Below are 55,568 nucleotides of genomic sequence, written 5' to 3'. Positions count from 1 at the left end.
GCGATTGACGCCACCGATCGTCCGCGCCCCGATGGCAAGTCGCTCGAGGACACTTTTCGTCCGCTGCACGAGGAGGGCGTGCTTCTGATGGCGGACTGCGCCACGATCGAGGATATCCGCCGCGCGGTCGACATGGGCTTCGATTTGGTTTCCACTACGCTTTCGCATGGCGTCGCCGCCATCGATTGCACCATGGCAGACGGCCCCGACCTGCCGCTTTTGCGCCAGGCAACCGAGGAGTTCCCCGGTCTTCCCATTATTTGCGAGGGTCGTGTGCATACGCCCGAGGAGGCTCGCGCCGCGATTGACGCCGGCGCCTGGGCCGTTGTCGTTGGCACTGCCATTACGCACCCCACAAGTATTACGAGTTGGTTCAAGGCTGCGCTTGAGGCGTAAGACGGGCCTCGTATCCGCTTGGGGCGGTATACTCAACTAAGGCAATTGATCGCGCAGGATCCGCTGGCCGGGTCCTGCGCTTATTTTAGGAGGCAGCACATGCAAAAGGGAGATGCCATGGATGCGGCGGAGCGCACGGAGCGCATTCCCGATATCGTCATCATCACCGGAATGTCCGGATCGGGCCGAACGCAAGCCATGCATGTGTTTGAGGACATGGGCTATTTTTGTATCGACAACCTGCCTCCGCGCCTGATTGCGCAGCTCGCAGAGCTTGTTGGCATCAATACGGGTGTGGGTAGACATCTTGCTGTTACCTGTGACCTTCGCAGCCAAGGCCTGTTTGATGAGCTGCTTGACGCCGTTGCCGCCTTGGAAGAGCGCGAGATGAGCTGTGACATTGTGTTTCTCGATGCATCTGATGAGGTGCTGATTCGCCGCTACAGCGAAAACCGCCGCCGCCATCCCATTGCGAAGCCGGGGGAGACCACGGCCGACGCCATCCAGCGCGAGCGTTTACAACTCCAGGGCGTGCGCGACCGAGCCGATATGATCATCGATACGAGCCGCCTTCGTACCTCTGCTTTACGCAATAAGCTGCGTGCGGCTTTTTCAGAGCTGTCCGACCAGCAGCTCATGGACGTCCACGTCTTCTCATTTGGCTTTAAGCATGGTATGCCCGTCGAGGCAGACATCATGATCGATGTTCGCTTCCTGCCTAATCCATTCTACGACCCCGAGATGCGCACGTTGACCGGCCTCGATAAGAAGGTCTCCGACTTTGTCCTGGACCATCCCAAGACGCAGGAGTTCTGGAAGGTTTGGACGCAGTTGCTCGATACGGTCATGCCGGGTTATATCGCGGAGGGCAAGCCGCAGCTTTCCATTGCCATCGGCTGTACGGGCGGCCAGCACCGCAGCGTTGCCATTGCAGAGGCTACGGCCCGATACCTGGAAGGTGCTCAGTATCACGTGAGCATTTCTCACCGCGACTTGTCGCGTGCCAATACGAAAGCATAGGTTTGAATGTCGTTTACCGCCGAGGTGCGTGACGAGCTTGCGCGCTGCGAACCCGAATGTGAATATTGCGATCTGTCGACACTTGCCGCTCTTACACGTGTGAGTGGCACGCTTTCGCTGGCGGGCTCTGGTCGGTACCGTTTGACGGTTGCGACCGAGACGGGTGCCGTTGCACGCACGATGATTACGCTGACGCACCGCATCCTCAAGCTCAAAACGGAGTTTACCGTTCGCAAGTCGGTCTTGCATAAGGTGCGAAACTATCTCATCACCTTGCCCGACCAGCCCGACCTCGATAAGGCTTTGGTTCTGCTGGGCATTCTCGACCGCAGGGGAGGGCTCGTCGCCGGTGTGCCGCGCCATATCGTCGCCCGGCCCTGCTGCAGGCTCGCCTACATTCGCGGCGCTTTGATTGCCGGCGGCTTTGTGGCAGACCCGCGTGGCGATTTTCACCTGGAGATTGCGGTGCAGGGCGAACAATACGCCAAGGGGCTTTGCGATCTGTTGGAGCAGGTCGGGGTTCATGCACGCGTCAACGCCCGGCGAGGATCATATGCCGTGTACATCAAGAGCGCCGAGGAGATTGAGCATTTGCTCAAATTGATTGGTGCCAAGCGCAGCGTTGCCGAAATCGAGGAAGCCCGTGCGGTCAAGTTGGTGAAAAACGACGTAAATCGTCGCGTGAATGCTGAACTGGCCAACCAGACGAGAAGCGCCGGCGCTGCCCAACATCAGCTCGCGCTTATCGAGGAGCTTGAGCGACGCGGCATGCGCGATGTGCTCCCGGATGCCTTGGCGGCCTTTTGTGACTTACGTGAGCGCTATCCCGATCTCTCACTGCGAGATTTGGGGGAGATGGCCGACCCTCCTTTGTCAAAGTCGGCCCTATATCACCGTGTTTTGCGTCTTGAAAAGCTCATTGAAGCGAACGGGTAGTTTAACGCGGCAGTTTATATAGTACTTGAACTGCTGTTTTATGCTTTAAAACGTTTTAACGTAAATTTGATTTTCAATTTCGAGCATTCTCGTGAAATTCAAGTCAAAAAAAAGGTATATTAGGCGAGTGGTTAGTTTGTGGGCCTCAACGGCGGGCGCTGTAGCTTGCGGGGGCCTTACGAAAGGAGACACAATGGCAGTAAAGGTTGCTATTAACGGCTTCGGTCGCATCGGTCGTCTGGCCTTCCGTCAGATGTTCGGTCATGAGGGCTCCGAGATCGTCGCTATCAACGACCTCACCTCTCCCGATATGCTCGCTTACCTGCTGAAGTACGACTCCACGCAGGGCAACTATGCTCGCGATCACGAGGTCGTCGCTGGCGAGGATTCCATCACCGTTGACGGCAAGGAGATCAAGATCTACAAGGAGGCCGACGCCAACAACCTGCCTTGGGGCGACCTCGACGTCGACGTCGTTCTCGAGTGCACTGGCTTCTACACCAGCAAGGCTAAGGCTCAGGCCCACATCAACGCTGGTGCCAAGAAGGTCGTCATCTCCGCTCCGGCCGGCAGCGATCTGCCCACCATCGTGTACAACGTCAACCATGAGACGCTGACCGCTGAGGACAACATCATCTCCGCTGCTTCCTGCACCACCAACTGCCTCGCCCCGATGGCCAAGGGTCTGAACGACTTCGCTCCCATCGTGTCCGGCATCATGACCACCATTCACGCCTGGACTGGCGACCAGATGCCGCTCGACGGCCCGCAGCGCAAGGGCAACAAGCGTCGTAGCCGCGCCTGCGCCGTCAACATCGTCCCCAACACCACCGGTGCTGCCAAGGCTATCGGCCTGGTTCTCCCCGAGCTCAACGGTAAGCTCATCGGTGCCGCCCAGCGCGTCCCGACGCCGACCGGCTCCCTCACCAACCTCTACGCTGTCGTTGACAAGAAGGTTACCGCCGACGAGGTCAACGCCGCTATGAAGGCCTACGCTGCCACCATCTCCGAGACCTTCGCTTACAACGAGGACGACATCGTCTCCACCGATATCATCGGCGAGACCCATGGCTCCATCTTCGACGCCACTCAGACCATGTGCTCTGACCTCGGCAACGGCCAGACCCTCGTTCAGGTTACCTCTTGGTACGACAACGAGAACTCCTACACCTCTCAGATGGTCCGCACCATCAAGTACTTCGAGAAGTTCGTTGCTTAATTTGGCTTTTAGCGAATAGCTCGTTGAGCGTCTAAAAAAGGGCGCGGCCTTATAGGGCTTACACCCTAAGGTCGCGCCTTTTTTATAAGAAATCGTCTGCCGTAATGGGAGGCAGACACGTACGAAAGGTAGAAGCAAACATGGCCTTTACCAAGAAGACCGTCCGCGACATCGATGTCGACGGCAAGCGCGTTCTCGTCCGCGTTGACTTCAACGTGCCTATCAAGGATGGCGTCGTTGGCGACACCACCCGTATCAAGGCTGCCCTGCCCACCATCAACTATCTCGTTGAGCACAATGCTCGCGTTATCCTCATGAGCCACCTTGGCCGTCCCGAGGGCACCGGCTTCCAGCCCGAGCTTTCCCTCGAGCCCGTCGCCAAGAAGCTCGCCGAGCTCTCTGGTCTCGATGTTGCTTTTGTCGCCGACACTTATGGCGAGAAGGCCGCCGAGGCCGTCGCCGCCGTCGAGCCGGGCAAGGTCCTCGTTCTCGAGAACGTCCGTTTTGACAAGCGTGAGAAGAAGAACGATCCCGAGATCGCCAAGACCCTCGCTTCCTATGGCGACGTCTTCGTTCTCGACGCCTTCGGTACCGCTCACCGCGCCCAGGGTTCCGTCGTGGGTCCCGCCGCTTACCTGCCCGCAGTCGCTGGCTTCCTTCTGGAGAAGGAGGTCGACACGCTGACCGGTATCTTCGCCGAGCCCGAGCGTCCCTTCGTCGCCATCGTCGGCGGTTCCAAGGTTTCCTCCAAGATCGGCGTTCTCGATCACCTTATCGACTCCGCCGACACCCTGATTATCGGTGGCGGCATGGCCTATACCTTCTTCCTGGCTCAGGGCATGACCGTCGGTCAGTCCCTCAAGGAAGAGGACTGGGTCGAGCGCGCTGGCGAGATGCTCAAGAAGGCCGAGGAGAAGGGCGTAAAGATCCTGCTCCCCATCGACAACCGTGTTGCCGACCACTTTGGCGAGGACGCTGTCCCCGAGGTTGTCGCTTCCGACGCTATCCCCGACGACCGTGAGGGCATGGACATCGGCCCCAAGACCGAGGAGCTCTACGCCGAGGCCGTCAAGGGCGCCAAGACCGTATTCTGGAATGGCCCCATGGGCGTCTTTGAGTTCGACAACTTCGCTCACGGCACCCAGGCTATCGCCGAGGCCGTCGCCGAGGCTGATTGCACCTCGATCATCGGTGGTGGCGATTCCGTCGCAGCCGTCAACAAGTTTAACCTGGCCGACAAGATGAGCTGGATCTCCACCGGCGGTGGCGCTTCCATGGAGCTCGTCGAGGGTAAGGCCCTGCCCGGAGTGGAGGCGCTTCTCGATGCCTAATCGCACCCTTCTTATCGCTGGTAACTGGAAGATGAACAACGACGTCGCCGAGGCTGCCAAGCTCGCCGACGAGCTGGCCCAGGCTCTGCCCGAGGTTCCGGCTGGCGTCGAGGTGCTCGTCTGCCCTCCGACCATCGACATTACTACGGTTCATGACCGCATTCAGGCTGCCCCCATCGCCCTCGGTGCACAGAACGTGTACTGGGAGGCCAAGGGTGCCTTCACCGGTGAGTCCTCTTGCGACATGCTCAAGTCTGCTGGCTGCACCTACTGCATCATCGGCCACTCCGAGCGTCGTGACTACTTCCACGAGACCGATGAGGACCAGAACAAGAAGGCTAAGGCTCTCGTTGCCGCCGGTCTTGTTCCCGTCTTCTGCTGCGGTGAGTCCCTTGAGGTTCGCGAGGCCGGCACCTATGTCGAGCATGTCGTGAACCAGGTCAAGGCTGGTCTCGAGGGTCTTGAGATCACCTGCCCCAAGCAGGTCGTCGTCGCCTACGAGCCCATCTGGGCCATCGGCACCGGCAAGACCGCTACCGCCGAGGACGCTCAGGAGGTCTGCGGCGCTATCCGTGAGACCCTCAAGGAGATGTTCGGCGAGGAGCTCGCCAACGGCATCCGCGTTCTTTATGGTGGCTCCGCCAAGCCCGCCAACATCGCCGAGCTTGTTGCCAAGCCCGACGTTGACGGCGCCCTCGTGGGCGGCGCTTCGCTCAAGGCTGCCGACTTCGCCTCTATGGTCGTCAAGGCAGGCGAGTAGGGCATATGGCACAGCGTCATCTTCCTGCACTCCTAATCATCATGGATGGCTGCGGCTTGGCTCCGGCCGACGGCGAGAACGCCGTCGCTGCCGCCAAGACGCCCTTCCTCGATAGCCTGTACGAGAAGTATCCTCACACCACGCTCGGTGCTTCGGGCGAGGACGTGGGCCTTCCCGACGGCCAGATGGGCAACTCCGAGGTGGGTCACCTCAACATCGGTGCCGGCCGCATCGTGTTTCAGGAGCTTTCGCGCATCAACAACGCCATCAAGGACGGCTCCATCGCCAAGAACGAGGTTTTCGTCAAGGCTATGGATGACGTCAAGGCCGAGGGCAAGACCCTGCACCTCATGGGCCTCATGAGCCCCGGCGGTGTTCATTCTCACATGAACCATGTCGAGGCCCTGGTCAAGATGGCTGCCCAGTATGGCATTAAGACCGTTCGCGTTCACGCCTTTATGGATGGCCGCGACGTCGATCCGCAGTCCGGTGCCGGCTACATGAGCGAGTTCTGCGCCTTCCTGGCCAAGATCTCCGAGGAGACTGGTTGCGACGCTCGCGTTGCTACCGTCTCGGGCCGTTATTGGGCCATGGACCGCGACAACCGTTGGGAGCGCATCGAGCGCGCCTACGACGTCATGGTCAATGCGTCCGATGCCGATACCGACCCCGTTGCCGGTATCAAGGCCTACTACGAGAAGGATCCGCGCGGCGATGAGTTCGTTGAGCCGTTCGCTGCCCACAACGAGGGCATCCACGAGGGCGACGCGGCCATCTTCTTCAACTTCCGTCCCGACCGCGCTCGTCAGATGACCCGCGTGTTCACGGACAAGGAGTTCGACGGCTTTGAGCGCGAGCAGATCAAGCTCTCGCACTTTGTGACGATGACCGAATACGATCCGACGTTTGACGTCGAGGTCGCCTTCCCCAAGACGTTCCCCGAGAACGTTCTGGCCGACGTTATCGCAGCCAATGGCCTGAAGCAGCTGCACACCGCCGAGACCGAGAAGTACGCCCACGTGACGTTCTTCCTTAACGGCGGCATCGAGGAGCCCAAGGAGGGCGAGGAGCGCGTGCTCGTCGCTTCCCCCAAGGTTGCTACCTACGATTTGCAGCCCGAGATGAGCGCTCCCGAGGTTACCGAGAAGCTCGTCGCTGCCATCAACGAGGACCGCGCTGATTTCTACATCGTGAACTTCGCGAACTGCGACATGGTTGGTCACACCGGTGTCTTCGACGCGGCCGTTAAGGCCGTCGAGGCTGTTGACGATGCCCTGTCCAAGGTTGTCCCGGCGATTCTCGCTAAGGGCGGCTTTGCGCTGATTACCGCCGACCACGGCAACGCCGATCACATGTTTGACGTTGCTTCCGACGGTTCCAAGCATCCGTTTACGGCTCACACCACCAACCGCGTGCCGTTCATCATCGTTGATGAGAAGGCGCAGCTCGCCGGTATCGAGGACGGTCGACTTTCCGATATCGCCCCGACTATGCTCACCATGGCTGGTCTGGAGCCTTCCGCCGAGATGACGGGCCGCGTGCTCGCGACCGAGGCCTAAGAGAAAACGCCAAGCGTTTCTTTGCAAGGGGGTTGCCCGAATATGGTCAACCCCCTTTTTTGGTATTTTTGCCATTTCTACCTCGTCCCCAAATGGCAGGTGGGGAGTGTTGGGGGTTGTGGTACAGTACTGGAGTTTGAATTGTTCTATTAAGGAGCTTCTCTATGGGTCCGTTTCAGATTCTGCTGTTTGTAGTTTGGGCTGTCTCTGCCGTGGCGCTGACGATTCTTGTCCTGATGCATTCCGGTAAGGGCACCGGCGTTTCGGATATGATTGCCAGCTCGCTGTATAACTCCAGCTCTGCCACGGGCGTTATGGAGCAGAACCTTGACCGCCTGACCGTCATCATGGCTGTCGTGTTTGCCGTGTGCGTCGTGCTCTGCATGTTTTTCTTCCCGCAGGGCATCGTGGGCTACTAAGCACGAGTCGCATAAAATAATTGAAAAGGGTTCCGCAAGTGCGGGACCCTTTTTGTTTACATATTTGTAACAGAGTCAGAATATCACCACATACTGCGCCCAACTAAAGAAATTCTCGACCGTTAACCGGAATTAGCCCCAAACCGTGCATAAAATGCGCTACTGTATTGAAAACGTTGGCCTGTTGTGCATAACCAGCCATAGCAACGGGCGGCGTTTCGATAGTTCGGATCGGATTGTCTCGACATATGTCCGACTGAACATTTCTTTGTCCTATCTCATAAGGAGGATGGCATGGCTGATTCTATGTTCCACCAGCCCGTTATGGGTCGTCGCGCCTTTGTCGGCGGTACCCTTGCTGCGAGCTCCATGGCTTTTCTTGCCGCATGCGGCAAGAAGGGCGGCGACGCTTCCGGTTCTGAGTCCGGTTCGACGCTGAACTTCTACATCAATAACCCGGTCTGCATCGACCCCTACAATGTCCAGGAGGACCAGGGCACTCAGGTCGAGTACCAGCTCTTTGACGCTCTGACCTCTTATGACGCCGAGAAGGGCGAGATCGTTCCGCTGGCTTGCGAGTCCTTCGAGGCCAACGACGACGCCACCGAGTTTACCTTCAAGATCAAGAAGGCCAAGTTCCACAACGGTGATGACGTTACCTCCAAGTCCTTCAAGCTCGGTTGGGAGCGTCTGGTCAGCACCAAGTCCGCTGTCGCTAAAGAGTATGGTCCTTCCGAGGTCTCCTATCACCTTTCCATGGTCGAGGGCTATGACGATCTGCTTGCCGGTAACACTACTGAGCTCAGCGGTGTTACCTGCCCTGACGATGAGACCCTCGTCGTCAAGCTGACTTCCGCTTACGCCGACTTCCCCTTCGTCGCCTCTCATCCGGCTCTGTCCCCGGTTCCCGAGTGCGCCGAGTCCGATGTCAAGAGCTTCTACCTTGCCCCGATCGGTAACGGCCCGTTCATGATGGACGGCAAGTGGGAGGATGGTCAGGAGATCAACCTCAAGAAGTTCGACGATTACTATGGCGACAAGGCCAAAATCGATGGCATCCACTTCCAGGTCATCAAGGACGTGGAGACCGCTTACAAGGAGTTCCAGGCCGGTAACCTTGACATCTGCGACGTTCCCGTTGCCCAGATCGACGCCGCCAAGAAGGATCGCGGCGAGTCCAAGGACGGCTACACCATGGGCGACGGCGAGCGCATGCTGCTCGGTGCCGAGCCTTCCACCTACTACCTGACCTGCAACACCACGGCCGAGCCGTTCAACAACGCCGATCTGCGTAAGGGTATCTCCCTGGCCATCAACCGTGAGGCCATCTGCAAGACCATCTTCAAGGGTACCCGCACCCCCGCTGACGGCATTGTTCCTCCGGGCATCGATGGCTACAAGGAGGGCGCATGGGAGTTCTGCGCCTACGACGTCGACAAGGCTAACGAGTACCTCGACAAGGTTGCTCCCGCTGACGCCAACGGCGATCGTGGCATTAACGTGACTCTGTCCTACAACCAGGACGGTGGCCACAAGGAGATCATGGAGTCCATCATCGGTGACCTTGCCAAGGTTGGCATTACCGCCGTCTCCGATACCCCCGAGTGGTCTGCCCTGCTCGAGCAGTACCAGAACCTCAACTATCAGTTCGGTCGTCTGGGCTGGATTGCCGACTACCCGATCATGGACAACTTCCTGTATCCGCTGTTCCACTCCGACTCCATCGGTGGCGACAACCGTTCTGGTTACAACAACCCCGAGTTCGACGCCAAGGTCGACGAGGCCCGTACCACGATTGACGACGAAGAGCGCGTCGCTAAGATGCAGGAGGCCGACGCAATGGTCGCTGCTGACTGCCCGGTCATCCCGCTGATGTTCTACACGCACACCATCGCCGGCTCCGATCGCATCAAGTACCTCTATGTCGATCCGCAGAAGCACGCCGATCTGGGTACCGCTGAGCTCGCCTAAGAGTTTTGCAACTTCCGTGAGGGTCAAGTATTTACGTAGACCTCATGGGAAACATACAGTTCTCCCTAACCTGGGGTAAACTGGCTGCTGGTAATTTTGGGATGCCGGTCTGGCGATCGGCATCCCATTTAAGTTAATCCCTAGATAGGGGAGTGGTATGGGTAAGTACATCGTTAAACGTGTGCTTCAGTTCATCCCGGTATTTTTGGGCGTTACGCTGATTCTGTTCGCCCTCCAGAATATCGTGCCGGGAGATCCGATCAAGCTGATCGGTGGAGACAAGGCTCTGTCCCCCGAGGTGGAGCTTCAGCTTCGCGTCCGCTATCACCTGGTCCAATCGGACGAGGACGGCAACGCGATCCTTGACGAGAACGGCGACCCCGTTCAAACGTCGCTCGTGGACCGTTACTTGTATTATATGAACGGCCTGCTTCATGGCGATCTGGGTAATTCCTATCAGCGCAAGCTGCCGGTTACGGAAATCTTTGCCCAGAAGTATCCGTATACGGTCAAACTTGCCGCGTGCGCCATCGTACTCGAGGCAATCATGGGTATCGGTGCGGGTATCATTTCGGCGGTAAAGCGTTATTCCTTCTGGGATATTTTGGTAACGCTCACCACGTCGATCCTCGTTGCCGTCCCGGCCTTCTGGCTCGGTATGTTGCTGCAGCTGTTCTTTGGCGTCATTCTCAAGGACGCCACGGGCGGTGCATTCTCCATGCCGATCTCGGGTGCCGGTGGTTCCAGTTCTCAGTATCAGGATTGGATGCACTATGTGCTTCCGACCATTACGCTGGCTTCGGTTTCGACCGCTTATTCCGCCCGCATTATGCGCTCGCAGCTGCTTGACGTCATGAGCCAGGATTACATCCGTACGGCAAAGGCCAAGGGTCTCTCCAATCGCGCGATCATCATCAAGCATGCGCTTAAGAATGCGCTCATCCCCGTCGTTACCTATATTGGTGTCGACTTCGGTGCCATGCTTTCGGGCGCCATCCTGACCGAGACGGTTTTTAACTGGCCCGGTATCGGCTATGAGGTCTATCGCGCCATTAGCATGCGTGACTGGCCCATCGTTATGGGCGGCGTTACGCTCATCGTCGTCGTCGTCATGGTGATCAACCTGCTCGTCGACATTAGCTATGCATTCCTCGACCCGCGCATCCGCCTTGGCGGTCCGTCGGATAAGGCCTAAGGGAGGTACGTCTCATGCAGGAAACTGATTCTCAGTCTCAGGAGCAGGCTACCGCCACCATGGCCGCATCTGCTCCCGCCAAGTCTCGCACGCTGTGGGGCGACGCTTTTAAGCGTCTTCGTAAGAACAAGCTCGCCGTTATCGGTGTCTGCTGGATCATTATCGTCGTTGTGGTTGCCTTGACCGCAGATCTGTGGGCTCAGCCCTGGCTCGGTTCGCCGACGGCTTCCGATTCGACCACCATGGCCGAAACGTCGCTGCTGGCTCCGTGTGCAGAGCACCCGTTTGGCACCGACTCCCTTGGCCGTGACATTCTCGTCCGCGTTATCTACGGTGCACGCGTTTCGCTGTCCGTCGGCATTATGGCCACTGCGATCTCCACGGTGATTGGTCTGGTCATGGGCGCTCTGGCCGGTTTCTACGGCGGCATCTGGGATACGATCATCATGCGCTGTGCGGACATCTTCCTTGCGTTCCCGTACGTGCTGTTCGTTGTCGCCATGATCGCCGTTATCGGCCGTGGTCTTCAGAACGTCTTTATCGCCATCGGTATTCTTGGTTGGCCTTCGATTGCGCGCGTCTTCCGATCCGCGATCTTAACGGTCAAGGAAAACGACTATGTTGACGCTGCGCGCGCGATGGGTGCATCTGATGCTCGTATCGTCGTGCGTCACATCTTCCCGAACTCCGTTGCCTCCATCGTGGTCTACGCGACCATGAACATTGGTGGCGCCATTCTGACCGAGTCCGCTCTGTCCTTCCTCGGCATGGGCGTTATTCCGCCTACGCCTTCGTGGGGCTCCATGATTCAGGACGGCCAGCAGTATCTTCTGACTGCTCCCTGGATGATGATCATGCCCGGTCTGGCAATTCTCTCGACGGTGCTCGCCTTCACCCTGCTGGGTGACGGTCTGCGCGACGCCCTCGACGTCAAGATGAAGGACGCATAAGGATGAAGAAGAACAAGAACTATGTGGACCTGAAGGACCAGCCGGTTCCCGAGGGCCAGCATCTGCTCGAGGTTGATGACCTTAAGATGTATTTCCACACCGAGGATGGCGTCGTTCGCGCTGTCGATGGTGTGTCCTACACGCTCGATCGTGGCGAGACCCTGGGTGTCGTCGGTGAGTCCGGCTCCGGTAAGTCCGTGACCGCCATGACCATCATGGGTCTTATCTCGATGCCTCCGGGAAAGATTGAGGGCGGTGACGTTCGCTATCGCGGACGTTCTATCCTCGAGATGACCGAGGAAGAGATGCAGCACATTCGTGGCAACGATATTGCGATGATCTTCCAGGATCCTATGACCTCCTTGAACCCGGTCTATAAGATCGGCAAGCAGGTGGGTGAGGGCCTTCGCCTGCACCGTGGCTACTCCAAGCAGGAGGCGCTCAAGCGCGCCACCGAGCTTTTGGACCTCGTTGGCATTCCCGAGCCCGAGAAACGCGTCAATGAGTATCCGCACCAGTTTTCTGGTGGTATGCGTCAGCGCGTCATGATTGCCATGGCCCTTGCCTGCGATCCCGATATTCTGATTGCCGACGAGCCCACGACTGCCCTGGACGTTACCATCCAGGCTCAGATTATTGAGCTTATGCAGGAAATGCAGGAGAAGAACGGCAACGCCATCATCATGATTACCCATGACCTGGGTGTTGTCGCCGATATGGCCGACAAGATCATGGTTATGTACGCCGGCCGTCCCGTCGAGTTCGGTACTGCTGAGGAAATCTTCTACGAGAGCCGTCACCCCTATACCTGGGGCCTGATTCGCTCCATCCCGGAGCAGGCCATCGATGAGAAGAAGCCGCTTACGCCGATTCACGGCAACCCGCCTTCGCTCATGAACCTGCCCGAGGGTTGCGTGTTCTCGCCTCGTTGCCCCTATGCGACCGATAAGTGCCGCAAGCAGCGCCCCGAGCGTTTTGTCACCGAGTCCGGCCACTATTCTGCGTGTCATTATTCCGGTGACCCCGAGTTCCTCAAGAACGCCCCTGAGACGTCCCGCACGCGTAAGGATTCCAAGAAGGGAGGCGAGGCGTAAATGGCAGACAATAACGAGCGCACTCCGCTACTGAAGGTCGAGCACCTCTCTAAGGAGTTCTCCGCAGAGTCCGGCATGTTCGCCAAGCGTTTTTCCAAGCGCGTCGTCTCTGCTGTAAACGACATCTCTTTTGAGATTTATCCTGGTGAGACCTTTGGTCTGGTTGGTGAGTCTGGTTGCGGTAAGTCCACTACGGGTCGCACCATCATGCGCCTGACCAAGCCGACCGCCGGTAAGGTGTTCTTCCAGGGTAAAGATGTTGCCGAAATGAGCAAGCATGAGATCAAGGATATGCGTCGCGAGATGCAGTTTATCTTCCAGGATCCTTATGCCTCGCTGAATCCTCGCATGACCATCGGCGAGATCGTCTCCGAACCCATGACCATTCACGGCGTGGGAACCAAGGAGGAGCGCATTGAGCGCGTCCGCGAGCTTCTCGACGTTGTCGGACTGAACCCCGAGCACATCAACCGCTATCCTCATGAGTTCTCGGGTGGCCAGCGTCAGCGTGTCGGCATTGCCCGCGCTTTTGCGCTGAAGCCCAAGCTGATTATCTGTGACGAGCCGGTATCCGCTCTGGATGTGTCCATTCAGGCCCAGGTTCTGAACCTGCTTAAGGAACTGCAGGACAAGTTTGGTACGGCGTATCTGTTTATCGCCCACGACCTGTCCGTCGTTCAGCACATCTCCGATCGCGTTGCCGTTATGTATCTGGGTAAGGTGGTCGAGGTTTCTGACTGGAAGACGCTCTATAGCGAGCCTCACCACCCGTATACGCAGTCGCTGCTGTCTGCCGTGCCGGTTCCCGATCCGGATATCCAAAAGTCCCGTAAGCGCATCATCCTCGCCGGCGATCCGCCGTCACCGCTGGATCCGCCGACTGGCTGCCGTTTTCACACGCGCTGCCCGATCGCGCAGGGCATCTGCTCCGAGAAGCTTCCCGAGTTTAGGGAAGTCGCACCGGGCCACTGCTGCGCCTGCCACTTCGCCGAGCCGTTCCCGATCAAGGAATCGCACATCGACCTGTAGTCGGTTGTTTTCGTCCGGGCCTGCCCTGGTGTTGCTTTTCAGAACGTCCTCGGACATGTCGGAAGCCCCGCTGCGCGCTACGCGCTGCGGGGCTTCCTCCGTCCTGCGGAATGTTCTGAAAAGCAACACCAGGGCAGGCCCTGCGGCAACGCGGCAGGTGGAATGCGGTTCCCTGATCGCTCACTTAATCTAATGGGAAAGATAGCGAGGCCGGAGCTTTAGCTCCGGCCTCCTTATATAAGGGCTCGGCAAAGCCGAGCCACCAAATTTGCATCAGCCCCAGTATATGTTTGAGAATCGTACTTGGAGTATGTGGCTGTAGGGCCGGAATGGGGGCAACTTCCCAACGCATTCCGCAGGGGGCGGTACATTTTGTAGCGCGAAGCGCGAATCAAAATGTACCGCATGCCCGAGGACGCGTTGGGAAGTTGCCCCCATTCCGGCCCGGACATATAGATCTACCTGCGCATTTTCAAATTCGTAAACTTTTTTGAAAAAAGTGCTTGCACAGTTCTCGAATCATAGGTTATTATCTTCCTCGTTGAAAGCGCGGGTCCAACAAAACGAACTGCGAATCAACAATATAGCATGTCGGAGTGGCGGAATTGGCAGACGCGCTAGCTTGAGGTGCTAGTGACCGCTTTTTGGTCATGCGGGTTCAAGTCCCGCCTCCGACACCATCGCATTTGAGAAGCCTCTTCGGAGGCTTTTTTGTTACCGATAGACGGTGAGGTTCACGATGGAAACGCTTGAGCGCAATGAGTGGGTTGACGTTGCCCAATTGGTCGATATTACGAGCGATGCTGTCATTATCTGCGAGCTCGACGGAACCATTTTGCATGTAAACAATCGCTTGCTCGACTTGATCTGCGAGGAACGTTCCGATGTGATCAACGGGGACGTTAAAGATCTCTTGTACTCGTCAGCATTTGAACGCGCGACAGAACATCGTCTTCCTTTTGAGACTAATGGTACCGAGAGCGAGTTGATGCTTAAGCTAAGTGACGGCTCCTTTATTCCCGTCCTAGTTTGTGCCGGCTCGGTTACGCCGCCTCGTATCTTTGGCCGCCGTGCGCCGCGTGTCCTCGTGGCGCTCCATAGTATCGAAGAGCAGTATTCGCATGACCGTCAGCTCAAGCGTGCGCTTTCGGAGCTCAGAGTGGCGAATAAGCGCCTCTCGGGCACGTTGTCGGTCATTATGAGCACGGTGGGCTCCGATGAGCTGCCTAGTTTGTTGGATACCGTTTTGAACCAGCTTGTAGGAACCCTCGATGCCTCGGGTGCTGCCATCTATTTTTCTGAGAGCGGCGGTTTTAAGCTTCGCGGTGTTTCCAAGGAGCTGTATGACAGCTACCTGCCCGAGTTTATGCCGTATGGTGCGGGTATCCCGACGTATGTGCTCCGTGAGTCTCGTGCCTGCCGCCTGTCGATTCAGCAGGACCTTGAGGGCGATAGGATTGCCTCGGGTATGTTCATGGACCTGGACAATCGTTCTAAGCACCTGCTACGCATGCAAGATATGCCTCCATACCGCAGCGAGATATGTCTTCCCGTGTTTTATGGCACTCAGGTGCTCGGTGTGTTGGAGGTCGGTTGGAAACGTCCGCAGGCGCCGCTTGCCTATGATGTCAACGTGCTCGAGGTCATTTGCGATTATCTCTCCATCCAACTAGTCGGCATGGCATCGAGTCTACGTTCACGTCGCACGGCAGAGCTTGGCCGTTCTCTCAACGTGCTGCGCGATGAGTTGTTTGCCTATCTCGATGATCCTATTGCCGCCTCGCGTGCGGTATCGACCGAAATCTGCGCTGTGCTCAGTTGTCATTTCTGCCCCGTGGAGTATGATGCGGGCCTCGGAACCTATGTCATCGATTTTGAAGGCGGCAGTCGTGTGGCATTGCCGGGCGATCCGGAGTCACTCTTCTTTTCTGTCACGACGCCGGCGGCGCGCCTGGGGGCAATTTCCGATGGATTTGAGACATCGGTGCTGGGTGGGACGAGCGCCGACGACCTCAAGCACGTGCGCCTTACGCGCGTGGACGAATCCACGACTATGGGCGCATGGTTGAGAGCCCACGGCCTGCCGTGTCAGGGACTTTATGTCGATTCCGGTATCGAGGCGGGGCGCTGCCGCTCGGAGGCGGATGGTAGGCGAAGCAACGATGCAATCGTGCCCGCTGATATCGCCAAGGGACCGACGAGGCGCGTTTTGCTGCTCCGTGATGGCAGCCAGGAGCCAATCGACGACCTTGAATACGACTACATGGTGCATTTGGCACACGACTTTGAGCTGATCTATGAGGGCGAGTCTCAAAAGCGTGAAGAGCGTCATATCGCTCAGACGCTTCAGATTGGCATGAGAAATTCGCTAGGCGACGTTCCGGGCATCGCAACCGATTCGGTATACCTGTCGGCAACGAATTCGGCGTTGGTTGGTGGTGACTTCTATACGCTTGTCCGTCTTCCCGACGATTGCGCCGTTATGATATTGGGCGATGTCTCCGGCAAAGGAATTGAGGCGGCGTCGATGTCGGCACTCGTCAAGACGGCGTTGACGGCTTATGCCTGGGAGGGTGCGGGACCCGCTCGCATGGCCCGCTCGCTCAATAGCATGCTCATGGGCTTTTCGAGGGTCGAGACGTTTGTGACGGCGTTTATCGCCAAGATTGATCTTAAAGCGGGCCGCGCTACCTATTGCTCTGCGGGACATCCTCCCACTATGGTCATTAGGCCGTCGTCGACGGCGCATGGCGGAGGAGAGACCTGCGGGGGAGAAGTGGAGCTCCTTGGGTGCCAATCGGGCGTGATCGGTGCCTTTGAGAGCATGGTGTACGAGACGGGCGTGTTTACGTTCGATCCTGGTGACATGCTGTTTATGTATACCGACGGAACGATCGAAGCGCGCGACCGCTCGGGTGCTTTCTTTGGCGAGCAACGCCTGCGCGACCTTCTACTCTCTGTTTCGGGTGAGGGCGTATCGGGCATCTGCGGTAAGGTCTTGGGCGAGCTTGACCGCTTTACCGACTCGGCGCTGGACGATGACATTGCATTGGTGTCCCTTGAGTTTTTACGGGGTCGATCGTAGGTCGCGACGTTGGGCATACAGAATCCTAACGGTTGCAGAAAAGTGTGCATCGAGCGAGCTCTTTTGGGGAACCATGGTCGCATGAATGAGTGGAATGACATAGCGGTTTTGACGCCACCGGGCGATATCGATATCGCCTCGGTGCCCGAGCTGCGCCGACGGTTGGATAATTTAATCGACCGGGGCGTGCGCCGTGTTGTCATCAATTGCCAGACCGTAGGCTTTATCGACTCGACGGGTTTGGCGTTTTTGCTTACGCGTGCCAGAGAGCTTATGAGACGAGAAGGGCTGCTTTCGCTTGTTAACGCCTCCGATGAGGTCGTTCGCTTTTTGGAGATTGCCCGACTTGTCGACATCCTTCATGTTGCGGGTCCGGTGCGGGAGTCGATTCCCGCCATTCCGGTGGGGGAGTTGCCGCGATGGAGCAAGAGCGTCAAGGTGCAGCGAGGCATCGAGAATCTCCCGTATTATCGGCACCGTGTGGCCGAGATTCTCGAATCGCTTCCCCTGAGGCGTGATGAGCGCTATGACGTCGCATTAGCGTTGGGGGAGGCATTGGGTAACGCATATGACCATGCGGGCGGTGTTGGCTGCATCCTGACGATTCAGGCCTATGGGGACCGTGTTGTGCTTGAGGTGCTTGATCGAGGTTCTGGCTATTCTATCGATGGGGCGAGCGAACCGATGGCATCCGAGGAACGCGGACGAGGTATCAAGCTTATGCGCATGCTCGTCGATAATGTGGAGGTTGCCCGTCGCACGGATGGTGTCGGCACACGCGTTCGGATGGTGAAGCTGTTTAGTTCGGCATTGGAATCGTGCGCTTAGCGCCTTGGGTCGACATGATTTTCCTGCGTGAACTTGCTTTGGGCAACTTTTTTGAAAAAAGTACTTGCGTCTTTTGGATAACTCGCGTAAATTAATAACCCGCAAGCGGACATGGCTCAGTTGGTAGAGCACAACCTTGCCAAGGTTGGGGTCGCGGGTTCGAGCCCCGTTGTCCGCTCCATTGCATTTCCGGACCGTTCTTAACGGTCCTTTTTCGGCGAAGTGGCCAAGTGGTAAGGCAGAGGCCTGCAAAGCCTTTACCCCCGGTTCGAATCCGGGCTTCGCCTCCAGGCAACATCCGGGCGCTCCGGCGCCCGTTTTGTTTTACATATGCGGACATGGCTCAGTTGGTAGAGCACAACCTTGCCAAGGTTGGGGTCGCGGGTTCGAGCCCCGTTGTCCGCTCCAAGCACAACAGCCCGACTACCACGGTAGCCGGGCTTTTTCGTACCCATTGCAGAGGCTCGAACCCGAGAGGGAGCGAGCGTTAAGCAAACGCGGAGCGTTTGTAGCGAGCTGGCGAGGTCGCCGGCAGGCGGCCGAAGCCGGTGCGGATCCGCGAAGCGGATACGCGGATGCCCCGTTGTCCGCTCCAAGCACAACAGCCCGACTACCACGGTAGCCGGGCTTTTTCGTACCCATTGCAGAGGCTCGAACCCGAGAGGGAGCGAGCGTCTTGGGGCGTGGCTGTGGCGTTGTTTGCCGCGAATAACAGCTTTGGGCGTATCATCGCGGGCATTACCCAGCAGATGGACTATCTTGAGCGGCTGGGCATCGAGGCCATCTGGCTGAGCCCGTTTTACCCATCGCCTCTTGTCGATGGTGGCTATGATGTGGCGGACTACTGCGATGTCGACCCACGTCTCGGCTCGCTTGACGACTGCGATGACATGGTCGCTGCGGCTCACGCGCGCGGCATCAAGGTCATCGTCGACATCGTGCCCAATCATTCATCCAACCAGCACCCCTGGTTCAAAGCCGCTCTTGCCGCCGGCCCTGGATCGCCCGAGCGCGCCCGTTATATATTCCGCGATGGTCGCGGCGAACATGGCGAGCTGCCTCCCACCAATTGGAATGCCAACTTTGGCGGCCCCGCCTGGACGCGTGTTGCGGACGGTCAGTGGTAGCTGCATATGTTTACGCCCGAGCGGCCGGACTTTGTCTGGTCATGCCCCGAGGTTCATGCGTTCTTTTGCGACGTCCTGACGTTTTGGAGCGATCGAGGCGTTGATGGCTTTCGCATTGATGTGGCGCACGGTCTCGCCAAGGACCTCGACCGCGATGACCTCGACCGGTGGCATCTCGCCGAGGGCGATGACATGGTTGACGACGGCACCCATCCGCTGTGGGACCGCAACGAGGTCCACGAGATCTATCGCGCGTGGCGACGCGCTATGCCCTGCCGCAAATCAAGGCGACGCGCTACCACCAGATTGCGCTCGACTGGCTCTTACGCGACGGGTCGTCTTATGACGAGGACCGTGAACTCGGCGAGCGCCGCGCGCGGGCGGCCCTTTTGCTTGAGCTGGCGCTTCCGGGTTCGGCATACGTGTATCAGGGTGAGGAGCTCGGCCTTTTTGAGGTGGCTGATGTCTTCGTGAGGTTCGCGAGGGCGTCGCAAAACTTTTCAAAAAAAGTTCTTGCATAGGATGCAGGCATCACGTAAGATTATTCCCCGTAAGCGGACATGGCTCAGTTGGTAGAGCACAACCTTGCCAAGGTTGGGGTCGCGGGTTCGAGCCCCGTTGTCCGCTCCATTTGGGCGTTTAGCTCAGGGGGAGAGCGCTTCCCTGACACGGAAGAGGTCACAAGTTCAAATCTTGTAACGCCCACCAAATGTTCGCAGTCCAGAGGCTTTGCTTCTGGACTGTTTTGTTATAAACACACATAATATGCCGTCAAATTATCGACCTCGGTCGCTTTTTCACGTTGCATTTGCTGCCCAGCATAATTTGTCGTTATTGGCCTCTTGGTCTCGTGGGAGATGATTATTTTGATCATAACCGTGCACGTCGCCCGCGTTTCCATGGTTGACCCCCGTGCAATCTTTTATGGTGATCGGTTTTGGCGAGATTGCCTTCCAGGGAGGATTCGGAACGATTGAAGGCCGTACGTTCTTCGCGCGCTGGGCGGGCCTTGTCACAAAGGGGTGGGCTTTTGTGGTTATCGCCGGCGTGCTGCTCGATCCCTTTACAGCGGCTCTCGGCCGCATGATAGCTCGCGAAGAGAACTAATAGCTCCTCGCCTATCGAATGCCGGCGGACGGGGTGCCGGGGCTGTAGTCTTCCGAGCGTTTGCAGCCCCGTCGCTCCGTCCGCCGGCATTCGACCGCAACATGTTGGTCAAGCATAATCTTTTGGATTCTTTTCGCGTGAGCGGCTTGGTTTTGGTAGGATTTGTCGGCGGCTTGACTAGGGGGTTTTATAACTGCCTTGCAGGTAGCCGCGTTGGTAACGTTTTACCGACTTGCCAAGAAACCCTCATAATTAATGTGTCTGTAAAATGACCAATTGCTTTGACCTGCTGAAACACTATATGTTGTGTTTGACCTAAAAAAAGAATACAGGATATAGAGGCGTCTTTGTCGTATGATAGATGACGGACAGAGAACGAAGACCTTGTTCGTCCCATTTGGACACGCCTTTGAGCCGCTTGATCGGCCGCGAGGATTGTCCGCATGAGGACCTATGGTTTATCGAGAACACAGATTGCGCGACGGCGCCGCAAGACAGGGACAAGCCCTGCCAGGCATCGTTTGGCTCTGAAGCGCAATGGGATTACGACGCGAAAGAGGCAAGAGGATGAAGATCATCAAGCGCAGCGGCACCGAGGTTGCCTTTGACATCGATAAGATCGTCAATGCGATTCGCGCCGCCAACTTGGAGGTCGAGGAGGGCTCTCGTCTTACCGACCGCCAGGTGATCTACGCGGCGCAAAACGTCGCCGAGGCATGTGAGAAGGCCGGCCATACCGTATCGGTCGAGGAGATCCAGGATCTGGTCGAGGACGAGATCATGCGTCTCGACTGCTACGAGGTCGCTCGCCGCTACATCATCTATCGTTATGTTCAGAGCCTGAAGCGCCAAAAGAACACGACCGACGACAAGATCCTGTCGCTGATCGAGTGCAATAACGAAGAAGTTAAGCAGGAGAACTCCAATAAGAATCCGACCGTCAATTCCGTTCAGCGCGACTATATGGCCGGCGAGATTTCCAAGGACCTGACCCAACGCGTGCTGCTGCCCCAGGAGATCGTGGATGCCCATAATGAGGGTCTGATCCATTTCCACGATTCGGATTACTTTGCCCAGCACATGCACAACTGCGATCTGGTGAACCTGGAGGACATGCTCCAGAACGGCACCGTTATCTCGGGCACGCTGATCGAGAAGCCGCACAGCTTCTCGACCGCCTGCAACATCGCGACGCAGATTATCGCCCAGGTTGCTTCCTCCCAGTACGGCGGTCAGTCTATTTCGCTGACCCATCTCGCCCCGTTCGTTGAGGTGAGCCGTCAAAAGATTCGCGGCGAGGTCGCTCGCGAGCTTGAGGAGCTCGGTGTTTCGGCATCTGCCGAGAAGGTTCGCGAGGTCGTTGAGGAACGCCTGCGCGATGAGATTCGTCGCGGCGTCCAGACGATTCAGTATCAGGTCGTGACCCTTATGACCACGAATGGCCAGGCGCCGTTCGTGACGGTCTTTATGTATCTCAATGAGGCCCGTACGCCCCAGGAGAAGCACGACCTTGCCATGATTGTGGAGGAGACGCTTCGTCAACGCTATGAGGGCGTTAAGAACGAAGCCGGCGTGTGGATCACCCCGGCGTTTCCCAAGCTCATCTACGTGCTCGAGGACGATAACATCCGCGAGGATTCGCCGTACTTCTATCTGACCAAGCTCGCCGCCAAGTGCACCGCCAAGCGCATGGTGCCCGACTACATCTCCGAGAAGAAGATGCGCGAGCTCAAGCTGTCTAAGGGCGAGACCGCCGGCAACGGCGATTGCTATACCTGCATGGGTTGCCGCAGTTTCCTGACGCCCGACCGTTCGGGCAACGGCTTTAACAATGTCGCCAACGCTCTGAACTATGACCCGACCAAGCCTAAGTACTATGGTCGCTTTAACCAGGGTGTTGTGACCATCAACCTGCCCGATGTCGCGCTGAGCTCGCATCAGGACATGGACAAGTTCTGGAAGATCTTCGATGAGCGCCTTGAGCTGTGCCACCGCGCCCTGCTGTGCCGTCATGAGCGCCTGATGGGCACGCTTTCGGATGCTGCGCCGATTCTTTGGCAGTACGGTGCCTTGGCGCGCCTTAAGAAGGGCGAGACGATCGACAAGCTGCTCGTGGGCGGCTATTCCACCATTAGCCTGGGTTACGCCGGTCTGTATGAGTGCGTCAAGTACATGACGGGCCACAGCCACACCGAGAAGGAGGGCACGCCGTTTGCCATGGCCGTCATGCAGCACATGAACGACAAGTGCGCCGAGTGGAAGGCCGAAAGCGATATCGACTTCTCGCTGTACGGCACCCCGCTTGAGTCGACGACCTACAAGTTCGCCAAGTGCCTGCAGCGCCGTTTCGGCATTATCCCGGGCGTGACGGACAAGGGCTACATTACTAACAGCTATCACGTCCACGTGTCCGAGGAGATCGATGCCTTCGACAAGCTTAAGTTTGAGGGCATGTTCCAGCAGCTTTCGCCGGGCGGTGCTATCTCCTACGTTGAGGTTCCCAACATGCAGGACAACCTCAAGGCGGTCATTCGCGTAATGCAGTACATCTACGACAACATCATGTACGCCGAGCTCAACACCAAGAGCGATTACTGCCAGGTGTGCGGCTATGACGGCGAGATTCGCATTGTCGAGGACGATGGCAAACTGGTGTGGGAGTGCCCCAATTGCGGCAATCGTGACCAGGAGAAGATGAATGTCGCCCGTCGCACGTGCGGCTACATCGGTACCCAGTTCTGGAACCAGGGTCGAACCGAGGAGATCCGCGACCGCGTGCTGCATCTCTAATAACCACCCCAGGCTGCCCCGTAGCGAGGCCCCGGACCTTTACTCGCTATTTCGGACAGTCCTGGCTCACGACGGAGGCGCCACTGGCGCCTCCTGTTCTTGCGGAGCTCATATCGAGCAAAGGTCCGGGGCCTCGCTACGGGGCAGCCAAGTTGATGTAGCTGAGATGCAGTATGCGGTCTGCCCACTCCTCGAAGTTCTTAGCGGTAATAATTCGAGCTGCAGCTGCGATTTACTTGCGATGGCGGTTGAGCCGCAACCCAGTTTTTATTGGGCCTCGAACCCCATACTCGATGTTCGCTTTGTTCACCGAGTGTCGCTCGCGAGGGGTCTGGAGCATATCGTCCCGCCCGCAGTTTCGCAGGCCGAAGGCCGAGAATGTTTGAGGACGGGTGATATGCTCCAGACCCCCAGGAAGGTTACCTATGAACTACGCGAACATTAAGTATTTCGACATTGCTGATGGAGAAGGCGTTCGTACTTCTCTGTTTGTGAGTGGGTGCCGTCGTGGGTGCAAGAATTGTTTTAACTCCGTCGCGTGGGACTTTGCCGCGGGTGAACCGTTCGATCGTGCCGTCGAGGACAAAATCATCGAGAGTCTTGATCATCCCTTTATTGATGGCCTGACGATTCTGGGCGGGGAGCCTATGGAACCCGAGAACCAGGCGGGGCTCGTTGATTTTATCGAACGCGTGCGTGCGACCTATCCTGTGGAGTCTGGGAAGACCATTTGGTGCTTTACCGGTGACGTGCTCGAGGAACTAATGCCGGGCGGCCGTCACCATACCGACGTGACGGACCGTATCCTTGCTTGCCTCGACATGCTGGTAGACGGTCCGTTCGTTCAAGATCTGTACGATATCTCGTTGCGCTTTAGGGGCTCGAGCAATCAGCGCGTGATCGACATGAACGCCACGCGCGCTCGTGCTGCGCGCGAGGGCGTTGCGCTTTGCGACGCTGTGGAACTTTGGCGGGACGATCCGGTCTATTCGACCCATACTATGTAGCTGGAAGAGGTTGCGTGCCAGCGTGGTACCATAGCGCGAACGCGAAATCGAAAAAAGTGAGGCCCAGATGGTCGATCAGGAAAAAGTCGAGACTGCTATTAAGCTGCTGCTTGAAGGTATAGGCGAGGACCCAACTCGTGAGGGCCTGCTGGAGACCCCGGCACGCGTCGCCCGTATGTATGGCGAGATTGCCGGCGGTATGGGCCAGAGTGCCGAGGAGCACCTGTCCAAAACCTTTGCCGTCGCTTCGAACGATTTGGTTATCGAGCGCGACATTACGTTTTACTCGCTGTGCGAGCACCATCTGCTGCCGTTTTATGGCAAGGCTGCGATCGGCTATATCCCTAACGGTCGCGTGGCGGGTCTGTCTAAGCTTGCTCGCACGGTTGAGGTGTATGCCCGTCGTCTGCAGCTGCAGGAGCAGCTGTGCGCGCAGGTTGCCGATGCCCTCATGGAATATCTTGCTCCCCAAGGGGCGATCGTGCTGATGGAAGCCGAGCATATGTGCATGACCATGCGCGGCGTGCAAAAGCCCGGTACCAAGACCGTAACGCTTGCTCGTCGCGGTGTCTTTGAGACCGATCCCGCGCTCGAGGAGCGATTCTTTAGGATGCTGGACCGCTAACCATGAGAGTTGTCAACGACTTTACATCGAAGACCGATGAGGGGACGCCGCGCCGCGGTTTTATGGCTTCGGGCCTGACTCCCTTTGGCGCCATGCCTCGCATTGATTACATTTGTGCCAACGGGCTGTTCCGGCGGCACCTGGGCAACATTGCACAGTTGGAATCGGGGCGCATCTTCTGCCGCCACGGTATTGACCATCTGCTGGATGTCGCGCGCATTATGTGGATTAAGAATCTTGAGGAACAGCTCGAATTTGACCGCGAGGTCATATACGCCACGGCACTTCTTCACGATATCGGCAAAGATGAACAGTATGAATCGGGTATATCCCATGATGTTGCAAGCGAGCGCGTCGCTGATGCGATTCTTGGCGGCATGCCCGATGACGTGGCATTTGATCCGGCCGATGCCGCGGCCATTAAGACGGCCATTTTAGGCCATAGAAAGCTGCGCGTGAACAGCCAACCGCTTGAGCGTCTGCTCTATGCAGCTGACAAAGCGTCGCGCGCCTGCTTTGCATGCCCCGCGCGCAATGCCTGCAACTGGAGCGATGATAAAAAGAACCTGTCGATTCGCGTGTAGTTGGTTTGCGTGGTCGGGGTTCTAAACGAAGGAGACGATCGCGATGACCAACAAGAAACTGCCCGAGAATGCAACCAAGACTGAAGGCGCCGAGCTCGCCCGCCGTGGAAGGGGCGAAATATCCACCGCAACGGCGGTGCCCCACGTGAGCTATGACGATCTGCGCCATGCCGATCGCATCACCGTTGAAGGTCTTGAGGTCTTTGCCAACCACGGCGTGTATCCCGAGGAGAACGCCCTGGGCCAGAAGTTCATCGTGTCCTTGGTGCTCTATGCCGACCTGCGTGCAGCAGGGGAGCACGATAACCTGGATGCCTCGATTGACTACGGCTCGGTGTGCCACGATGTCGATGGCTATCTGCGCGAGCATACGTTTAAGCTCATCGAGGCCGCAGCCGAGGGCGTGGCCCAGATGCTGCTACGTCGTTACCCTCTGCTGCTCGGCGTGCGTGTTAAGCTCGATAAGCCTTGGGCGCCCGTCGGTCTTCCCCTGGCAAGCTGCGGTGTCGAGATCGAGCGCGTGCGCTAACCGGTTCTAATACGTCTCTATGGGTGGCTGCTTGAGCCGCTGCGACAGAGCTCTATTGTTGGGGCAGTACGTGTCGAGCAGGGCGTGAAACCGCTGATTGTGGCTTGGCTCGAGCAAGTGGACGAGCTCGTGGGCGACAACCATGTCAAGGCACTCGACGGGGTAGGCGGCAAGCTCGCGTGCGATGCGAATGGCACCGGTTTTGGGCGTACACGAGCCCCAGCGCGTTTTCATGCTGCGCACGGAAACGCGGGAAGCGACGACACCCATTGCGATTTCGTATGTGCGCGCCATATCGCGCAGCGCCGTGGTGACCTCGGATGTATAGAGCTGGTCGATGCGGGCTTGGAGCTCATCGGGCGTTAGGCCGTCGAGGGCTGTGCGCTGCTTTGCCTGCGCGCGCCCACTTGGCTCGTCGGTACCCATAAAACTTGCGAAGGTGGCCTGTTTGGGTCGCGGTGCGGGTGATGCAAAGTTGTGATCGAGCGCATCTTGTACCGTGATGGGCTTGCCCCAAAGCGCAATGATGGCCGAGCGGCTGAGCGGCTCTCGCTCCGTCGCCTGACGTTGCTCGCGCTGGGCAAGTCGGCTGATAATCCAGGCGCTGTTGCGCTTCACAAATGCTTCGATACGCTCGCGGGTGGCACCGAGCGGCGCACTGGCGTGGACCTCACCGCTCGATGTGACGCGTAGGTTGAAGTTCTTGACACGCTTTTTGGTAACGACGACGGGGATGGGCATCCCATCCGGTCGGGATACGGAAATCGTAAACTGCTGCGTCAAAAGCGGTCCTTCAGATTGGGGACGGGCCGGCATGTCGACCGTTCGGCATGCCGGCCCGCTCAAGGGATGTGAAATTAATAACGCTCAAAGAAGGCAAGCGCGTTGTCGCTGCAGAGCTTTTGCATCACGGTCTTGCCAAAATGCTTGGAGAGCATGTTCTGGAACTCGGGCATCTTGCTGGCATCGGAGAGGAAAGCGGGCACCGCGGCGCCGTCCCAGTCGCCGCCGAGCGCGATGACGTCCTCGCCGCCCAGGTCGAGCCAGTGCTCGATATGTGCCGCCAGCTGATCGAAGGTGACGTCTGCGGCGGTCTTGTCGGTTGCGTCGTTGGAAAGGAACTCGCTGCAGTAGTTGAGGCCGACGATGCCACCCATGTCGCGAATGGTGCGGAACTGGTCGTCGGTAAGGTTGCGTTTGGCGCCGCAAACCGCACGGGAGTTGGAGTGGCTGGCGACGAAGGGACGCGTGGCGCGGACGGCGACCTCGTCAAAGCACTCATCGTTGAGATGGGAGACGTCAAGCACCATGCCGGCGTGCTCCATCTGCGTAAGTGCCTCGATGCCGGCGGCGGTGAGGCCGGCGTGGGTATCGTGTCCGCTCGCGAGCGGCCCCTGCGCGTTCCAGCTGAGTGACGACATGAGTATGCCCAAGCTCTTGAGCACCTCGATCAGTGCGGGGTCCTCGGCAAAGAACGTGGCGTTTTCGATGGTGTGGATGCAAGCGACCTTGCCGTCCTTGAGCGCGGGGCGAATGTCCGCGGCGCTGCGCACGTTGACCATGCGGTCGTGGTTGAGCATGGCCTGGCCGCTCATATGCGCCATGATCTGCGCCTGGAAGCGCGCGGCGTGGGCGGTGGGAATCTCGTCGGGGACAAACGTGGCGAAGCACTGTGCCCACGGCGTGTTGCCGATCTTTGCGAGCGAGATGGCGCAGGCATTGCCCTCGATGAGGTCGAAATCTTGCGGATGCGTCTCGTCGCCGGGGAAATAACCGTCGGTGCCGGCGGTAAAGCGCAGGTCGAGATCGAGCGTGGCCCAGCCGATGCGGTCGGCGGTGTCGCAGTGCAAGTCAAATACGGGATATGCCATGGTTCCTCCGGTTGCAGCGTTTCTTTGCAAACTGTCTTCGAATTGTATGACTAGGGTATAGTTAGCGCCATACGTTCATGGCGGCCCGCGTTGTGTGCCGCCCTTATCACGGAGGTTTCCATGTCCAACCAGGGCAAGAAGGTCAAGACTCATTATCGCGGCACGCTCGACGACGGCACGCAGTTCGATAGCTCCTACGATCGCGGCGAGCCGCTGGAGTTCACCTGCGGTGCCGGTCAGATGATCAAGGGCTTCGATGCCGCCGTTGTCGACATGCAGGTGGGCGAGAAGAAGACCGTGCACATTCCTGCTGCCGATGCCTACGGCGAGCACAATCCCGAGATGGTTATCACCTTCCCGGCCGAGCAGGTTCCCAACATCGAGCAGATCGAGAAGGGCATGAAGCTCTTCCTGTCCACGCCGAGCGGCATGCCTGTCCCTGCCGTTGTCATCGATGTGACGCCCGAGGCCGTGACGCTCGATGCTAACCACGAACTGGCCGGCAAGGATCTCAACTTTGATATCGAGCTCGTCGAGGTCGAGGGTTAGAGTATGCCTGAACGCTTGGTTTCGACGGCATGCTTGGGAAATCTCAACGATCCGTCCTATGAACTCCTGCTTCGTCGGGAGCTGGGTGGCATCTTTGAAGTTGACGAGCTGCTGCTCGATTGGGACCAGGCTGATGTATGCGCGTTTGCGGGCGTGACGGAGCTGGGGCGCACGGTCGATGTTCGGCTGGATACTGCCGACGGCAGTCGTCTTGCCGACGGCGACGTGCTCGCCATCGACCGTTCGGGCATGGTGCCCGTGGCGGTTGTCGTACGCCTGCGCAGCGCCGAGGTCTATTTGGTCGAAGTCGACCGCATGGATCCGATTGCGCTCGCGCATGCGTGCTGGGAGATCGGCAATATGCACGCGCCGCTTTTCCGAGGCGATTCGGACGAGCATACCGTGCGCATGTATACGCCGGTGCAGCCTGTTTTGGGCCGCATGCTCCGGAGCGTCGAGGGCGTTATGCTCTCGGTGGTTACCCGTGAACTCGATACGGACCGGCGCTTTGCGTCGAGTGCGGCGTATGCCGTTGTGAGCATGGCTCCCGACTTTACGATTGTAAAAAAGGCGCGCGGTTAACGTGCGTATGAGCAAGACGGACTTTGAGAGGCAGCTATTCAAAGTCCGTCTTGCTGTTGATGAGGTGCTGTGGGGGAAAGCATATGGGTCTTGAGGGAATCAAGCTGATTGCATGCGATTTGGACGGCACGTTGCTGCATCCGGGGGAGTGCGAGCCGCGTTCCGAGGCCTTTGAGCTCATCGATGAGCTGCATCGTCGTGGCATCGTGTTTATGCCGGCGAGCGGCCGTCAATATGCGAGCTTGCGCTATCTGTTTGCCCCGGTGGCCGATGGGCTCGCCTATGTATGCGAAAACGGAGCCCTCGTGATGAGCGAGGGGCGTGCCGTTGTCAAGCGTTCCATGGAGCGTAACCTTGCTATGGATATCGCGAATGCCGTGGTTGCGTATCCCCATGCCGACGTGACCCTTTCCTGCGAGGGGCACCTCTACACCATGAGCGGCAACGATGCATTCGTCGACCATTTGCGCTACGAGGTCCATTGCGATGTGGCGGTGGTCGACCGTCCCGAGGACATCGACGAGGACGTCATTAAGATCGCGTTTCAAACGCCCGAGACAGAGCAGCCGGCGGCGCTGGAGTATTTCGTCCGTCGCTTTGGCGACCGGGTCGATGTGATGACGTCGGGAACCGAATGGACCGACTTTATCGGCTTTGATTCGGGCAAGGGGTCCGCGCTTGCCGATTATGGTCGTGCGCTGGGGATCTCACCTAACGAAATGATGGCGTTTGGCGATAATGAAAACGACCGCGACATGCTCAACGTGGTGGGCCATCCCTATCTGATGGAGAGCTGCAATCCCAGTATGCGCGGTATCAACGACCGCGTCCGTTACGTGCGCACGGTCGAAGAAGAGCTGCGTCGCCTACTTGCTGAGTAGACATTTTGGACATGCCTGGAAATCTTTCTTTTGCCGCAATCGGTGAAAAGTTGGTTTTAAGGCATGCCCCAAAATCTACCTACAGTTGGGGCAGAGGCCCTCGAAGATGGTGTAGTGCGAGCTGACGCTCCATCCGATTTGTTCGGATGCCCTGGCGTCGAGCTGGGTATTGAAGGGGAGCGGCACATCGATGACGCGGCCACACGAGGTGCAGATGATATGCGCATGCGGCTCGATGGCACGATCGAAGCGGCTGCCGCCCGGCGTTTTAATCGAGAGAATCTCCCCGGCATCGGCCAAGAGATTGAGGTTGCGGTAGACCGTACCGCGGCTGATTTTGTCATCCTGTTCACGCACAGCGTTGTAGATCTCTTCGGCGGTGGGATGGTTGTAGCTTTGGCGCACGGCATCAAGAACTAGCTTTCGCTGCCTGGTATTCCTTCTTTGCACCGCCATGCGCCTCGCCTCTTTTCTATTAACGATCGTAGGTAAATGATACCGTATTTAGCACACAATACTAATAATGAGGAGTGAAACCGTCTTCATTGGCAAGTGGGGCTCGGACCTGGGCGTCTACGAGGCGAAAACGCGTTCCCATGCGCTCGTAGGAGGCATGAAGCGCCTCGAGATGAGATAGGATGTTTGCTGGAGCTCCCTGTATCTCCATCTCGACTGAGCCGTCTTCCATGTTACGCACCCAGCCGGTGAGTGCGCGTGCCTGCGCGAGGTTGGTGTTGGTAAAGCGAAAACCAACGCCTTGGACCTGTCCCTCCCAGCGCAGGAAATAGCGCAGGGGAGTGTCTTGAGTGGCCTCGTCGCTTGCGAGCACAGTAAGCCTGCGGCGCAGCTCGAGCTCGACGCCAGAGGGCTTTTGGGGCTCGCGGCTGCCGCCGGCGACGCCCGAGAAAAGCTTGTCGAAAATACCCATCGCTAGGCCTGCTTGACAGAATCGGCGGGGAAGGTAATGCCGGTCTGTTGGCGCACGGCATCCATGATGCGCAGCGAGACAAGCGTGACATCGCGATAGTGGCCAAGCTCGTGACGTCCCGCCGGGGTCTCCCAAATCTCTTCCTTGACGTTATCGATGCCGCCGATGGCGGTGATAAAGTCTGCGAGTTCGTATTCCATGGTGTTGCTCGATTTGGGCAGGTCGAGCACGCGGCCGTTGTCGCTCTGTTCGCGCGGCGCCTCGGTCGCCGAGCCGCGTACGACATCGCCGCGATAGTCGATGCGGACGTTGCGGGGCGTGGACAGATGGTCAATCTGGATAGTGCCACGCTCGCCTTCGATCTGCGAGGGCAGTAGGTCATTCGTAATTTTGGAGTGCGCGAGCTCGACGGAGATACGGCCACCGCCGTAGCTGGCGAGGATGGAACCGCAGCCATCGATGGGGCCATGGGTGAGCTCTTGCGTGGTGGGGTCGAGCAGAGTAGCCATGCTCGTAAGGCCTGAGGGCATGCCGAAGATCTCGACCATGGGCTCGACGGTGTAGACGCCAATATCCATGAGGGAGCCCGAGGCCATGTGGCAGTCGAAGATGTTGGTGGCGCGTCCCGCGAGAACCTCGTTGTAGCGTGAAGAATACTTGCCAAAGCGCAGTGAGGCGCGACGAATGGGCGCAATCTCGCCCAGGGCGTCCTCGATGGCGTGGAAAGCGGGGTCATGGAGCGGGCGCATGGCCTCGAGGGCTACGACGCCCGCCGCCTCGGCGGCGCGGAAGACTTCCAGCGCCTGCGCCTCGGTGGCGCAGAAGGGCTTCTCGACGATGACGTGCTTGCCGCTGGCGATGCAGGCAAGGGCCTGCTCGTAGTGAAGTGCGTTTGGGCTGCCGATATAGACGGCGTCGACGTCGGCGGCTGCTGCAAGCTCATCAAGTGAAGTAAAGTTTCGTTCGCCGCCGTGCTCGGCAGTAAAGGCGGCGCCGCGCTCGGCGTTGCGCGAGAGCGTGCCTACGAATACAGCCTGGTCGTTGGCATTGACGACCTGGATAAAGTCGTCGGTGATCATGGATGTGCCGATGGTCGCGATGCGCAGCATACGTCCCCCTTGTGTTGTTTTGGTCTACAGGATGAGTGTAGCGCGTGGGGATATAAAGCTGCGCGAAAACGCTATTACAGGTCGCTCTCGTTAAAGCCGGTGTCGATATCGAGGTTGACTCCATCGGCCGCGGTGGTGGCGAGCTCGTCGCAGCGCTCGTTGAGCTCGTGGCCGGCATGCCCCTTAACCCAGATGAACTCCACCTTATGCTTGCTCTTTGCAGCAAGCAGGCGCTCCCACAGGTCGCGGTTCTTAACGGGCTGCTTGTTGGCAGTTTTCCACCCGCGCTTTTTCCAACCGTCGATCCAGTGCTTGTTAAAGGCGTTGACGACGTACTGCGAGTCGGAGTGGACCTCGACCTCGCAGGGACGGTTGAGTGCCTCGAGCGCCACGATGACCGCCATGAGCTCCATGCGGTTGTTGGTGGTCTTGGCGTAGCCACGCGAAAGCTCGGAGGTGAAGGTCTTGCCGGCGGGGTTGGTGTATTTGAGCACGGCGCCGTAGCCACCGCGTCCCGGATTGGATCGAGCCGAGCCGTCGGTATAGATGATGACCTTCACAGACTTCCTTTCGTCGAGTTCCTCTCTTGCGGCTGTCTATTGTAGCGCCCGGTCCATCCTGTTTTATGCGAGGCGTGCCGCTCCACAAGGATGGTGGAGACGTTGTCGCCAAGAAAGATGGGCGACCTGAATTGTCAAGAGCTAGAGGGCTTTTAAATCTGCCATTTCTATCCCGTCCCCAAATGGTTGGTTTTCGTGGATGATGCGATCGAGTTCGTCGAGGTATTGCCGCAGCAGGGGAGAGGGCTTGCGCTCATCGTGCATGATGTAGCCCACGCGCATCGTTGGGGCGTCTGCCAACGGGATCGATGCCATGCCCCATTGCATTTCATTGGAGAGGACACCGGTCGACAAAGTGTAACCGTTCGACGTGATGAGCAGATTGGTGAGCGTGCCACGGTCGGAAACGCGGATGTTGCGGTCGCAGGGGATATAGCTAAACGGCTCCTCGGCGTAATAGAAGGAGTTTGAGGTCCCCTGCTCAAAGCTGTAGCGCGTATACGGCGTAAGGTCGGCAAGCGATAGCTGGGGGCGGCGTGCGAGCGGATGGCGCTCGCTAACGAAGACGTGGACCGTTGCATCGAAGAGGGGATGGAAGCTTGCGCGGGCGTCGGCGAAGGCCTTCTGCAGGACGCGGGCGTTAAAGTCATCCAGATACAGAATGCCGATATCGCTGCGAAATGCGCGGACGTCGTCGATGATCTGTGACGTGGTGGTCTCGCGCATGATGAACTCAAACTTACTGTCGCGGCAGCGCTCGACGACGTTGACAAAGGCCTCGACCGAAAAAGCGTAGTGCTGGGCCGAGACGGCAAGGCGTGCCTGGGGTGTGCCGCCGTCCTCGTAGCGGGCCTCGAGCATATCGGCCTGCTCTACGACCTGGCGCGCATAGCCTAAAAGCTCGGTGCCGTCGTTGGTGAGTGTGACGCCGCGGCTGGAGCGCGTAAAGATTTCCAGACGGAGCTCCTGCTCTAGGCTTTTGACGGCGTTGGAGATATTGGATTGCGCGGTATAGAGGCGCTGAGCTGCGGCGTTAATTGAGCCGGATTCTGCCACGGCGATAAGAAAACGAAGCTGCTGGAGGGTCATCGGCACCCGTCCTTTCGATAGCTATCTAAAAAACCGATAACAGGTTAGCGCTTTTAAGTGATTGACCGCGCGAAACAATGCTCGTACTATTCAAAACACACAAAGGCGGTAGGTAATTAAGCCGACCACGAGAACGGGATGTCAAAAGGAGGACCGCATATGAACTGCTTACTAAGACGAATGCCGGGCTCCTGCTTGCGCCCGTCGGCGTGATCAGGAGACGGCGACTTACTTCTCTTACTCTTATTACTTTTGTTCGATCAAGGAGATCATCATGAGCCAGTTTATCAACAACCCCGAGCACACCTTTGGTTTCGACACCCTGCAGCTGCACGTTGGCCAGGAGAGCGCCGACCCCGCATCCGATTCCCGCGCCGTGCCTATCTACCAGACCACGAGCTATGTGTTCCGCAACTCCCAGCACGCCGCTGACCGCTTTGGCCTTGCCGACGCCGGTAATATCTACGGTCGTCTGACCAACTCCACCCAGGGCGTCTTTGAGGACCGCATTGCCGCGCTCGAGGGCGGCGTTGCAGGTCTTGCCGTCGCCTCTGGCGCCGCCGCCATCACCTATACCCTGCAGGCCCTCGCTCAGGCCGGCGACCATGTGGTGGCCCAAAAGACCATCTACGGTGGTTCCTACAACCTGCTGGAGCACACGCTCTCCCAGTTTGGTGTCGAGACCACCTTCGTCGATGCCCACAACCTGGACGAGGTCGAGGGCGCCATCAGGGACAACACCACGGTCATTTACCTCGAGACGCTCGGTAACCCCAACTCCGATATCCCCAACATCGACGCTATCTCCGAGGTCGCTAAGAAGCATGGTCTTCCGGTTGTTGTCGACAACACCTTCGGCACCCCGTATCTGTTCCGTCCGCTGGAGCACGGCGCCAACATCGTCGTTCACTCTGCAACTAAGTTTATTGGCGGCCACGGCACCTCGTTGGGCGGCGTGATTATCGATGGCGGCAACTTTGACTGGAAGGCGAGCGGCAAGTATGCGCAGATCGCCGAGCCCAATCCCTCCTACCATGGCGTCTCGTTTGCCGAGGCCGCCGGCCCCGCTGCCTTCGCGACCTATGTCCGTGCTATCTTGCTGCGTGACGAGGGCGCCTGCATTAGCCCGTTTAACGCCTGGGTCCTGCTCCAGGGCACCGAGACCCTGTCGCTGCGCGTTGACCGCCATGTCGAGAACACCAAGAAGGTCGTTGAGTTCCTGATCGGTGACGGCCACGTCGCCAAGGTGAACCACCCGAGCCTGCCCGAGCACCCCGACCATGAGCTGTACCAGAAGTATTTCCCCCGTGGCGGCGCCTCGATCTTCACCTTCGAGATCAAGGGCGGCCAGGAGGCTGCTTGGAAGTTCATCGACCACCTGCAGGTGTTCTCGCTGCTCGCCAACGTAGCCGACGTCAAGTCGCTCGTCGTGCACCCGGCTACCACCACGCACTCCCAGCTCTCTTCCGAGGAGCTTGCCGAGCAGAACATTACGCCCTCTACAATCCGTCTTTCCATTGGTACCGAGAACGCCGAGGACATCATTTGGGATCTGAAGCAGGCCTTTGCCGCGCTGGACGAGTAGGGCGACTTGTGCAAGGGCCCCTTGCGACTCGATAGGTATAACTGCATAAAATGCCTGCTCAAGGCGCCTGCGCGAACAATGGTTGCGCAGGCGCCTTTTTTGCATAGGAGGGGCGCTATTACAGGTTTTTTGGCATGATTTATGCATGCGAGTTGTGGAAAACTCCTGTTGAGAGGATGTGAGTTTTACGCAAATGACGTGCACCTTTTGAGAAAAACCGCAGGTCGCGATTTACTCGGGGTACTATGCAGCGCGATCGAATCACACGCAGCTTAAACGCAGCAAAAACTCACTACGGAGGTTTCCAGCTACATGAGGATCGATTCACGAAAACCGAAGGCCGCCGCCCTTTCTGCCACGCTTGCCGTGGCGCTTTTAGTGGGTGCCGGCGTAACCGATGCCCACGCGGCAACACTGTCCGACGCGGTCGGATCAACGCCGTCCGAGGCGACCCTGATGCAGCCCGTCGACTATCGTGGCGACGGCTTTGGCTCCATGCAGGAGTGGAACGCCTCGATGGGGGCCAAGCGCGATTCCCTAGAGGTCCGCGCGCAGATCATCATGAACATGTACGGTGACTATGCCACCGATGACGAGCGCGCTGTACTGCAGGGTTGTATCGACGGCGCGGGCAGTCTTTTGACGATGGAGGAGGTCGACGCGAAGTCGGCCGAGCTCGACGAGCTTCGCTCCACGCTCGAGGATGCTAAGCGCGAGGCGCTCGAGGCTGCGGCCGTCGAGGCAGAAGCTGCCGAGGCCGTTCAGGCTTCGTATTACAACGCCGGCTCCGGCTCGTCTTACGCGTCTGCTGCGTATTACGCGAACGGCTCGGGCCTGACGCGCTCGGGCGGCGTCAATAACTACAACGGTCGTCGCGAGACCTATTACAGCAGCAACGTGCTGTATCACCACCGCACGGGTGAGTGGACGCTGGATTCCGAGGGCTTTTGGCGTGATTCCGACGGCTACTACGTGGTGGCTGCGAGCGATAAGTCCCAGGGCTCGACCTTTACGGGCTCTAAGGGCGAGTGCAAGGTCTACGATTCGGGTTGCGCAGCCGGAACTACCGATTACTACACCGGTTGGTAATCTGTCGGCATCGATTGCACATGATGGACGGGCGTCTTTACCGAGCTTTCGGGCAATGTAGGGGCGCCCGTTTTTATATGCATTTGGGTTAACAGAGCCCTTACCGTGGCACTACGTTGGGCATATGGGCGCGGGGCACACTAAGTCATGAGAAACAAGGTCTTTCTCGTGGAGGAAGTGATCCCATGAACGCTCGAGATGTCGCTATTGCCGTCGTTGCCCTTTTGATCGGATGTCTTGGTCCGACGGCGGCGTTAGTTGCCGGCTTGCAGTCCACTACGGGTGCTGCTCCTGTGGTTGTGAGCGCCTTGATTGCAGCGGCGCTGTTGGGAAGCGCCGGCGTGGTGCTTTGCCGCGATGACGAGGACGAGGTCCCGGAGTCGCAAAACGAGCCTTAGTTTTAGCCTCGGCCTAAATGCGTCAGGCCTTCGCGAGCGATGGGATCCTCGCGAAGGCCTGTCTGCTTACATTGCGCGCGTCGCCGTGCGGACGAGGCTACCAGCTGCTTTCTATTTCGCGAATCCTCTGGTAGAGCCAATCGTTTTGCGGCACTTGGATATCGTGTTTGGCGGCCAGGCGACAGATGGTGCCCGCGAACTCCTCGACTTCGGTTTTACGTTGTGCGATGCGGTCCTGCGCCATCGAGGGCATGCCGGCGGGGTCGATTCCCTCGATGAGGTGCACCATCTGCGTCAGGTCTGCCTCGGTAAGCTCAACGCCCTCGGCGTTGGCGACCGCAAGTGTCTCGCGCATGGCAGAAACAAAGCAGCGACGCTGCTCGGAGTCCTGTTCCGTGGCGCTCCCGTAGGTCCCGCCATAGGCCATGCAGGTCTGGTTGATGCCATCGTTGAGCATGAGTTTGGCCCACATGCGGTGCGCAATGTCGCTCTCGACGGTATGGGCGATGCCGCAGCGCGTGTAGAGCTCATCGATGGCGGTGACGGTTGCGGGCTCGGTGCCTGCTGCCGCGCCAAAGCGAATCTCGCCCGCATTGGTAAAGGTGAGCGCGCCGTTAAGGAATACGGCGTCCATGCCCTGGCAGATGCCCAGGACGGTGTGCTTCCAGCCAAAGCGCTCGGCTATTTTTTGCTCGCTCGTAATGCCGTTGCACAGCGAGGCGATGAGCGTGTTGGGTCCCACGACGCGCTCCATAGTCTTGAGTGCTTGGTTGAGCCCCGTCGTCTTGACCGTGAGAATGACCAGATCGGCGGGCGTTGCCTCGCTGGCGCGGACGGACTTGAGCGCGCAGGGCTTTCCGTTGACGGTGAGCGCATCGCCCACGTGGCACTCGAAACGCGCGTCATCCATGACGTATTCGACGGCGTCATTGCCGAGGGCCTTGGCAATCATACTGCCGTAGAGCAGGCCGACGCCGCCCTTGCCGATAAAGGCGACCTTGTTGATCTGCATGTGAATCATCTCCTCACAAAAAGGCGCCCGCATATGGGGCGCCTGATGGATTGTATGCCGCTGGGGCATGTGGCGTACACCGGAGGCTGAATTTAGAAGAACAAATGCATGGGAACTTATGCCGCGGGGCAGATGGCAAAAACGCGCGCGGGATATCCAACGCCATCGCGCACCTTGGGGAAGGTGCAGAAGATGACGGCGCCCGTGGCGGGAAGCTCGTCCAGATGGTCCATGATCTCGATCTGGTAACGGTCGACCGAGAGGATGCATTGTTCGCCGGGATAGGGGTAGGCATCCTCGTGTGTGGTCACGCTCGCCTCCTTTCATCGGGCTTTTTGCTGATGTTAAAGCGGTGCCGTGACAGCTCGATTTCTGCTGCGTTACGATACGTTCTCGATTGCGATTCCACGATGTTTCGGCCGCGTGACCATTGTGTTTCGCCTTGCCGGGGCGCTGATGGCGAAGGGAGGGGCCGTGCAATACCGCGTTGACCCCAAAAGTGGTAACCGAATATCCGCTCTGGGTCTGGGCTGCATGAGATTTCCTGGTGCGCCGGGACGTCCGGATGCGAAGACAGCCGATACTATCATTTCCCGTGCGGTGGAGCAGGGGATTAATTATCTGGATACCGCGTATCTCTATCCCGGTAACGAGGCGTGCGTGGGCGCCTCGCTTGAGCGCTTGGGGCTGCGTGACCGGGTGTTGCTGGCGACGAAGTTGCCGCACGCTTCGTGCAAGTGCGCGGATGATTTCGACCGCATCTTCGACGAGCAACTGCACCGTTTGCGGACTGACCATATCGACTACTACCTTATGCACAACATTACCTCGCCCGCCCAGTGGGGGCGCGTGGTGGCGTTGGGCATCGAGGACTGGATCGCGCGTCAAAAGGCGGCGGGGCGCATTCGCCAGATTGGTTTTTCGTATCACGGCAGCGCGGCGGATTTCCTGACGATGCTTGACGCATATGACTGGGATTTTTGCCAGATACAGTACAACTATGCCGGCGAGCGTTACCAAGCGGGGACGGCGGGGCTCATGGCGGCTGCTGAACGTGGGCTTGCGGTATTTGTAATGGAGCCGCTTTTGGGTGGACGCCTGGCGGGCAAGCTGCCTCCGCGGGCCCGCGCCGTGCTCGATGACGTACGCGATCCGTACCTGAAGACGCCGGCTGCTTGGGGCCTTTCGTGGGTGTGGAATCATCCTCAGGTGACGATGCTGCTTTCGGGTATGACCGATACCGCGCAGGTGGATGAGAACGCGGCGTTGGCCGATCGGGCCCTGCCGGATTCGATGACAGCTACTCAGCTCGATGCCATCGCGCACGTGCTGACGGAGTTTGAAAAATCGAATCGCGTGCCCTGCACGGGATGCGGCTATTGCATGCCGTGTCCTAAAGGCATCAACATTCCTGGGTGTTTTGCCGCCTACAACGCAAGCTATGCGCACAGCTGGTTTACGGGTCTATCGCAGTATTTTACGGCGAGCGCGGTGCGCACAAGCGAGCCCAAGTTGGTGAGCAATTGCGTCAAGTGCGGCAAATGCGCACGCCACTGCCCGCAACACATCGATATTCCCGAGCGTCTCGACGATGTGCGCCGACGTTTCCAGCCTGGCCCCGTGACGGCGGCGCTTAAGGCCTTCGGCAAAACGCGCTCCTCATGACCCTTTTATAACTTGCGGTGGAATAGTTCCTGTTTGCGGCAGAATAAGGCATCAACAGGAACTATTTCACCGTAACTGATGAGGGGGAGCTGGGGATGCTGACGATTGGGTGTCACCTATCCACGACGAAGGGCTATCGGGCGATGGGGGAGACGGCGCTATCCATTGGCGCCAATACCTTTGCATTCTTTACGCGCAACCCGCGCGGCGGCAAGGCGAAAGACCTTGACATTGATGACGTGGCGGCCCTGCGCGAGCTTATGGAACAAAACGATTTTGGTCCCCTCGTGGCCCATGCTCCGTATACCTATAACCCCTGCTCGGCCAAAGAGCGGGCGCGCGAGTTTGCCCTGGAGGCCATGGCAGAGGACCTGCAGCGTCTGGAAGCGCTGCCCGGTAACTACTACAATTTCCATCCCGGTGCGCATGTGGGACAGGGCTCCGACGCCGGCATTCAGATGATCGTCGACACCCTGTGCCAGGTGATGTTTGAGGGCCAGCAGACGACGGTACTGCTCGAGACCATGGCTGGCAAGGGCACCGAGGTGGGCCGCAGCTTTGAGGAACTGGCGATCATCATCGAGGGCGTTGCTGACAGGCGCCCCGAGCTGTCGGCCAAGCTGGGCGTTTGCCTGGACACCTGCCATGTAAATGACGCCGGCTATGATATCGTCCAAGATCTTGACGGTGTGCTCGACGAGTTCGATCGTGTGGTGGGTATCGAGCGCCTGCGCGCTGTGCATATCAATGATTCCAAGAATCCCCGCGGTGCCCATAAGGACCGGCATGAGTGCATCGGCAAGGGTTACCTCGGCAGCGAGGAACTTGGCGGTGGAATGCAGGTTATGCAGAATATTGTATCGAATAGCCGCCTGCGATCATTGCCATTCATTTTGGAAACGCCGAACGAACTTGCAGGTTATGCGGCTGAAATTAAACTATTAAGGTCATTGCAGCAGTAATGACTGTCGCAAAGCGGAGTGTTCCATTCACGTTATGGGTTTGTTTCAATCAGTTTTCTAATTGCAGATTCTCTCACGCGGGTGCATAATAGCCCTCGGTTTTTGCAGGCCCCTGAATCACATGGGGCCATTGGAAGGAGACTGATTATGAAGCTGAAGAAGCTTGGCGCATTTGCCGCCACGGGCGCCATGGCGCTTGCCCTCGCACTGACGGGCTGTGGCTCGTCCAACGCCACCTCTGGTTCTGATGCCGGTTCCAGCAGCTCTGACGACGCTAAGGTCGAGAAGGTCGACGGCTCCAAGGAGTACGCGCTCGTCAAGGACGGTACGCTGACCGTCGGCACCTCTGCCGAGTACGCTCCGTTTGAGTACAAGGATGACAACGGCGATTATCAGGGCTTTGACCTTGAGCTCATCAAGGCTATCGGCGACAAGCTGGGCCTGGATGTCGAGTACGTCAACAACGACTTCGACACGCTCGTCCCCGGCGTCGCTTCGGGCACCAAGTATGACGTCTCCATTGCGGCTATCACCGACACGCCCGAGCGTGAGAAGGAAGTCGCTTTCTCCGATTCCTACTACATGGACGATCAGGCTATCGTGACCAAGGTCGATAACACCGACATCACGGCCGACAATTACAGCGAGAAGCTCAACAACGCCGACGCTACCATTATCGTCCAGTCTGGCTCGACCGCCGAGGCCTTTGCTCAGGAGAACTTCCCCAAGGCCAAGATCATCCCCTACAAGGACGCTACCGATTGCTTCAGCGCCCTGCAGTCCGACAAGGGCGATGCCGTAGTCACCAACCGCTCCGTTGCCAGCCAGCTGACCGCCGAGCAGTTCAACACCTGCCACACGGTTAAACAGATCAGCACCGGCGAGGAGTACGCCATTGCCATCAACCAGGGCAATACCAAGCTCAAGGACGACATCAACCAGGCCATCAAGGACCTGACCGACGACGGTACCGTTGACGCCCTCATGGCTAAGTACAACATCAAGTAAACAGATACTTGATTGCGTGTGGGCCCTTTCCGTTTAGCGGAGAGGGCCTTTGCGCTTCTCTCGACGGAGAGTGTTTCCGTCTCTTTTTGCCGGCAACTTCTACGATAGGAGCCACCTTGTCTCGACTGAACAAAGGGGCCGCGGAGCAGCGTTCTTCACTACCCGCCTTGCTCCAAAAGCTAGCCTGTGTCATGGCCGTGGCGCTCGCGCTGGTGTGTGTGGGGGCATCTGCGCCCTCGACTGCCCAAGCGCTTGAGACCGCAAAGATTACCGCCCGACCCAACACCGGTTCGGGCAGCGATGTGGTCGGCGGCACCGAGACACGCATTACCTGGGAAGTTCAGGCCGATGCCGACGAGGAGCTGAGCGGTCTTTCGCTGACGTTTGTCGACGGCACGACGTTTGGTACCGATGACACGCGATTGACGATGCTCTCGGGCGAGGACCTCATGGATCGCACACCCATGAAGCCCACGTGCACGGCTGATGGCCAGACGCTCAAGATCGACTTTGGCGAGACGGCGCCTGCCGGCGGCTTTTTCCGTGTCGAGGTATACGGCGTGACCTTCCCCGTCGAAGGCGGCGACGAGGCCTTTGGCGGCACCTATACGCTCGCCGACGGTTCGACCAAGAAGATTTCCAAGATTCCTTCCGTCGAGATTAAGGGCGTGACGGCCTTCGATAACTTCCAGGCCGATCTTAAGGAACAGCCGTGGGTCGAGGCTTGGAATTCCAATATGTTCCTGCGCCTGTTCTTGAACCCGGTCATTTTGGTCCAGAGCCTGCCGGTCGTATTTAAGGGCTTCCTTATGTCGCTCTCGATCGTGCTTGTGGCGTTTCCGCTGGCAATCCCCTTTGGCTTTGCCTTGTCGCTCATGCGCATCTCCAAGTCGCGCATCCTGCGCTGTCTTGCCGGCATTTACGTGAATATCATCCGTGGTACGCCGGCGTTCCTGCAGATCTATATCGCGTTCTTTGGCCTGCCACTTGCCGGCGTCAAGGTGGACGACTACGTCTTGGGCGTTATCGTCATGGCCATGAACTCGTCTGCGTACCTGTGCGAGATCTTCCGTGCCGGTATTCAGTCGATCCCCAAGGGCCAAAACGAGGCTGCCCGCTCGCTGGGCATGAATGCCTTCCAGACGTTGCTCTACGTTATGATTCCGCAGACGTTCCGCAATGTCCTGCCTACGCTGACCAGCGAGTTTATCCTGCTTTACAAGGATACGTCACTGCTCGCCGCCGTGGGCGTGGTCGAGATCGTCATGAATGCCCGCACCATCGTGGCGACGACGGGCTCCATCACGCCGTATGTGGTTGCCGCTCTGTTCTATCTGGTCATTACCCTGCCGCTTGCGCGCTTGGTGAGCGGTCTTGAGGCGAGGCTTCTGGGGACGGCCGAAACCAAAAAGAAGCGTCCCACCAAGAGCGCCGGACAGGTTGTCGCGACACCCGCCGATCATATTGCAGGCCTGTAAGGAGGTTCTATTATGAGCGAAACCAATAACTCGAACGAGGTCGTCGTCAGCATCAAGAATCTCCAGAAGGCCTTTGGCGATAACGTGGTCCTGCGCGACATCGATCTGGATGTGCACAAGGGTGAGGTCGTCGTGGTCCTGGGCCCCTCGGGCTCGGGTAAGTCGACGATGCTTCGCTGCATTAACCGTCTTGAGGAGCCCACGAGCGGCTCGATTGTCGTCGAGGGCGTGGATGTGTGCGCCAAGGGCGTCGACCTCAATAAGGTGCGTACGCACTTGGGTATGGTGTTTCAGCAGTTCAATCTGTTTCCGCACCTGTCGGTCAAAAAGAACGTCATGCTTGCGCAACAAAAGGTGCTCAAGCGCAGCAAGGAAGAGGCCGAGAAGATTGCCGTCGAGGAGCTGACCAAGGTCGGTCTGGCCGAGCGCATCGATTTTATGCCGAGCCAGCTTTCGGGCGGTCAACAGCAGCGCGTGGCCATCGCCCGCGCCCTGTCGATGAATCCGCACGTGATGCTCTTTGACGAGGCTACGTCGGCGCTTGACCCCGAGCTTGTCCGCGACGTCCTTGGCGTCATGCGCGATCTTGCACGTGACGGCATGACGATGATCGTGGTGACGCACGAGATGGGCTTTGCCCGCGACGTCGCCGACCGCGTCGTCTTTATGGACGGTGGCGTTATCGTGGAGGAGGGCACGCCGAGCGAGGTCTTCGACCATCCCAAGAGCGAGCGCACCAAGGCGTTTTTGGGCAATATCTCGTAGCTGCTTTATGTGGCTGACATAGCAGAAAACGGGGCTGGATTTGGATCCAGCCCCGTTTTTGTTGGGATGCGAATGTGTTTTGGTGCAGAGCTGCGTATGGGCGGAGCTTATCGCCGTTAGGCGAGCTCGGCTCCAAGGGCGCGACAGGCGGCCTCTGCCTCGGCGCCGGCTGACGCCGCGCCCTCGGCAACGAGGTCTGCCATGGCTTCGGTGTTGCCCGTGACGCTCCAGTAGACGACTGCGATCTTGCTCATATGTTTTCCTTTCGGTTGTGCGGCGTGCGGCCGCGGTTTGTATGTTCTATCGGGTTGCCTGGGCAAGTTTTGCGAGGCTGTGGCCATGCTGGTAGATGTAGGTAAGGTATTGCGTGCATGTGCGATAGGAATCGAAGGTCGTGAGCGCCTGCTCAACGTTTGTGTATACCTTCCATGTGCCAAAGACCTTGTAGTTCTCGCCGCGCTGGACGATAAACTCGTGCACGTCGTCGTAGGGATATCCAAGGAAATAACCAATATGGACGATTTGCTCAACCCTGCAAACATCATTGTGCTTGCCGTAATTGCCGCCGGCTTATTTTTTGGATTCCGGCGTATTGTCGCATCGACGCATGGCACATGCTGTTGCGGCGATGGGGCGGGCAGAAAGAAGATCAAGAGGGTCGCGGTCGCGGACACCGATGTGTCTCACTATCCCTATAGCGATGAACTGCTTATTGGCGGTATGAGCTGCCGCGGCTGCGCGCAAAATGTGACGAACGCCCTCAACGCTCTCGATGGCATTTGGGCCACGGTGACGTATACAGACCACACGGCGTGCATCCGTTCTAAAAACCCGATCGATCGTGAGGTGCTTGAGGCTGCCGTGAGGGATGCGGGCTATTACGTCATAAAGCCGTAGGGCCGGGCGTGCGCTTGCGCCTAGGCTCGGCCGCGCAGCTCGATGTCTTGGATATCGTCGAAGCCGATGGCGATGTCTCGGAGTTTGAGCAGCTTGAACGCGGGGAGCACTTCGTCGAGAATGCCGGTGCGGCTGCGATAGCCGTATGTATCGTAATAAGTAACGCGCACTAAGTCGCCGCGTTTGAGGCCCTCGAGCTTTTTTGAAAGCTCGAGGGCTTTTTCTTCCGTGAGTTCGCATTTGGGCTCAACAGAGATCTCTTGTTTGCGCACGAGCTCATAGTATCCCGTGAGGGCGGCAAAGGGCATAAACTGCGCGGCGCGGTTGGCGCGAACGGCACCGTTGGCGGTGAGCCTGGGGTCGGCGGCGCGACGTCTTCCCTCGGGGTCCGCCAGGCGTTCAAAAGGCGTCGGTGGCCGCATCGGCTGTTGTTGGGCCTTAGGCACGGTGTCCTCCTACCTGATCGTTGCGTTCGCGTGCGGTGGCGCCGGCGGTAAAGCTTAATCCCTTGACCAGGGCATTCTTGCCGTACTTGCCCTTCACGGCCAGAACGGCGCGGGCCAGGTCACGCTCGCGTTCATCGGCCTTAACATCGCTAAACAGATCGATGGTGGCAAATTCCTCGGGCATGAGGTTGCCAAAGCCCAAATTGATGCGCTTGACCGGTCGTTTGGGATCGACGGTCTGCGCCCAGAGCTCATCGAAATGGCCCATGATCTTCTTAAACGAATTGGTGCGCTCGGGCAGCTTGCGCGAAGCGTTAGAGTGCGCAAAGAGCGCGGCATAGCCGCCACGCGGTTTGCCGCCATGCTCTCCCACAAAGATGCCGTCGATTGCCTGTGCTTCGCGCACCAGACGGCGTCGTTCGTCATCGCGCTGGACGGGCTTGGGTGCACGGGGTGCGAGCTCGGGGCCGGCGGTTGCGGCGGGTTCGATGCTCGACGTGCTCGAACGCAAATGCCCGCATCCGTCTACATATTGCGCTGTGCCGCTGGCGTCGAGGCGGCGTATGTCGGCGCGCTCGCTCGCGTAGCCCACAAAGAGCGAGATGCTGTCGCAGACTACATGCTTATCGACCAAGTCCAGTACGGCGGCATCGACCATCTCGCGCAAGATGGTGTAGGCCTGCTCGTAGGCATAACCCTTCGAGAGCACTTGTCCTGTGGTGGTTGAAGTTGCCTGCGGGCGATAGGCCTGAATATCGGCGATAGTTGTCGGCTCGCGCCCAAAGGCGTGGTCGATGAGATACTCGGCATTGACGCCGAGTTCGTCGTAAAGCAGGTTTTCGTCGAGCGCGGCAACGCCCATCAGATCGTATACCCCGTACTTTTCGAGGCGGGCTGCCACGCCGGGGCCGATGCCCCAGATATCGGTGATGGGGCGATGGGGCCAGATCTCCTTGCGAAAGGTCTCGTCGTCGAGTATACCGATGCGGCTGGGTACGTGCTTAGCGGTAATGTCGAGCGCCACCTTGGCCTGGAATAGGTTGGGGCCGATGCCGACTGTCGCCGTGATGCCGGTGCGCGCGAGGACCTCATCGCGCAGCATGCAGGCAAAGCTTTTGGCATTGGTATGGTAGAGCTCTAGATAGGGTGTCACGTCGATAAAGCACTCGTCAATTGAGTAGACGTGAACGTCTTGCGGACTGACGTATTCCAGGTAGATACCGTAGATCTGCGCCGACACCTCCATGTAGTGCTGCATGCGCGGTACGGCCTTGATGTAGTCGATGCCGTCGGGAATCTCAAACAGGCGGCAGCGGTTGTGTATCCCGAGGTCCTTCATGGCCTGGGTAATGGCGAGGCAGATGGTCGTACGCCCGCGTGATTCGTCGGCAACGACCAGGTGGGTGGTGAGCGGATCGAGCCCGCGGTCGACGCACTCGACGCTGGCATAAAACGTCTTGAGGTCGATGCAGATATAGGTGTGACGCCCGTCCCCCACGCGTCCTCCCATCAAACACATGTTCTTATCGAATGCATGTTCGATAATACCCGCTCGTCCGGACATCGTCAAAACCTGCCAAAAAGGGACAGGTTTATTTTGGTAGGTAAAACGCTTGACCGACCAAAACAAACCTGTCCCTTTTTGGCAGGTATGGTCGGGCGGTTGCATCGGGTTTTAACGCAGCGCTAAAGAGCGCGAAACAGCCCGGAAAACCTCGCTTCGTAGCATGAGCCTAACGATCGATACCACCATAAAGCACGGAAGGGTTGTGGGGATAATGGTCAACTATGGGTTTGGTATGCCGACGCGCCTTGTTGCGGATGGAGACGTGGCTCGCTGGTGTGGACGATTGGTCGCTCACTACGGCGGCACCAAGGCGCTGGTGGTGCTGGGTGGCGACAAACATACGCGCGATGAGCTTGTCTCGGCGGCGCTCGGCTCGCTTGACCGAGCTCTGCTCGAGCGCGTGCTTTTTCGTTGCGGCTCGGTTGAGGGCGACGGGGGAGACGAGCTGATCGACGAAGCTGTGGCCCTGGCGACCGACGAAGGCGTGGACTTTGTCCTGGCGATTGGCGATGCCGATACTGCTGGCTTTGCGCGCGAACTCGCGCGTCGCATGGCGGCGCTCGATGCCGGCGAAGACGGTTTTGTCCCTTATGGATGTATTGTCTCGGAGGGCAAAGTGCCTGCCGTCGTGGGGGCCGGCGAGGTTCCCGTTTTTGCCATTATCGCTCCCGAACTGCTTGAGGGCATTGGGTCTCCTCTGCGCGAGCTGCTCGGCAGCGTGTGCGCCGCGGCCTAGTGTCTGCCATAAAGAGATGGGCTATTTTTGGTAGGTAAAGCGTTTGACCTGCCAAAATAAACCTGTCCCTTTTTGGTCGGTCGCCGTTTGGGGGCGGATTGGCAACGCTGGCTGATTACGGTCTTGACCTGCGCTAGAATAGGGGCATCTGATTATCCGGGCGCATGGAGGTTTGCGCCCGTATGTTGAGGAGGACTTTATGGCAACTGTTGCCGCACCTATCGACGCTACGTCGACCGCCGCTTGGAAGGCGCTCGAGGCTCATCAGGAGAAGCTCGAGGCCGAAGGTATCGACCTCAAGGCCTGGTTCGCTGCCGATGCAGAGCGCGTGAACAAGCTGAGCTTTGACGCCGGTGACCTGCACTTCGACCTGTCCAAGAACCTGGTGACCGATGAGACCGTCAAGCTGCTGTGCGATCTTGCCCGCGAGGTGAAGCTCGAGGAGCGCCGCGACGCCATGTTCTCCGGCGAGCACATCAACACCACCGAGGACCGTGCCGTCCTGCACACCGCGCTGCGCCGCCCGGCAACCGAGAAGGGCCAGCTCATCGTCGACGGCCAGGACGTCGTCGCCGACGTGCACGAGGTCCTCGACCGCATGTACGCCTTTGCCGAGCGCGTGCGCTCCGGTGAGTGGAAGGGCGTTACCGGCAAGAAGATCGAGCATCTGGTGTCCATCGGCATCGGCGGCTCCGACCTGGGCCCGGTCATGGCTTACGAGGCTCTGCGCCCCTATGCCGACGCCGGTATCGACTGCCGCTATATCTCCAACATCGACCCCAACGATCAGGCCGAGAAGCTCAAGGGCCTGGATCCCGAGACCACGCTCGTGATTATCGTCTCCAAGACCTTCACCACGCTCGAGACCCTCACCAACGCTCGCGAGGTCAAGACCTGGATGCTCGAGCAGCTCAAGGCTCAGGGTGCCATCGACGGCTCCGAGGAGCAGAACGCCGAGGCCGTGGCAAAGCACTTCGTCGCCGTTTCCACCGCACTCGACAAGGTTGAGGCCTTCGGTATCGACCCCGCCAACGCCTTCGGCTTCTGGAACTGGGTCGGCGGCCGCTACTCCGTCGACTCCGCCGTGGGCCTGTCGCTGATCGTCGTGCTCGGTCCCGAGCGCTTCCAGCAGTTCCTCGAGGGTTTCCACGCCATCGACGAGTACTTCTGCAATACCCCGCTCGAGAACAACGCCGTCGCGCTGATGGGCCTGCTCAACGTCTGGTACGTCAACTTCTTCGGTTCCAAGAGCCACGCCGTGCTGCCGTACTGCCAGTACCTGCACCGCTTCCCGGCCTATCTGCAGCAGCTCACCATGGAGTCCAACGGCAAGCACGTCCGCTGGGACGGCAGCGCCGTGACCTCCGACACCGGTGAGATCTTCTGGGGCGAGCCCGGCACCAACGGTCAGCACGCCTTCTACCAGCTGCTGCACCAGGGCACCGTGGTGGTCCCGGCCGATTTCATCGCCTTCGCCAACACTGCCAACCCCGCAACCGACAGCGGCCAGGATGTTCACGAGCTGTTCCTGGGCAACTTCCTGGCCCAGACCAAGGCACTCGCCTTTGGTAAGACGGCCGATGAGGTGCGCGCCGAGGGCACGCCCGAGCAGATCGTCCCGGCCCGCTGCTTTGAGGGCAACCGTCCGACGACCTCGATCTTCGGCGACACGCTGACCCCGTTCGCACTCGGCGAGCTCATCGCCCTGTACGAGCACATCACGTTTGTCGAGGGCACGGTCTGGGGCATCGACTCCTACGACCAGTGGGGCGTCGAGCTGGGCAAGCAGCTTGCCAAGCAGATTACCCCGGCCTTCCACGACGACGCCGCCAAGGCCGAGCAGGACGCTTCGACCCAGGCGCTCATCGAGTTCTATCGCGCGCATCGTAAGTAGTCGCTGCTGTTAACGCATCGCGCCTTATAGTCAGGGGCCCGTATCCTATCGGATGCGGGCCCCTTTGCTTTGCCGTAGTCCCGGGGCGCACGGCCTTTGTGGAACATCGCCGGGGCGCCGCGCGCCGCGAGAACCCTGCGCCTAGATCTCGGCCTCCGCATGGTCTCGCTGCTCCTCGGGCAGCTCCCCGTAGAGCGGATGGTCTTCGAGCCTAAAGCGCTCGACCTGTTCGGGAGTGTGGCCGCGCACAAAGAGCCACGAGCGATCGATCGGCGTCGCCATGAGCGTGCTGGGCAGCGCGTCGGCGCGTTCGGAAAACACCCGGGCACTCTCGGGATCCTGGAACGCCAGCACCAGATGCGTGTCGCAGTTGCCCATGATGGAGCGTGCGCGTGCCTCGCCATAGAGCGCATCGAGCTGGTTGGTCGACTGCAGCAGCAGCGTTGCCCAGATGTTGCGGCTTCGGATAATCGAGAGCACGTTGTCGATCTGGGGGATCTGCAGATTTGCGAAGTCATCGAGCATAAAGCGCACGGGCACGGGCAGGCTGCCGTCGGGCTGCCTATCGGCCTCACGAATGAGGCCCATAAACGCCTGCGAAATAAAGAGGCCGGTCAGCGGATCGAGATTGCGGTCAATATCGCTCACGGTTACAAATAGGGCGCAGGGGGTGTGTCCCATGGAAGCGAAGTCCACCTGATGGCACTCACGATAGAGCTGTGCCGCACCGTCGAATCCCAGACACATGACCTTTTCGGCAAGGATGCCGACGATGCTCGCGTGCATGCGCTCGGCATTTTGCGTAATGGCGTAGCGCCGCCATAGCGAGAGGGCATAGCTTTGGGGGTCGATCGTGATCAGGTCGTCAAACAATCGACCCGTGGCACCGTCCTGCAGGTGCTCGATCAGCTTGATGACCGAGCTGATCGTCTGCTCGTCGGCGGGTAGCTGTTCGGTGACGTAGGCGATAAGACACGACAGCAGGTTTGCCGCCGCATGATCCCAAAAAGGCTGGTTGTTGTCCTCGATGGGGCAGATGGCCTTTGCCACCGAGAGGATGTCCTGCTGGTTGGGCCTGCCGTCCGCCTTGCGGCGAATGTGCCTCAGGGGGTTGTAGCCGCAGCGCTCGATGCCGGGCGCAAGGGCCGGGACGGTGTTGAGGTCGGCGAAGTTGAGACATTGCACGCGGTAGCCGTGGGCTGCCAGCACGGGTCCCACTTCGCGACAGAGCGTGCCTTTGGTGTCGAGCACGATGTAGCTTGCGTTCATTTGCAGCAGGTTGGGCTTGAGGACGTTTCGGGTCTTGCCGGCTCCCGAGGGGCCGATCACAAGTGCGTTGTTGTTGAGTCCCGTTTGGCGGGTGTCGCAGGAAAGCATTCGATCCTTGGCGAGGATGGTGGACGATGCGGACTCAGATGCGGCGAGGCGGCTGGTGAGGTTAGACATGGGCGACCTCCTTGGTGGTCGAGAGGATTTCGTGGGCAAAGCCGAGCTCGACGGCGCGCTCGGCCGAAAGGTAGGTGTCTTTTGCGGTGAGGGACTGGATGCGCTTGGGCGTGAGGCCGCTGCGGTCCGAGAGGATTTGCGTGAGGGTCTTGCGGGTCTGCATGAGACGCCGGCTGGTTTCCTGCAGCGCAAGTGCCGAGCCGCCTGCCCCCTGGGGGATCAGCGGGTCGTGAATCATGAGCTCTGCATGGGGCGCCATACGGCGATCGTCGCCGCCCATAAAGATCACGGCGCCCATGGACGCGGCGAATTCCAGGCAGACGGTGCGGATGGGGCACGATGCGAGGCGCATGGCGTCATAGATCGCAAGACCCGATCGCACGCTTCCGCCGGCGCTGGCGACAAATATGGTGATGGGGCGGCTGGGGTCGGCGGCATCGAGCAGGCGGATCTGCTGGCATAGGTCGTGGGCCATCGGGGTTTCGATGTTTCCCATGACGGAGAGCTCGCGACGGGCGAGCATCTCATCGTAAATGCTGGTGAGCGTGATACCTCGGGCGGATTCACGCATGGTGAGGGGGCTGATGATGGGGGAATGATTGGTGTCCATGAGGACTCCTTTCTGTTGGTTGTGTTGTGGAATAGGATTGTTGCCCGCGGAGGGGCTGGCGGGCTACAGGGTTCGTCCGAGCCTGAGATCGAGCTCGGTTGTGGGGCAGGCTGCCTGTTCGTACGGCTCGCAAGCGCCAAGGGCTCCAAAGCGATGGAGCGTTGCGACGGGCGTGGTGTAGGCGAGCCGCAGCCGATGCTCGACAGGGGCACATCCGTCATTTTTGTAATGATCCGCGTAGTACTGCACGATGCTGGCGTTCATCTCGCTGCCATTGCGATGGCGCTCAAACTGGCGTCTGCAGGTCTCGATGATCTTTGCTACCGACTTGGGTGCCGTCGCGGGAACAAGGGCGAGATAGCCCTCAAATAGCTCGTTGATGCTCAGGAGGCACAGCAGGTCGATCAGCGTCCTTATGGCTGCTCCCTCGGCGGAAAAGTGCGCGGTCATGCGGTTATATCGGTTGCGGTCGACGATGGCCGCATGGGGTCTTGGAGTTTTCTGCCCCGTGGTCCCGGGCTTTTGCCGCGCCTGTGTATTGAGCTCGACGTTGCAGCGCTTGAGGCCGTCCAACGGAAGGAACAGTGCGGTGCGCAGGGTGTTCCGCTTGCTTTCGAGTTCATGACGCTCGTCGGGTTCCCATTCGAGCTTGAGTTTCGTGTCGAGCGCCGTAAGCATATGGGCTAGGCAGCCTACGGCAAGAACGTACGAATCGTTGCCGCGTTTTGGGGCATAGGGGTCTGTCAGCTTGCGAATGTCGGGGTCGCCCATGATCTTTGTGCAGCGCTTCAGCAGTTGAGGGTGGTCGGCCAAGATCGTCGCGAGCGGTAGCGACGCGTAGTTCTTGATGGTCGCGGCGGCAAAGGCGGCGTCATATTCGTTTGCATATGCTCGCTCAATGCGGGCATCCAGAATGCTTTTCTTATCGCCGTCTTCAGCGTGGTGGTTTGTCATAGCTTCTCCAATCGGTTGATGTTCGTGCTGTTTGTTGATGTGTTGGTTGTCGTGAGTGATGTGCTTGCCGTGGGTGATGTGCTGACGTTGGGGTGCTATGCGGTTTTCAATGAGCCCGTGAGACAGTTGCTGCAGGGGCGGGATGGAACGGCCCATGCAAGGCGGAAGGCATCGTGCTCAAAATCGAGACAGCAATGCCCTAGGTGCCTCACATGTGGCAGTTACCTCATTAAGTTGTCATTACGTTTGGGGTTGTACTTTGCCGATCTTCCTTCTCTTACACGCTAAAACTCAAACTTCATATGCTCGATCTACTTAAAACCGCAACGGCGGTCTTTTATCAACTTATATGTCGGAACGCGTCTTTGCAAGTACTTTTTTGCCTTTGTTTCAAATGGGGTGGTTTTGCAACCGTCATACGTGCGCTGTGCGAACGTGCCCCGGCTCGGATAAGATAGTGCGCGATAAAAACGATGCAAGGAGGCTTATATGGCAATCAAAGCCATCGCAATGGATATCGACGGTACGCTCACCAACGACCAAAAGGTCATCAGCCCGCGTACGCGCGAGAAGCTGCTCGCGGCGCAGGAGTCGGGCATTAAGCTCATTTTGGCTTCGGGCCGTCCCGCATGGGGGCTGCACGCCTTGGCGCAGGAGCTCGACCTTCAAAACCATGACGGTCTGCTGGTGGCCTTTAATGGCGCTCACGTCGTCGATGCCCAGACCGACGAGGTGCTGTTCGATCAGGCTATGCCTACCGATGAATTGCATCGCCTGATTGATCATCTGCGCAATTTCGACGTGATCCCTATGATTTCGCTCGGTCGCGATCTGCATGTCGAGGATTCGTACCGCTGCATGATTACGCTGCCGGATGGCTCGCAGAAGAATATCGTCAAATACGAGCGCGACGCGTGCGATCTTAAGATTCGCGAGGTGGAGAGCCTGCATGAGGTCGTGGACACTTATCCCGTGGACAAGCTGCTCACTGCGGGCGACCCGGCCTATCTGCAAGCGCATCACGAGGAGATGTACGCGCCCTTTACTCAGACGCTTTCGGGTATGTTTACGGCCGACTGGTACTTTGAGTTTACGGCGCCCGGTATCGACAAGGCCCGCGCGCTCGAGGGTGCCCTGCCCAAGCTCGGCATCGATGCCAGCGAGGTCGTCTCTTTTGGCGACGGCCAGAACGACAAGTCCATGATTGAGTGGGCCGGCACCGGTGTTGCCATGGGCAACGCGGTTGACGAGGTTAAGGCCGTGGCCCAGATGGTGACTGCCAATAACAACGAAGACGGCATTGCGGTGGCGCTGGATAAGCTGCTGGGTTAGAATCGCCGATTAATGCATGGTTCGGGCGCCTGCTTACAGGCGCCCTTTTGTTAGGGAGGGTGCCGTGTCCGCATTTCCGTTCGACGCCGTTATCTTTGACATGGACGGCGTCATTGTCGATACCGAGTATTACTACCTGGGCGAGACCGCTGCGTTTGCCAAGGAGCTTGGGCTTAACCTGACTCAAGAGGAGTTGAACGGGCAGGTCGGTACCTCGCATCAGTTCTTCCTGCATATGCTGGTCGATTGGTTTGAGCGCGCCGGTAAGGGGCATTTATCTGGCGAGGAAGCGTTGGCCCGTTGGGACGAGTGGGCGCATAAGCGTCCGCGCGACTATCAGGCTTTGATTAACCCAGGCGCCGTGGATACGATTCGAGAGCTGCCGCGCCGCGGCGTTCGCGTGGCGCTTGCCAGCTCGTCTCCCATGGATAGCATCGAGGAAGTGCTCAATGCGTGCGGGCTGTCGGATGCCTTTGAGTATGTGGTGAGCGGCGAGCAGTTTAAGGAGAGCAAGCCCGAGCCCGACATCTACCTGCATGCGCTGGACCTGCTGGGACTTCCCGCGAATCGCTGCTGCTGCGTTGAGGATTCGGTGCCTGGTATCACTGCCGGCAAGCGAGCCGGCCTGACGGTCATTGCCAAGCGCGAGGAGCGCTTCGGTTTTAGCCAGGATGCCGCGGACAAGATTATCGACCAACTGCCGGAGCTGCTGGAGCTTGCGTAGGACTTGGACGGCACGTCTACCGTCATAATGGTATCGTTGTCGTCTTTTTGCCCACAGGGGTTAGCAAAGGTCAAAAACAGAGTGCGCATTTGCTAAAACTGCCGACTCAATGTGCTTTGCGCTGCAATTTTTGAGCGAGGCGATGCGCATCGAGGTCCTTGTGAGCGATTTGATGAGCGACTGCGTGCTTGTTTCTGTGTTTGCCTCTGCTGGCGCATCGGTCTCGAGCAGTAAGCGGTCGAGCGGAATCTGTCGTGCGTATTCGCGTCCTCGTTTAGACGCGAGCATGCGTTCGTTGACGGAAAAATAACAGCCCACATTACGTGCGCGGACGAGTTCGTCCGAAGTACCGCTAAACCAGTGGAAGATGATAGCGGGGGAGTCGGGGTTTGGGATGAGTAGACCATGCGATTCGAGGACGTCCAGTACGGCTCCTGCCGAACGAACGGCGTGAATTGATATTACGCGCCCGGCAAGAGGACACTGCACGAGCGCATCGCTGAGCCGGTCAAGTGCCTGTATTTGCAGCGGTTCGCTTCCGGCAAAGCGTGCGGAAAAGTCGAGCCCCACCTCGCCGATGTATCGCTCTTGGGCAGCAACTTTGCAAAGCAGATTGACTTCGGCAAGACCGCAGCGGCCGTCGGCGAGCCACCAGGGATGGAGGCCGACGCCCGCGATAATGTTTGGGTAACGGCTGGCCCGCTTTTTTGCTGCCGCGAAGTCGCGTGGGTCGACCCCGCAATCAAAGACCCCCAGCCCTATAGCCGCAGTTTCGTCGGCAACAGCATTCGGGTAAGCCATCAAATCAAGATGGCAGTGTGCATCAATTAACCGGGGCTCCATCTCGGCGCGCTCCGCTAGTCCAGGCGCTGGCCATCGGCGCGCACGCGCTCGGTGCCGCGCCCACTGATCTGGCGGATAACCTCGCCGGCAATCATCTGACCCATGATGGGCGGCATAAAGCTGGCGGTTCCCAGCTCGGTACGCTCGTGGATGTTGGAAGGGTCGCGGGGCTGTGTCTTAACCGATTCCTCGCAGCTAAACAATACATGCAGGCTCTTGATTCCGCGCTTCTTACATTCTTTGCGCATAATGCGGCTCATGGGGTCACGTACCGTATCGAAGATGTCGGCAAAGCGGAGGCACTCGGGATGGAGCTTGTTGGCCCCGCCCATGGAGCTAACCAAACGAATGTCGTGGTCCTGAGCATATTTGGCAATGGTGAGTTTGGCCGAGATGGTGTCGATGGCGTCGACGACGTAGTCGAGCTTGCCGCCCGTCTGCTCAAAAACGCTCGCAAAGAACTCGTCGATGTTGTCGCTCAACAGGTATTCGGTACGCTTGATGACGGTAGCGGCGGGATTGATATCGCGAATCATGGCTTCCATCACGTCCACCTTGCGCTTGCCGACGGTGCTGTGAAAGGCGATGGCCTGGCGATTGATATTGCTGGGCGCGATGATATCCTTGTCCAGAATGACGAAATGACCGATGCCGCCGCGGGCGAGTGCCTCGCAGCAATTGGAGCCCACACCTCCGCAGCCGAGCACCAGCACCGTAGCATCGGCGAGCTTATCGAGTGCCTCGCGGCCCATGATAACCTCGAGCTTGGTGTCGCGTGTCTCGATGGGAGTTGCGGCTGTGGTTTCGGTCATAGATTTCCTCCGATGGGGAGTCGGTCGTGTTTTAGCTATCGCCATTATAGGTATTATTGCGATTCCATTTGAGCCCTTGGAGCTTGTTGAAATGGGATCGGGATTCGCATAAGATTGAAGCAGATGGCACCCGTTGCCGCGGGTTGGCCAACTCCCAAACACGTTTGTAGCGTGAGAAGTGGCCGTCTTCGCATTACGCGGGGGCGGCTATTTTT

General features: G+C 58.6%; 56 protein-coding genes, 6 tRNA genes and 1 pseudogene (1 of these 63 running past the window's edge). 45 read left to right on the top strand and 18 right to left on the bottom strand.

The window, feature by feature from the left end; translation table 11 throughout:
* The 29 genes and pseudogenes from ACQQ92_RS05230 to folB form a co-directional block, all read left to right on the top strand.
* On the top strand, positions 1-396 hold the 3' portion of the coding sequence (locus tag ACQQ92_RS05230) for an N-acetylmannosamine-6-phosphate 2-epimerase (protein WP_154517496.1). The gene continues 291 nt to the left of window position 1, outside the view; only the last 396 of its 687 coding nucleotides appear in the window; its start codon lies beyond the left edge, outside the window; it ends in the stop codon at positions 394-396.
* A gap of 99 nt (positions 397-495) precedes the next feature.
* Positions 496-1,416 (top strand): RNase adapter RapZ, encoded by a 921-nt coding sequence (rapZ, locus tag ACQQ92_RS05225; protein WP_427718645.1) that lies wholly within the window; start codon positions 496-498, stop codon positions 1,414-1,416.
* 6 nt (positions 1,417-1,422) lie between these two features.
* Positions 1,423-2,352 (top strand): DNA-binding protein WhiA, encoded by a 930-nt coding sequence (whiA, locus tag ACQQ92_RS05220; protein WP_427795961.1) that lies wholly within the window; start codon positions 1,423-1,425, stop codon positions 2,350-2,352.
* 193 nt (positions 2,353-2,545) lie between these two features.
* On the top strand, positions 2,546-3,571 hold the full coding sequence (gene gap, locus ACQQ92_RS05215) for a type I glyceraldehyde-3-phosphate dehydrogenase (protein ID WP_154517458.1): 1,026 nt from the start codon (positions 2,546-2,548) through the stop codon (positions 3,569-3,571).
* Between the two features lie 140 nt (positions 3,572-3,711).
* A complete protein-coding gene (locus ACQQ92_RS05210; protein ID WP_304212190.1) occupies positions 3,712-4,902 on the top strand; it encodes a phosphoglycerate kinase in 1,191 nt (396 codons plus the stop codon).
* Positions 4,895-5,662 carry a triose-phosphate isomerase gene (tpiA, locus tag ACQQ92_RS05205; RefSeq protein WP_154517452.1) on the top strand — a complete coding sequence of 256 codons (768 nt, stop codon included), beginning with the start codon at positions 4,895-4,897 and terminating at the stop codon, positions 5,660-5,662. The genes ACQQ92_RS05210 and tpiA overlap by 8 nt, the downstream gene beginning before the upstream one ends.
* Positions 5,663-5,667: 5 nt before the next feature.
* Positions 5,668-7,221 carry a 2,3-bisphosphoglycerate-independent phosphoglycerate mutase gene (gpmI, locus tag ACQQ92_RS05200; protein WP_427718639.1) on the top strand — a complete coding sequence of 518 codons (1,554 nt, stop codon included), beginning with the start codon at positions 5,668-5,670 and terminating at the stop codon, positions 7,219-7,221.
* A gap of 164 nt (positions 7,222-7,385) precedes the next feature.
* A complete protein-coding gene (secG, locus tag ACQQ92_RS05195) occupies positions 7,386-7,640 on the top strand; it encodes a preprotein translocase subunit SecG (RefSeq protein WP_006236144.1) in 255 nt (84 codons plus the stop codon).
* Between the two features lie 294 nt (positions 7,641-7,934).
* Positions 7,935-9,611 carry a peptide ABC transporter substrate-binding protein gene (locus ACQQ92_RS05190; RefSeq protein ID WP_427795960.1) on the top strand — a complete coding sequence of 559 codons (1,677 nt, stop codon included), beginning with the start codon at positions 7,935-7,937 and terminating at the stop codon, positions 9,609-9,611.
* A 157-nt stretch (positions 9,612-9,768) separates the two neighbouring features.
* Positions 9,769-10,806, top strand: coding sequence for an ABC transporter permease (locus tag ACQQ92_RS05185; protein WP_427795959.1), 1,038 nt, complete (start codon positions 9,769-9,771; stop codon positions 10,804-10,806).
* Positions 10,807-10,865: 59 nt separating this feature from the next.
* Complete coding sequence (locus tag ACQQ92_RS05180) at positions 10,866-11,756, top strand: ABC transporter permease (protein ID WP_427795969.1); 891 nt, start codon at positions 10,866-10,868, stop codon at positions 11,754-11,756.
* Between the two features lie 2 nt (positions 11,757-11,758).
* Positions 11,759-12,850, top strand: a complete 1,092-nt coding sequence (locus ACQQ92_RS05175; RefSeq protein WP_154517437.1) for an ABC transporter ATP-binding protein — start codon at positions 11,759-11,761, stop codon at positions 12,848-12,850.
* A complete protein-coding gene (locus tag ACQQ92_RS05170) occupies positions 12,851-13,879 on the top strand; it encodes an ABC transporter ATP-binding protein (protein WP_427795958.1) in 1,029 nt (342 codons plus the stop codon).
* A 590-nt stretch (positions 13,880-14,469) separates the two neighbouring features.
* Positions 14,470-14,559: transfer RNA gene (locus tag ACQQ92_RS05165), tRNA-Leu, on the top strand.
* Positions 14,560-14,618: 59 nt separating this feature from the next.
* Positions 14,619-16,964 (top strand): GAF domain-containing SpoIIE family protein phosphatase, encoded by a 2,346-nt coding sequence (locus tag ACQQ92_RS05160; RefSeq protein ID WP_427795957.1) that lies wholly within the window; start codon positions 14,619-14,621, stop codon positions 16,962-16,964.
* Between the two features lie 81 nt (positions 16,965-17,045).
* Positions 17,046-17,792: an anti-sigma factor antagonist gene (locus tag ACQQ92_RS05155; RefSeq protein ID WP_427795956.1), complete on the top strand. Its 747-nt coding sequence runs from the start codon at positions 17,046-17,048 to the stop codon at positions 17,790-17,792.
* Between the two features lie 105 nt (positions 17,793-17,897).
* Positions 17,898-17,973, top strand: a tRNA-Gly gene (locus ACQQ92_RS05150).
* A 35-nt stretch (positions 17,974-18,008) separates the two neighbouring features.
* Positions 18,009-18,082 (top strand) — tRNA-Cys (locus tag ACQQ92_RS05145).
* Between the two features lie 42 nt (positions 18,083-18,124).
* Positions 18,125-18,200: transfer RNA gene (locus tag ACQQ92_RS05140), tRNA-Gly, on the top strand.
* Positions 18,201-18,367: 167 nt separating this feature from the next.
* Positions 18,368-19,069: pseudogene (locus ACQQ92_RS05135) on the top strand (alpha-amylase family glycosyl hydrolase); the annotation flags it as partial.
* Between the two features lie 104 nt (positions 19,070-19,173).
* Positions 19,174-19,440 carry a hypothetical protein gene (locus tag ACQQ92_RS05130; RefSeq protein ID WP_427727887.1) on the top strand — a complete coding sequence of 89 codons (267 nt, stop codon included), beginning with the start codon at positions 19,174-19,176 and terminating at the stop codon, positions 19,438-19,440.
* Positions 19,441-19,473: 33 nt separating this feature from the next.
* Positions 19,474-19,549 (top strand) — tRNA-Gly (locus ACQQ92_RS05125).
* Positions 19,550-19,552: 3 nt separating this feature from the next.
* Positions 19,553-19,627 (top strand) — tRNA-Val (locus tag ACQQ92_RS05120).
* A gap of 204 nt (positions 19,628-19,831) precedes the next feature.
* On the top strand, positions 19,832-20,026 hold the full coding sequence (locus ACQQ92_RS05115) for a hypothetical protein (RefSeq protein ID WP_195838587.1): 195 nt from the start codon (positions 19,832-19,834) through the stop codon (positions 20,024-20,026).
* A gap of 567 nt (positions 20,027-20,593) precedes the next feature.
* Positions 20,594-22,816, top strand: a complete 2,223-nt coding sequence (gene nrdD / locus ACQQ92_RS05110; RefSeq protein WP_427718616.1) for an anaerobic ribonucleoside-triphosphate reductase — start codon at positions 20,594-20,596, stop codon at positions 22,814-22,816.
* A gap of 425 nt (positions 22,817-23,241) precedes the next feature.
* Entirely contained in the window at positions 23,242-23,823 is a 582-nt protein-coding gene (gene nrdG / locus ACQQ92_RS05105; protein WP_427727760.1) for an anaerobic ribonucleoside-triphosphate reductase activating protein, read from the top strand.
* Positions 23,824-23,890: 67 nt separating this feature from the next.
* A complete protein-coding gene (gene folE, locus ACQQ92_RS05100; RefSeq protein ID WP_427795955.1) occupies positions 23,891-24,448 on the top strand; it encodes a GTP cyclohydrolase I FolE in 558 nt (185 codons plus the stop codon).
* A gap of 2 nt (positions 24,449-24,450) precedes the next feature.
* Positions 24,451-25,032 carry an HD domain-containing protein gene (locus ACQQ92_RS05095; protein WP_195838586.1) on the top strand — a complete coding sequence of 194 codons (582 nt, stop codon included), beginning with the start codon at positions 24,451-24,453 and terminating at the stop codon, positions 25,030-25,032.
* A gap of 43 nt (positions 25,033-25,075) precedes the next feature.
* Positions 25,076-25,561, top strand: coding sequence for a dihydroneopterin aldolase (gene folB, locus ACQQ92_RS05090; RefSeq protein WP_427718610.1), 486 nt, complete (start codon positions 25,076-25,078; stop codon positions 25,559-25,561).
* Positions 25,562-25,567: 6 nt separating this feature from the next.
* Here folB and ACQQ92_RS05085 read toward each other — a convergent pair whose 3' ends face one another.
* A complete protein-coding gene (locus ACQQ92_RS05085; RefSeq protein WP_427795954.1) occupies positions 25,568-26,344 on the bottom strand; it encodes a M48 family metallopeptidase in 777 nt (258 codons plus the stop codon).
* Between the two features lie 74 nt (positions 26,345-26,418).
* Positions 26,419-27,432: a dipeptidase gene (locus ACQQ92_RS05080; RefSeq protein WP_427795953.1), complete on the bottom strand. Its 1,014-nt coding sequence runs from the start codon at positions 27,430-27,432 to the stop codon at positions 26,419-26,421.
* A 120-nt stretch (positions 27,433-27,552) separates the two neighbouring features.
* Here ACQQ92_RS05080 and ACQQ92_RS05075 point away from each other — a divergent pair, with 120 nt between their 5' ends.
* The 3 genes from ACQQ92_RS05075 to ACQQ92_RS05065 all read left to right on the top strand — a co-directional run bounded on the left by ACQQ92_RS05075 (position 27,553) and on the right by ACQQ92_RS05065 (position 29,444).
* Positions 27,553-27,981 (top strand): FKBP-type peptidyl-prolyl cis-trans isomerase, encoded by a 429-nt coding sequence (locus ACQQ92_RS05075; RefSeq protein WP_055286916.1) that lies wholly within the window; start codon positions 27,553-27,555, stop codon positions 27,979-27,981.
* A gap of 3 nt (positions 27,982-27,984) precedes the next feature.
* Positions 27,985-28,563 (top strand): urease accessory protein UreE, encoded by a 579-nt coding sequence (locus ACQQ92_RS05070; protein ID WP_427795952.1) that lies wholly within the window; start codon positions 27,985-27,987, stop codon positions 28,561-28,563.
* Positions 28,564-28,646: 83 nt separating this feature from the next.
* The gene (locus tag ACQQ92_RS05065) at positions 28,647-29,444 is read left to right on the top strand and encodes an HAD-IIB family hydrolase (RefSeq protein WP_427795951.1); all 798 of its coding nucleotides are present in this window, start codon (positions 28,647-28,649) and stop codon (positions 29,442-29,444) included.
* 75 nt (positions 29,445-29,519) lie between these two features.
* Here ACQQ92_RS05065 and ACQQ92_RS05060 read toward each other — a convergent pair whose 3' ends face one another.
* The 5 genes from ACQQ92_RS05060 to ACQQ92_RS05040 form a co-directional block, all read right to left on the bottom strand.
* Entirely contained in the window at positions 29,520-29,900 is a 381-nt protein-coding gene (locus ACQQ92_RS05060) for a Fur family transcriptional regulator (RefSeq protein ID WP_427718597.1), read from the bottom strand.
* A gap of 61 nt (positions 29,901-29,961) precedes the next feature.
* Positions 29,962-30,372 carry an acylphosphatase gene (locus ACQQ92_RS05055; RefSeq protein WP_427795950.1) on the bottom strand — a complete coding sequence of 137 codons (411 nt, stop codon included), beginning with the start codon at positions 30,370-30,372 and terminating at the stop codon, positions 29,962-29,964.
* A 2-nt stretch (positions 30,373-30,374) separates the two neighbouring features.
* On the bottom strand, positions 30,375-31,481 hold the full coding sequence (locus ACQQ92_RS05050; RefSeq protein ID WP_427795949.1) for a Gfo/Idh/MocA family protein: 1,107 nt from the start codon (positions 31,479-31,481) through the stop codon (positions 30,375-30,377).
* 74 nt (positions 31,482-31,555) lie between these two features.
* Positions 31,556-32,041, bottom strand: coding sequence for a ribonuclease HI (rnhA, locus tag ACQQ92_RS05045; protein ID WP_427727777.1), 486 nt, complete (start codon positions 32,039-32,041; stop codon positions 31,556-31,558).
* A gap of 141 nt (positions 32,042-32,182) precedes the next feature.
* A complete protein-coding gene (locus ACQQ92_RS05040) occupies positions 32,183-33,130 on the bottom strand; it encodes a LysR family transcriptional regulator (RefSeq protein WP_427747969.1) in 948 nt (315 codons plus the stop codon).
* Between the two features lie 274 nt (positions 33,131-33,404).
* On the opposite strand from ACQQ92_RS05040, the gene ACQQ92_RS05035 reads away from it, so the two are divergent.
* The 3 genes from ACQQ92_RS05035 (at position 33,405) to ACQQ92_RS05025 (ending at position 36,202) form a co-directional block, all read left to right on the top strand.
* Positions 33,405-34,715, top strand: coding sequence for an O-acetylhomoserine aminocarboxypropyltransferase/cysteine synthase family protein (locus tag ACQQ92_RS05035; protein ID WP_427747968.1), 1,311 nt, complete (start codon positions 33,405-33,407; stop codon positions 34,713-34,715).
* A 312-nt stretch (positions 34,716-35,027) separates the two neighbouring features.
* The gene (locus ACQQ92_RS05030) at positions 35,028-35,804 is read left to right on the top strand and encodes a hypothetical protein (RefSeq protein ID WP_154517392.1); all 777 of its coding nucleotides are present in this window, start codon (positions 35,028-35,030) and stop codon (positions 35,802-35,804) included.
* 185 nt (positions 35,805-35,989) lie between these two features.
* Positions 35,990-36,202 (top strand): hypothetical protein, encoded by a 213-nt coding sequence (locus tag ACQQ92_RS05025; protein ID WP_427795948.1) that lies wholly within the window; start codon positions 35,990-35,992, stop codon positions 36,200-36,202.
* A 97-nt stretch (positions 36,203-36,299) separates the two neighbouring features.
* On the opposite strand, the gene ACQQ92_RS05020 is transcribed toward ACQQ92_RS05025, so the two are convergent.
* Together ACQQ92_RS05020 and ACQQ92_RS05015 are read right to left on the bottom strand one after the other, a co-directional pair.
* Entirely contained in the window at positions 36,300-37,214 is a 915-nt protein-coding gene (locus ACQQ92_RS05020) for a ketopantoate reductase family protein (RefSeq protein WP_427795947.1), read from the bottom strand.
* Positions 37,215-37,330: 116 nt separating this feature from the next.
* Entirely contained in the window at positions 37,331-37,525 is a 195-nt protein-coding gene (locus tag ACQQ92_RS05015) for a hypothetical protein (protein WP_427795946.1), read from the bottom strand.
* Between the two features lie 163 nt (positions 37,526-37,688).
* Between ACQQ92_RS05015 and ACQQ92_RS05010 the strand changes: the two genes are divergently transcribed.
* From ACQQ92_RS05010 to ACQQ92_RS04990, 5 genes are all read left to right on the top strand, one after another.
* Positions 37,689-38,879 carry an aldo/keto reductase gene (locus ACQQ92_RS05010; RefSeq protein ID WP_427795945.1) on the top strand — a complete coding sequence of 397 codons (1,191 nt, stop codon included), beginning with the start codon at positions 37,689-37,691 and terminating at the stop codon, positions 38,877-38,879.
* Between the two features lie 95 nt (positions 38,880-38,974).
* Positions 38,975-39,841: a deoxyribonuclease IV gene (locus ACQQ92_RS05005; protein ID WP_427795944.1), complete on the top strand. Its 867-nt coding sequence runs from the start codon at positions 38,975-38,977 to the stop codon at positions 39,839-39,841.
* Positions 39,842-39,988: 147 nt separating this feature from the next.
* The gene (locus ACQQ92_RS05000) at positions 39,989-40,849 is read left to right on the top strand and encodes an ABC transporter substrate-binding protein (protein WP_427793865.1); all 861 of its coding nucleotides are present in this window, start codon (positions 39,989-39,991) and stop codon (positions 40,847-40,849) included.
* Positions 40,850-41,040: 191 nt separating this feature from the next.
* Positions 41,041-42,327 carry an ABC transporter permease subunit gene (locus ACQQ92_RS04995; protein WP_427795943.1) on the top strand — a complete coding sequence of 429 codons (1,287 nt, stop codon included), beginning with the start codon at positions 41,041-41,043 and terminating at the stop codon, positions 42,325-42,327.
* Positions 42,328-42,339: 12 nt separating this feature from the next.
* On the top strand, positions 42,340-43,092 hold the full coding sequence (locus ACQQ92_RS04990) for an amino acid ABC transporter ATP-binding protein (RefSeq protein ID WP_022094423.1): 753 nt from the start codon (positions 42,340-42,342) through the stop codon (positions 43,090-43,092).
* Between the two features lie 116 nt (positions 43,093-43,208).
* Here the strand turns inward: ACQQ92_RS04990 and ACQQ92_RS04985 are convergent, their stop codons facing one another.
* Both ACQQ92_RS04985 and ACQQ92_RS04980 read right to left on the bottom strand, forming a co-directional pair.
* Complete coding sequence (locus ACQQ92_RS04985; protein WP_427795942.1) at positions 43,209-43,346, bottom strand: flavodoxin domain-containing protein; 138 nt, start codon at positions 43,344-43,346, stop codon at positions 43,209-43,211.
* Positions 43,347-43,392: 46 nt separating this feature from the next.
* Positions 43,393-43,605 carry a DUF3793 family protein gene (locus tag ACQQ92_RS04980; protein ID WP_427795968.1) on the bottom strand — a complete coding sequence of 71 codons (213 nt, stop codon included), beginning with the start codon at positions 43,603-43,605 and terminating at the stop codon, positions 43,393-43,395.
* On the opposite strand from ACQQ92_RS04980, the gene ACQQ92_RS04975 reads away from it, so the two are divergent.
* Positions 43,606-43,989 (top strand): heavy-metal-associated domain-containing protein, encoded by a 384-nt coding sequence (locus ACQQ92_RS04975; RefSeq protein ID WP_427795941.1) that lies wholly within the window; start codon positions 43,606-43,608, stop codon positions 43,987-43,989. It begins immediately after the preceding gene.
* 20 nt (positions 43,990-44,009) lie between these two features.
* Here the strand turns inward: ACQQ92_RS04975 and ACQQ92_RS04970 are convergent, their stop codons facing one another.
* The gene (locus ACQQ92_RS04970) at positions 44,010-44,435 is read right to left on the bottom strand and encodes a hypothetical protein (RefSeq protein ID WP_427727796.1); all 426 of its coding nucleotides are present in this window, start codon (positions 44,433-44,435) and stop codon (positions 44,010-44,012) included.
* Positions 44,428-45,999 (bottom strand): DNA repair protein, encoded by a 1,572-nt coding sequence (locus tag ACQQ92_RS04965; protein ID WP_427794848.1) that lies wholly within the window; start codon positions 45,997-45,999, stop codon positions 44,428-44,430. Before ACQQ92_RS04965 ends, ACQQ92_RS04970 begins: the two co-directional genes overlap by 8 nt.
* A 235-nt stretch (positions 46,000-46,234) precedes the next feature.
* Between ACQQ92_RS04965 and ACQQ92_RS04960 the strand changes: the two genes are divergently transcribed.
* Positions 46,235-46,738: an iron-containing alcohol dehydrogenase gene (locus tag ACQQ92_RS04960; protein WP_427718555.1), complete on the top strand. Its 504-nt coding sequence runs from the start codon at positions 46,235-46,237 to the stop codon at positions 46,736-46,738.
* Between the two features lie 199 nt (positions 46,739-46,937).
* Positions 46,938-48,632, top strand: a complete 1,695-nt coding sequence (gene pgi, locus ACQQ92_RS04955; protein ID WP_427727819.1) for a glucose-6-phosphate isomerase — start codon at positions 46,938-46,940, stop codon at positions 48,630-48,632.
* Between the two features lie 141 nt (positions 48,633-48,773).
* Here pgi and ACQQ92_RS04950 read toward each other — a convergent pair whose 3' ends face one another.
* The 3 genes from ACQQ92_RS04950 to ACQQ92_RS04940 all read right to left on the bottom strand — a co-directional run bounded on the left by ACQQ92_RS04950 (position 48,774) and on the right by ACQQ92_RS04940 (position 51,798).
* Positions 48,774-50,078 carry a VirD4-like conjugal transfer protein, CD1115 family gene (locus ACQQ92_RS04950; protein WP_427794849.1) on the bottom strand — a complete coding sequence of 435 codons (1,305 nt, stop codon included), beginning with the start codon at positions 50,076-50,078 and terminating at the stop codon, positions 48,774-48,776.
* Positions 50,071-50,688 carry an ATP-dependent Clp protease proteolytic subunit gene (locus tag ACQQ92_RS04945; protein ID WP_427718549.1) on the bottom strand — a complete coding sequence of 206 codons (618 nt, stop codon included), beginning with the start codon at positions 50,686-50,688 and terminating at the stop codon, positions 50,071-50,073. Before ACQQ92_RS04945 ends, ACQQ92_RS04950 begins: the two co-directional genes overlap by 8 nt.
* A gap of 63 nt (positions 50,689-50,751) precedes the next feature.
* Complete coding sequence (locus tag ACQQ92_RS04940) at positions 50,752-51,798, bottom strand: hypothetical protein (protein ID WP_427795940.1); 1,047 nt, start codon at positions 51,796-51,798, stop codon at positions 50,752-50,754.
* A gap of 333 nt (positions 51,799-52,131) precedes the next feature.
* Here ACQQ92_RS04940 and ACQQ92_RS04935 point away from each other — a divergent pair, with 333 nt between their 5' ends.
* A complete protein-coding gene (locus ACQQ92_RS04935; RefSeq protein WP_427795939.1) occupies positions 52,132-52,974 on the top strand; it encodes a Cof-type HAD-IIB family hydrolase in 843 nt (280 codons plus the stop codon).
* 64 nt (positions 52,975-53,038) lie between these two features.
* A complete protein-coding gene (locus ACQQ92_RS04930; protein ID WP_427794852.1) occupies positions 53,039-53,698 on the top strand; it encodes an HAD family hydrolase in 660 nt (219 codons plus the stop codon).
* Between the two features lie 60 nt (positions 53,699-53,758).
* Here the strand turns inward: ACQQ92_RS04930 and ACQQ92_RS04925 are convergent, their stop codons facing one another.
* Positions 53,759-54,541 carry a TatD family hydrolase gene (locus ACQQ92_RS04925; RefSeq protein WP_427795938.1) on the bottom strand — a complete coding sequence of 261 codons (783 nt, stop codon included), beginning with the start codon at positions 54,539-54,541 and terminating at the stop codon, positions 53,759-53,761.
* Between the two features lie 14 nt (positions 54,542-54,555).
* Positions 54,556-55,353 carry a tRNA threonylcarbamoyladenosine dehydratase gene (locus ACQQ92_RS04920; RefSeq protein ID WP_427795937.1) on the bottom strand — a complete coding sequence of 266 codons (798 nt, stop codon included), beginning with the start codon at positions 55,351-55,353 and terminating at the stop codon, positions 54,556-54,558.
* Positions 55,354-55,568 lie beyond the last annotated feature (215 nt).

The organism is Collinsella sp. SGI.241 (genome assembly GCF_050312955.1).
Lineage (GTDB): Bacteria > Actinomycetota > Coriobacteriia > Coriobacteriales > Coriobacteriaceae > Collinsella.
This window is presented reverse-complemented; position numbering and strand designations above follow the sequence as displayed.

Excerpts from the sequence above, each read along its gene's own strand:
- rapZ (WP_427718645.1), top strand. The coding sequence starts at position 496 with ATGCAAAAGGGAGATGCCATGGATGCGGCGGAGCGCACGGAGCGCATT.
- whiA (WP_427795961.1), top strand. The coding sequence starts at position 1,423 with ATGTCGTTTACCGCCGAGGTGCGTGACGAGCTTGCGCGCTGCGAACCC.
- gap (WP_154517458.1), top strand. The coding sequence starts at position 2,546 with ATGGCAGTAAAGGTTGCTATTAACGGCTTCGGTCGCATCGGTCGTCTG.
- ACQQ92_RS05210 (WP_304212190.1), top strand. The coding sequence starts at position 3,712 with ATGGCCTTTACCAAGAAGACCGTCCGCGACATCGATGTCGACGGCAAG.
- tpiA (WP_154517452.1), top strand. The coding sequence starts at position 4,895 with ATGCCTAATCGCACCCTTCTTATCGCTGGTAACTGGAAGATGAACAAC.
- gpmI (WP_427718639.1), top strand. The coding sequence starts at position 5,668 with ATGGCACAGCGTCATCTTCCTGCACTCCTAATCATCATGGATGGCTGC.
- secG (WP_006236144.1), top strand. The coding sequence starts at position 7,386 with ATGGGTCCGTTTCAGATTCTGCTGTTTGTAGTTTGGGCTGTCTCTGCC.
- ACQQ92_RS05190 (WP_427795960.1), top strand. The coding sequence starts at position 7,935 with ATGGCTGATTCTATGTTCCACCAGCCCGTTATGGGTCGTCGCGCCTTT.
- ACQQ92_RS05185 (WP_427795959.1), top strand. The coding sequence starts at position 9,769 with ATGGGTAAGTACATCGTTAAACGTGTGCTTCAGTTCATCCCGGTATTT.
- ACQQ92_RS05180 (WP_427795969.1), top strand. The coding sequence starts at position 10,866 with ATGGCCGCATCTGCTCCCGCCAAGTCTCGCACGCTGTGGGGCGACGCT.
- ACQQ92_RS05175 (WP_154517437.1), top strand. The coding sequence starts at position 11,759 with ATGAAGAAGAACAAGAACTATGTGGACCTGAAGGACCAGCCGGTTCCC.
- ACQQ92_RS05170 (WP_427795958.1), top strand. The coding sequence starts at position 12,851 with ATGGCAGACAATAACGAGCGCACTCCGCTACTGAAGGTCGAGCACCTC.
- ACQQ92_RS05160 (WP_427795957.1), top strand. The coding sequence starts at position 14,619 with ATGGAAACGCTTGAGCGCAATGAGTGGGTTGACGTTGCCCAATTGGTC.
- ACQQ92_RS05155 (WP_427795956.1), top strand. The coding sequence starts at position 17,046 with ATGAATGAGTGGAATGACATAGCGGTTTTGACGCCACCGGGCGATATC.
- nrdD (WP_427718616.1), top strand. The coding sequence starts at position 20,594 with ATGAAGATCATCAAGCGCAGCGGCACCGAGGTTGCCTTTGACATCGAT.
- nrdG (WP_427727760.1), top strand. The coding sequence starts at position 23,242 with ATGAACTACGCGAACATTAAGTATTTCGACATTGCTGATGGAGAAGGC.
- folE (WP_427795955.1), top strand. The coding sequence starts at position 23,891 with ATGGTCGATCAGGAAAAAGTCGAGACTGCTATTAAGCTGCTGCTTGAA.
- ACQQ92_RS05095 (WP_195838586.1), top strand. The coding sequence starts at position 24,451 with ATGAGAGTTGTCAACGACTTTACATCGAAGACCGATGAGGGGACGCCG.
- folB (WP_427718610.1), top strand. The coding sequence starts at position 25,076 with ATGACCAACAAGAAACTGCCCGAGAATGCAACCAAGACTGAAGGCGCC.
- ACQQ92_RS05080 (WP_427795953.1), bottom strand. The coding sequence starts at position 27,432 with ATGGCATATCCCGTATTTGACTTGCACTGCGACACCGCCGACCGCATC.
- ACQQ92_RS05075 (WP_055286916.1), top strand. The coding sequence starts at position 27,553 with ATGTCCAACCAGGGCAAGAAGGTCAAGACTCATTATCGCGGCACGCTC.
- ACQQ92_RS05070 (WP_427795952.1), top strand. The coding sequence starts at position 27,985 with ATGCCTGAACGCTTGGTTTCGACGGCATGCTTGGGAAATCTCAACGAT.
- ACQQ92_RS05065 (WP_427795951.1), top strand. The coding sequence starts at position 28,647 with ATGGGTCTTGAGGGAATCAAGCTGATTGCATGCGATTTGGACGGCACG.
- ACQQ92_RS05060 (WP_427718597.1), bottom strand. The coding sequence starts at position 29,900 with ATGGCGGTGCAAAGAAGGAATACCAGGCAGCGAAAGCTAGTTCTTGAT.
- ACQQ92_RS05055 (WP_427795950.1), bottom strand. The coding sequence starts at position 30,372 with ATGGGTATTTTCGACAAGCTTTTCTCGGGCGTCGCCGGCGGCAGCCGC.
- ACQQ92_RS05050 (WP_427795949.1), bottom strand. The coding sequence starts at position 31,481 with ATGCTGCGCATCGCGACCATCGGCACATCCATGATCACCGACGACTTT.
- ACQQ92_RS05040 (WP_427747969.1), bottom strand. The coding sequence starts at position 33,130 with ATGACCCTCCAGCAGCTTCGTTTTCTTATCGCCGTGGCAGAATCCGGC.
- ACQQ92_RS05035 (WP_427747968.1), top strand. The coding sequence starts at position 33,405 with ATGAGCCAGTTTATCAACAACCCCGAGCACACCTTTGGTTTCGACACC.
- ACQQ92_RS05030 (WP_154517392.1), top strand. The coding sequence starts at position 35,028 with ATGAGGATCGATTCACGAAAACCGAAGGCCGCCGCCCTTTCTGCCACG.
- ACQQ92_RS05025 (WP_427795948.1), top strand. The coding sequence starts at position 35,990 with ATGAACGCTCGAGATGTCGCTATTGCCGTCGTTGCCCTTTTGATCGGA.
- ACQQ92_RS05020 (WP_427795947.1), bottom strand. The coding sequence starts at position 37,214 with ATGCAGATCAACAAGGTCGCCTTTATCGGCAAGGGCGGCGTCGGCCTG.
- ACQQ92_RS05005 (WP_427795944.1), top strand. The coding sequence starts at position 38,975 with ATGCTGACGATTGGGTGTCACCTATCCACGACGAAGGGCTATCGGGCG.
- ACQQ92_RS05000 (WP_427793865.1), top strand. The coding sequence starts at position 39,989 with ATGAAGCTGAAGAAGCTTGGCGCATTTGCCGCCACGGGCGCCATGGCG.
- ACQQ92_RS04995 (WP_427795943.1), top strand. The coding sequence starts at position 41,041 with ATGGCCGTGGCGCTCGCGCTGGTGTGTGTGGGGGCATCTGCGCCCTCG.
- ACQQ92_RS04990 (WP_022094423.1), top strand. The coding sequence starts at position 42,340 with ATGAGCGAAACCAATAACTCGAACGAGGTCGTCGTCAGCATCAAGAAT.
- ACQQ92_RS04985 (WP_427795942.1), bottom strand. The coding sequence starts at position 43,346 with ATGAGCAAGATCGCAGTCGTCTACTGGAGCGTCACGGGCAACACCGAA.
- ACQQ92_RS04975 (WP_427795941.1), top strand. The coding sequence starts at position 43,606 with ATGGACGATTTGCTCAACCCTGCAAACATCATTGTGCTTGCCGTAATT.
- ACQQ92_RS04965 (WP_427794848.1), bottom strand. The coding sequence starts at position 45,999 with ATGTCCGGACGAGCGGGTATTATCGAACATGCATTCGATAAGAACATG.
- ACQQ92_RS04960 (WP_427718555.1), top strand. The coding sequence starts at position 46,235 with ATGCCGACGCGCCTTGTTGCGGATGGAGACGTGGCTCGCTGGTGTGGA.
- pgi (WP_427727819.1), top strand. The coding sequence starts at position 46,938 with ATGGCAACTGTTGCCGCACCTATCGACGCTACGTCGACCGCCGCTTGG.
- ACQQ92_RS04950 (WP_427794849.1), bottom strand. The coding sequence starts at position 50,078 with ATGTCTAACCTCACCAGCCGCCTCGCCGCATCTGAGTCCGCATCGTCC.
- ACQQ92_RS04945 (WP_427718549.1), bottom strand. The coding sequence starts at position 50,688 with ATGGACACCAATCATTCCCCCATCATCAGCCCCCTCACCATGCGTGAA.
- ACQQ92_RS04940 (WP_427795940.1), bottom strand. The coding sequence starts at position 51,798 with ATGGGCCGTTCCATCCCGCCCCTGCAGCAACTGTCTCACGGGCTCATT.
- ACQQ92_RS04935 (WP_427795939.1), top strand. The coding sequence starts at position 52,132 with ATGGCAATCAAAGCCATCGCAATGGATATCGACGGTACGCTCACCAAC.
- ACQQ92_RS04925 (WP_427795938.1), bottom strand. The coding sequence starts at position 54,541 with ATGGAGCCCCGGTTAATTGATGCACACTGCCATCTTGATTTGATGGCT.
- ACQQ92_RS04920 (WP_427795937.1), bottom strand. The coding sequence starts at position 55,353 with ATGACCGAAACCACAGCCGCAACTCCCATCGAGACACGCGACACCAAG.